The 52,387-nt window shown below is 29.9% G+C and carries 69 protein-coding genes and 3 pseudogenes; 58 read left to right on the plus strand and 14 right to left on the minus strand.

Annotation, left to right across the window (positions count from 1 at the left end; translation table 11 throughout):
• Nucleotides 1–184: 184 nt before the first annotated feature.
• Entirely contained in the window at nt 185–1,147 is a 963-nt protein-coding gene (locus tag CLCHR_RS14820) for a cation diffusion facilitator family transporter (RefSeq protein ID WP_079440618.1), read from the minus strand.
• A 324-nt stretch (nt 1,148–1,471) separates the two neighbouring features.
• Here CLCHR_RS14820 and CLCHR_RS14825 point away from each other — a divergent pair, with 324 nt between their 5' ends.
• Nucleotides 1,472–2,275, plus strand: a complete 804-nt coding sequence (locus tag CLCHR_RS14825; RefSeq protein WP_079440619.1) for an EFR1 family ferrodoxin — start codon at nt 1,472–1,474, stop codon at nt 2,273–2,275.
• A gap of 489 nt (nt 2,276–2,764) precedes the next feature.
• Nucleotides 2,765–3,160 carry a hypothetical protein gene (locus CLCHR_RS14830; protein WP_079440620.1) on the plus strand — a complete coding sequence of 132 codons (396 nt, stop codon included), beginning with the start codon at nt 2,765–2,767 and terminating at the stop codon, nt 3,158–3,160.
• Nucleotides 3,161–3,232: 72 nt separating this feature from the next.
• On the opposite strand, the gene CLCHR_RS14835 is transcribed toward CLCHR_RS14830, so the two are convergent.
• Entirely contained in the window at nt 3,233–3,799 is a 567-nt protein-coding gene (locus CLCHR_RS14835) for a TetR/AcrR family transcriptional regulator (protein WP_079440621.1), read from the minus strand.
• 159 nt (nt 3,800–3,958) lie between these two features.
• On the opposite strand from CLCHR_RS14835, the gene CLCHR_RS14840 reads away from it, so the two are divergent.
• Nucleotides 3,959–4,921 carry a ketopantoate reductase family protein gene (locus CLCHR_RS14840; protein ID WP_079440622.1) on the plus strand — a complete coding sequence of 321 codons (963 nt, stop codon included), beginning with the start codon at nt 3,959–3,961 and terminating at the stop codon, nt 4,919–4,921.
• Nucleotides 4,922–5,354: 433 nt separating this feature from the next.
• Here CLCHR_RS14840 and CLCHR_RS14845 read toward each other — a convergent pair whose 3' ends face one another.
• Together CLCHR_RS14845 and CLCHR_RS14850 are read right to left on the minus strand one after the other, a co-directional pair.
• On the minus strand, nt 5,355–5,798 hold the full coding sequence (locus CLCHR_RS14845; RefSeq protein ID WP_079440623.1) for a MarR family winged helix-turn-helix transcriptional regulator: 444 nt from the start codon (nt 5,796–5,798) through the stop codon (nt 5,355–5,357).
• Between the two features lie 62 nt (nt 5,799–5,860).
• The gene (locus CLCHR_RS14850; RefSeq protein ID WP_079440624.1) at nt 5,861–7,042 is read right to left on the minus strand and encodes an MFS transporter; all 1,182 of its coding nucleotides are present in this window, start codon (nt 7,040–7,042) and stop codon (nt 5,861–5,863) included.
• A 112-nt stretch (nt 7,043–7,154) separates the two neighbouring features.
• Here CLCHR_RS14850 and CLCHR_RS24465 point away from each other — a divergent pair, with 112 nt between their 5' ends.
• Complete coding sequence (locus CLCHR_RS24465; RefSeq protein WP_207652323.1) at nt 7,155–7,316, plus strand: hypothetical protein; 162 nt, start codon at nt 7,155–7,157, stop codon at nt 7,314–7,316.
• Between the two features lie 417 nt (nt 7,317–7,733).
• Nucleotides 7,734–8,207: a GyrI-like domain-containing protein gene (locus tag CLCHR_RS14855; protein WP_242966090.1), complete on the plus strand. Its 474-nt coding sequence runs from the start codon at nt 7,734–7,736 to the stop codon at nt 8,205–8,207.
• 264 nt (nt 8,208–8,471) lie between these two features.
• On the opposite strand, the gene CLCHR_RS14860 is transcribed toward CLCHR_RS14855, so the two are convergent.
• Together CLCHR_RS14860 and CLCHR_RS14865 are read right to left on the minus strand one after the other, a co-directional pair.
• Nucleotides 8,472–8,936, minus strand: a complete 465-nt coding sequence (locus CLCHR_RS14860; protein WP_079440625.1) for an ImmA/IrrE family metallo-endopeptidase — start codon at nt 8,934–8,936, stop codon at nt 8,472–8,474.
• A 33-nt stretch (nt 8,937–8,969) separates the two neighbouring features.
• On the minus strand, nt 8,970–9,416 hold the full coding sequence (locus CLCHR_RS14865) for a helix-turn-helix transcriptional regulator (RefSeq protein WP_079440626.1): 447 nt from the start codon (nt 9,414–9,416) through the stop codon (nt 8,970–8,972).
• A 251-nt stretch (nt 9,417–9,667) separates the two neighbouring features.
• Here CLCHR_RS14865 and CLCHR_RS14870 point away from each other — a divergent pair, with 251 nt between their 5' ends.
• From CLCHR_RS14870 to CLCHR_RS14905, 10 genes and pseudogenes are all read left to right on the plus strand, one after another.
• Nucleotides 9,668–9,886 (plus strand): helix-turn-helix transcriptional regulator, encoded by a 219-nt coding sequence (locus CLCHR_RS14870; RefSeq protein ID WP_079440627.1) that lies wholly within the window; start codon nt 9,668–9,670, stop codon nt 9,884–9,886.
• 53 nt (nt 9,887–9,939) lie between these two features.
• Entirely contained in the window at nt 9,940–10,734 is a 795-nt protein-coding gene (locus tag CLCHR_RS14875; RefSeq protein WP_079440628.1) for a phage antirepressor, read from the plus strand.
• A 90-nt stretch (nt 10,735–10,824) separates the two neighbouring features.
• A complete protein-coding gene (locus tag CLCHR_RS24840; RefSeq protein WP_169896808.1) occupies nt 10,825–10,989 on the plus strand; it encodes a hypothetical protein in 165 nt (54 codons plus the stop codon).
• 179 nt (nt 10,990–11,168) lie between these two features.
• Nucleotides 11,169–11,435, plus strand: a complete 267-nt coding sequence (locus tag CLCHR_RS14880; RefSeq protein WP_079440629.1) for an AbrB/MazE/SpoVT family DNA-binding domain-containing protein — start codon at nt 11,169–11,171, stop codon at nt 11,433–11,435.
• On the plus strand, nt 11,425–13,398 hold the full coding sequence (locus CLCHR_RS14885) for an AAA family ATPase (protein ID WP_079440630.1): 1,974 nt from the start codon (nt 11,425–11,427) through the stop codon (nt 13,396–13,398). The genes CLCHR_RS14880 and CLCHR_RS14885 overlap by 11 nt, the downstream gene beginning before the upstream one ends.
• Nucleotides 13,398–14,261, plus strand: a complete 864-nt coding sequence (locus CLCHR_RS14890) for a recombinase RecT (RefSeq protein ID WP_079440631.1) — start codon at nt 13,398–13,400, stop codon at nt 14,259–14,261. The genes CLCHR_RS14885 and CLCHR_RS14890 overlap by 1 nt, the downstream gene beginning before the upstream one ends.
• Nucleotides 14,262–14,681: 420 nt before the next feature.
• A complete protein-coding gene (locus CLCHR_RS24845) occupies nt 14,682–14,858 on the plus strand; it encodes a hypothetical protein (RefSeq protein WP_169896809.1) in 177 nt (58 codons plus the stop codon).
• A 55-nt stretch (nt 14,859–14,913) separates the two neighbouring features.
• Nucleotides 14,914–15,681 (plus strand): DnaD domain protein, encoded by a 768-nt coding sequence (locus tag CLCHR_RS24470; RefSeq protein WP_139376243.1) that lies wholly within the window; start codon nt 14,914–14,916, stop codon nt 15,679–15,681.
• 212 nt (nt 15,682–15,893) lie between these two features.
• Nucleotides 15,894–17,195 (plus strand): replicative DNA helicase, encoded by a 1,302-nt coding sequence (dnaB, locus tag CLCHR_RS14900; protein WP_079440632.1) that lies wholly within the window; start codon nt 15,894–15,896, stop codon nt 17,193–17,195.
• A gap of 406 nt (nt 17,196–17,601) precedes the next feature.
• Nucleotides 17,602–18,036, plus strand: a pseudogene (locus CLCHR_RS14905) (CAP domain-containing protein); the annotation flags it as partial.
• Nucleotides 18,037–18,146: 110 nt separating this feature from the next.
• Here CLCHR_RS14905 and CLCHR_RS14910 read toward each other — a convergent pair.
• The gene (locus CLCHR_RS14910) at nt 18,147–18,578 is read right to left on the minus strand and encodes a DUF3888 domain-containing protein (protein ID WP_169896810.1); all 432 of its coding nucleotides are present in this window, start codon (nt 18,576–18,578) and stop codon (nt 18,147–18,149) included.
• 194 nt (nt 18,579–18,772) lie between these two features.
• Here CLCHR_RS14910 and CLCHR_RS14915 point away from each other — a divergent pair, with 194 nt between their 5' ends.
• From CLCHR_RS14915 to CLCHR_RS14960, 11 genes and pseudogenes are all read left to right on the plus strand, one after another.
• Nucleotides 18,773–18,994 (plus strand): hypothetical protein, encoded by a 222-nt coding sequence (locus tag CLCHR_RS14915; RefSeq protein ID WP_079440635.1) that lies wholly within the window; start codon nt 18,773–18,775, stop codon nt 18,992–18,994.
• 82 nt (nt 18,995–19,076) lie between these two features.
• On the plus strand, nt 19,077–19,244 hold the full coding sequence (locus CLCHR_RS25225) for a hypothetical protein (RefSeq protein ID WP_242966092.1): 168 nt from the start codon (nt 19,077–19,079) through the stop codon (nt 19,242–19,244).
• A 44-nt stretch (nt 19,245–19,288) separates the two neighbouring features.
• Nucleotides 19,289–19,561 (plus strand): annotated as a pseudogene (locus tag CLCHR_RS25230) (GNAT family N-acetyltransferase); the annotation flags it as partial.
• A gap of 140 nt (nt 19,562–19,701) precedes the next feature.
• Nucleotides 19,702–19,935, plus strand: a complete 234-nt coding sequence (locus CLCHR_RS14925; protein ID WP_079440636.1) for a hypothetical protein — start codon at nt 19,702–19,704, stop codon at nt 19,933–19,935.
• 13 nt (nt 19,936–19,948) lie between these two features.
• Nucleotides 19,949–20,212: a hypothetical protein gene (locus CLCHR_RS14930; RefSeq protein WP_079440637.1), complete on the plus strand. Its 264-nt coding sequence runs from the start codon at nt 19,949–19,951 to the stop codon at nt 20,210–20,212.
• A gap of 431 nt (nt 20,213–20,643) precedes the next feature.
• Nucleotides 20,644–21,789, plus strand: coding sequence for a glycoside hydrolase family 113 (locus CLCHR_RS14935; protein WP_079440638.1), 1,146 nt, complete (start codon nt 20,644–20,646; stop codon nt 21,787–21,789).
• A 559-nt stretch (nt 21,790–22,348) separates the two neighbouring features.
• A complete protein-coding gene (locus CLCHR_RS14940) occupies nt 22,349–23,215 on the plus strand; it encodes a cell division protein (RefSeq protein ID WP_079440639.1) in 867 nt (288 codons plus the stop codon).
• 455 nt (nt 23,216–23,670) lie between these two features.
• Nucleotides 23,671–24,087, plus strand: a complete 417-nt coding sequence (gene arr / locus CLCHR_RS14945) for an NAD(+)--rifampin ADP-ribosyltransferase (RefSeq protein ID WP_079440640.1) — start codon at nt 23,671–23,673, stop codon at nt 24,085–24,087.
• Between the two features lie 248 nt (nt 24,088–24,335).
• Nucleotides 24,336–24,899, plus strand: coding sequence for a flavin reductase family protein (locus tag CLCHR_RS14950; RefSeq protein ID WP_079440641.1), 564 nt, complete (start codon nt 24,336–24,338; stop codon nt 24,897–24,899).
• Nucleotides 24,900–25,292: 393 nt separating this feature from the next.
• On the plus strand, nt 25,293–26,030 hold the full coding sequence (locus tag CLCHR_RS14955) for a GNAT family N-acetyltransferase (RefSeq protein WP_079440642.1): 738 nt from the start codon (nt 25,293–25,295) through the stop codon (nt 26,028–26,030).
• Between the two features lie 72 nt (nt 26,031–26,102).
• Nucleotides 26,103–27,518 carry a family 43 glycosylhydrolase gene (locus CLCHR_RS14960; RefSeq protein ID WP_079440643.1) on the plus strand — a complete coding sequence of 472 codons (1,416 nt, stop codon included), beginning with the start codon at nt 26,103–26,105 and terminating at the stop codon, nt 27,516–27,518.
• 206 nt (nt 27,519–27,724) lie between these two features.
• Here CLCHR_RS14960 and CLCHR_RS14965 read toward each other — a convergent pair whose 3' ends face one another.
• Nucleotides 27,725–28,168 (minus strand): stage III sporulation protein AH, encoded by a 444-nt coding sequence (locus tag CLCHR_RS14965; RefSeq protein WP_079440644.1) that lies wholly within the window; start codon nt 28,166–28,168, stop codon nt 27,725–27,727.
• 82 nt (nt 28,169–28,250) lie between these two features.
• On the minus strand, nt 28,251–28,589 hold the full coding sequence (locus CLCHR_RS14970; RefSeq protein ID WP_079440645.1) for a hypothetical protein: 339 nt from the start codon (nt 28,587–28,589) through the stop codon (nt 28,251–28,253).
• A 509-nt stretch (nt 28,590–29,098) separates the two neighbouring features.
• Between CLCHR_RS14970 and CLCHR_RS14975 the strand changes: the two genes are divergently transcribed.
• A complete protein-coding gene (locus CLCHR_RS14975; RefSeq protein ID WP_079440646.1) occupies nt 29,099–30,595 on the plus strand; it encodes an MFS transporter in 1,497 nt (498 codons plus the stop codon).
• 150 nt (nt 30,596–30,745) lie between these two features.
• Here CLCHR_RS14975 and CLCHR_RS14980 read toward each other — a convergent pair whose 3' ends face one another.
• The 4 genes from CLCHR_RS14980 to CLCHR_RS14995 form a co-directional block, all read right to left on the minus strand.
• Complete coding sequence (locus CLCHR_RS14980; protein WP_079440647.1) at nt 30,746–30,964, minus strand: DUF2922 domain-containing protein; 219 nt, start codon at nt 30,962–30,964, stop codon at nt 30,746–30,748.
• A 117-nt stretch (nt 30,965–31,081) separates the two neighbouring features.
• Nucleotides 31,082–31,306, minus strand: a complete 225-nt coding sequence (locus CLCHR_RS14985; RefSeq protein ID WP_079440648.1) for a DUF1659 domain-containing protein — start codon at nt 31,304–31,306, stop codon at nt 31,082–31,084.
• Nucleotides 31,307–31,609: 303 nt separating this feature from the next.
• A complete protein-coding gene (locus CLCHR_RS14990; RefSeq protein ID WP_079440649.1) occupies nt 31,610–31,927 on the minus strand; it encodes a hypothetical protein in 318 nt (105 codons plus the stop codon).
• A gap of 43 nt (nt 31,928–31,970) precedes the next feature.
• A complete protein-coding gene (locus CLCHR_RS14995; protein WP_079440650.1) occupies nt 31,971–32,282 on the minus strand; it encodes a hypothetical protein in 312 nt (103 codons plus the stop codon).
• Between the two features lie 316 nt (nt 32,283–32,598).
• Between CLCHR_RS14995 and CLCHR_RS15000 the strand changes: the two genes are divergently transcribed.
• From CLCHR_RS15000 to CLCHR_RS25675, 24 genes and pseudogenes are all read left to right on the plus strand, one after another.
• Complete coding sequence (locus CLCHR_RS15000) at nt 32,599–32,895, plus strand: hypothetical protein (protein WP_079440651.1); 297 nt, start codon at nt 32,599–32,601, stop codon at nt 32,893–32,895.
• A gap of 88 nt (nt 32,896–32,983) precedes the next feature.
• The gene (locus tag CLCHR_RS15005) at nt 32,984–33,685 is read left to right on the plus strand and encodes a hypothetical protein (RefSeq protein WP_079440652.1); all 702 of its coding nucleotides are present in this window, start codon (nt 32,984–32,986) and stop codon (nt 33,683–33,685) included.
• A 32-nt stretch (nt 33,686–33,717) separates the two neighbouring features.
• Entirely contained in the window at nt 33,718–34,104 is a 387-nt protein-coding gene (locus CLCHR_RS15010; protein WP_079440653.1) for a VOC family protein, read from the plus strand.
• An 88-nt stretch (nt 34,105–34,192) separates the two neighbouring features.
• Nucleotides 34,193–35,146, plus strand: coding sequence for an amidohydrolase family protein (locus CLCHR_RS15015; protein ID WP_079440654.1), 954 nt, complete (start codon nt 34,193–34,195; stop codon nt 35,144–35,146).
• A 129-nt stretch (nt 35,147–35,275) separates the two neighbouring features.
• Complete coding sequence (locus CLCHR_RS15020) at nt 35,276–35,887, plus strand: hypothetical protein (RefSeq protein WP_079440655.1); 612 nt, start codon at nt 35,276–35,278, stop codon at nt 35,885–35,887.
• Between the two features lie 125 nt (nt 35,888–36,012).
• Nucleotides 36,013–36,417: a hypothetical protein gene (locus tag CLCHR_RS15025; protein ID WP_079440656.1), complete on the plus strand. Its 405-nt coding sequence runs from the start codon at nt 36,013–36,015 to the stop codon at nt 36,415–36,417.
• A 192-nt stretch (nt 36,418–36,609) separates the two neighbouring features.
• Nucleotides 36,610–37,104, plus strand: coding sequence for a DUF4830 domain-containing protein (locus tag CLCHR_RS15030; RefSeq protein WP_079440657.1), 495 nt, complete (start codon nt 36,610–36,612; stop codon nt 37,102–37,104).
• A gap of 79 nt (nt 37,105–37,183) precedes the next feature.
• Nucleotides 37,184–37,615 (plus strand): DUF4829 domain-containing protein, encoded by a 432-nt coding sequence (locus tag CLCHR_RS25235; RefSeq protein ID WP_242966094.1) that lies wholly within the window; start codon nt 37,184–37,186, stop codon nt 37,613–37,615.
• Between the two features lie 92 nt (nt 37,616–37,707).
• The gene (locus CLCHR_RS15040; protein ID WP_079440658.1) at nt 37,708–38,445 is read left to right on the plus strand and encodes a GNAT family N-acetyltransferase; all 738 of its coding nucleotides are present in this window, start codon (nt 37,708–37,710) and stop codon (nt 38,443–38,445) included.
• Nucleotides 38,446–38,552: 107 nt separating this feature from the next.
• Entirely contained in the window at nt 38,553–38,846 is a 294-nt protein-coding gene (locus CLCHR_RS15045) for a WecB/TagA/CpsF family glycosyltransferase (protein WP_278337007.1), read from the plus strand.
• Between the two features lie 110 nt (nt 38,847–38,956).
• The gene (locus tag CLCHR_RS15050; protein ID WP_079440660.1) at nt 38,957–39,391 is read left to right on the plus strand and encodes a GNAT family N-acetyltransferase; all 435 of its coding nucleotides are present in this window, start codon (nt 38,957–38,959) and stop codon (nt 39,389–39,391) included.
• A 118-nt stretch (nt 39,392–39,509) separates the two neighbouring features.
• A complete protein-coding gene (locus CLCHR_RS15055; RefSeq protein ID WP_079440661.1) occupies nt 39,510–40,058 on the plus strand; it encodes a GNAT family N-acetyltransferase in 549 nt (182 codons plus the stop codon).
• 324 nt (nt 40,059–40,382) lie between these two features.
• Nucleotides 40,383–40,838, plus strand: a complete 456-nt coding sequence (locus CLCHR_RS15060) for a GNAT family N-acetyltransferase (protein WP_079440662.1) — start codon at nt 40,383–40,385, stop codon at nt 40,836–40,838.
• 248 nt (nt 40,839–41,086) lie between these two features.
• A complete protein-coding gene (locus CLCHR_RS15065) occupies nt 41,087–41,407 on the plus strand; it encodes a hypothetical protein (RefSeq protein WP_079440663.1) in 321 nt (106 codons plus the stop codon).
• Nucleotides 41,408–41,450: 43 nt separating this feature from the next.
• On the plus strand, nt 41,451–42,116 hold the full coding sequence (locus CLCHR_RS15070; RefSeq protein ID WP_079440664.1) for a Type 1 glutamine amidotransferase-like domain-containing protein: 666 nt from the start codon (nt 41,451–41,453) through the stop codon (nt 42,114–42,116).
• Nucleotides 42,117–42,194: 78 nt separating this feature from the next.
• Complete coding sequence (locus CLCHR_RS24850; protein WP_169896811.1) at nt 42,195–42,338, plus strand: hypothetical protein; 144 nt, start codon at nt 42,195–42,197, stop codon at nt 42,336–42,338.
• A gap of 90 nt (nt 42,339–42,428) precedes the next feature.
• Nucleotides 42,429–43,034 (plus strand): NUDIX hydrolase N-terminal domain-containing protein, encoded by a 606-nt coding sequence (locus CLCHR_RS15075; RefSeq protein WP_079440665.1) that lies wholly within the window; start codon nt 42,429–42,431, stop codon nt 43,032–43,034.
• Nucleotides 43,035–43,057: 23 nt separating this feature from the next.
• On the plus strand, nt 43,058–43,327 hold the full coding sequence (locus tag CLCHR_RS15080; RefSeq protein ID WP_079440666.1) for a hypothetical protein: 270 nt from the start codon (nt 43,058–43,060) through the stop codon (nt 43,325–43,327).
• Between the two features lie 17 nt (nt 43,328–43,344).
• A complete protein-coding gene (locus CLCHR_RS15085) occupies nt 43,345–43,725 on the plus strand; it encodes a hypothetical protein (protein WP_079440667.1) in 381 nt (126 codons plus the stop codon).
• Nucleotides 43,726–43,939: 214 nt separating this feature from the next.
• Nucleotides 43,940–44,842: an aminoglycoside phosphotransferase family protein gene (locus tag CLCHR_RS15090; protein WP_079440668.1), complete on the plus strand. Its 903-nt coding sequence runs from the start codon at nt 43,940–43,942 to the stop codon at nt 44,840–44,842.
• A 224-nt stretch (nt 44,843–45,066) separates the two neighbouring features.
• On the plus strand, nt 45,067–45,249 hold the full coding sequence (locus tag CLCHR_RS15095; protein WP_242966096.1) for a hypothetical protein: 183 nt from the start codon (nt 45,067–45,069) through the stop codon (nt 45,247–45,249).
• A gap of 50 nt (nt 45,250–45,299) precedes the next feature.
• Nucleotides 45,300–46,262, plus strand: coding sequence for a helix-turn-helix transcriptional regulator (locus CLCHR_RS15100; protein ID WP_079440669.1), 963 nt, complete (start codon nt 45,300–45,302; stop codon nt 46,260–46,262).
• A 242-nt stretch (nt 46,263–46,504) separates the two neighbouring features.
• A complete protein-coding gene (locus CLCHR_RS15105) occupies nt 46,505–47,131 on the plus strand; it encodes a type 1 glutamine amidotransferase family protein (RefSeq protein WP_079440670.1) in 627 nt (208 codons plus the stop codon).
• A gap of 330 nt (nt 47,132–47,461) precedes the next feature.
• Nucleotides 47,462–47,611 (plus strand): annotated as a pseudogene (locus CLCHR_RS25675) (hypothetical protein); the annotation flags it as partial.
• Here CLCHR_RS25675 and CLCHR_RS24855 read toward each other — a convergent pair.
• Complete coding sequence (locus tag CLCHR_RS24855; RefSeq protein WP_169896812.1) at nt 47,551–47,694, minus strand: hypothetical protein; 144 nt, start codon at nt 47,692–47,694, stop codon at nt 47,551–47,553. The pseudogene CLCHR_RS25675 and the gene CLCHR_RS24855 overlap by 61 nt on opposite strands.
• Nucleotides 47,695–47,994: 300 nt before the next feature.
• Between CLCHR_RS24855 and CLCHR_RS15110 the strand changes: the two genes are divergently transcribed.
• The 7 genes from CLCHR_RS15110 to CLCHR_RS15140 all read left to right on the plus strand — a co-directional run bounded on the left by CLCHR_RS15110 (nt 47,995) and on the right by CLCHR_RS15140 (nt 52,248).
• Nucleotides 47,995–48,915 (plus strand): ATP-binding cassette domain-containing protein, encoded by a 921-nt coding sequence (locus CLCHR_RS15110; RefSeq protein WP_169896813.1) that lies wholly within the window; start codon nt 47,995–47,997, stop codon nt 48,913–48,915.
• Complete coding sequence (locus CLCHR_RS15115) at nt 48,912–49,637, plus strand: ABC transporter permease (protein WP_079440672.1); 726 nt, start codon at nt 48,912–48,914, stop codon at nt 49,635–49,637. Before CLCHR_RS15110 ends, CLCHR_RS15115 begins: the two co-directional genes overlap by 4 nt.
• A 56-nt stretch (nt 49,638–49,693) precedes the next feature.
• Nucleotides 49,694–50,452 carry a nucleoside phosphorylase gene (locus CLCHR_RS15120; protein WP_079440673.1) on the plus strand — a complete coding sequence of 253 codons (759 nt, stop codon included), beginning with the start codon at nt 49,694–49,696 and terminating at the stop codon, nt 50,450–50,452.
• 67 nt (nt 50,453–50,519) lie between these two features.
• Entirely contained in the window at nt 50,520–51,221 is a 702-nt protein-coding gene (locus CLCHR_RS15125; protein WP_079440674.1) for an alpha/beta hydrolase, read from the plus strand.
• A 30-nt stretch (nt 51,222–51,251) separates the two neighbouring features.
• Nucleotides 51,252–51,488 carry a hypothetical protein gene (locus CLCHR_RS15130; protein ID WP_079440675.1) on the plus strand — a complete coding sequence of 79 codons (237 nt, stop codon included), beginning with the start codon at nt 51,252–51,254 and terminating at the stop codon, nt 51,486–51,488.
• Between the two features lie 129 nt (nt 51,489–51,617).
• Nucleotides 51,618–51,752 (plus strand): hypothetical protein, encoded by a 135-nt coding sequence (locus CLCHR_RS15135; protein WP_423236642.1) that lies wholly within the window; start codon nt 51,618–51,620, stop codon nt 51,750–51,752.
• 70 nt (nt 51,753–51,822) lie between these two features.
• On the plus strand, nt 51,823–52,248 hold the full coding sequence (locus tag CLCHR_RS15140) for a GNAT family N-acetyltransferase (RefSeq protein WP_079440676.1): 426 nt from the start codon (nt 51,823–51,825) through the stop codon (nt 52,246–52,248).
• Nucleotides 52,249–52,387: the final 139 nt, after the last annotated feature.

Genomic DNA, 52,387 nt, shown 5'->3' on the forward strand with positions numbered 1-52,387 from the left:
TAATTTAAATATTAAAATAGTAAATGACAAGGATAAATTCAAGGTTAAAAAATTATAATTATTTAAAAAGAATTTTAATAATGCATAAGAGCATTGTTAAAATTCTTTTTTATTGATAAAGATTTTTAAAGCTGTAGTGATATTTTTTATGTGACAGCTCACTTTTTATAGACAAGGAATAAGATTAGTGAAAATGGGCTATTGTTGAGCCTCTTTTTTTAGGCAGTTCTTTTACTGGATCTACATGAATTACCATGCAGATATTCAAATCATTAGAAATTTCATTTTCAGCGGCATCAATTGTTTCCGTAAGCTCCATTAAAGATAGTGTGCATGGCACTTCTACATGTATCGAAGCAAGTGTATTTCTAGGGCCATAATTATGGATCATCAAATCATGAACACCAATTATATGTTTATATTTAGCCATTGCATGTATTATTTTCTCTACAAGTTTGCTATCTGGTGCTTCTCCCAGTAAAGGATTTAAGGTTTCTTTTATTAAGGAATAACCTGAAAATAAAATGAACAATGAAATCAGGACTCCTAGATAACCATCAATTGGAAAAGTAATATATCTGGATAAAATTAAGGAGAAAGCAATACCAACACAGATAATTACATCAACTAAAGATTCTAAGCCAGAGGCCTTAAGAGCAGAGGAATCAATAGCGTTACCTATGAATTTAGAAAAACTGCTTAGCCATATCTTAACTAATATAGATAATAATAAAATTATTACGGAAGTCCATTGAAAATTAATTGCTGATGGATTTCTTATTTTTTCATAAGAAGATTTAATGAATTCAATTCCAACTAGTAAAACTAAAAAGGAAACTATTAGGCCAGAAATGTATTCAACTCTTCCATGGCCAAAGGGATGTTCTTTATCAGCTGGCTTAGAAGCCATTTTAAAACCAATTATAGTTATTACTGAAGAAGTAGCATCTGTTAAATTATTAACTGCATCTGCCATAATTGATATACTATGAGTAATAGCTCCTATAGTCAATTTAATCGCAGACAAAGCAATATTTAGAATAATTCCTACTATTCCACCTAAGTAACCATAAGCATTTCTAACTTTATGATTTCCTATGTTGGCATAATCTTTTATAAAAGTTCGAACAAGATATTTTGATAACATATAGCAACACCTCGCAACTAATATATGTTTATTATTGCCCGTTGAGATATAATTTATAAGCAAATTATTTAACTTCGTTTTCAGGTATCAGACGTCCATTGAGAATATCCACAGTATTTTTGACCACGCATTATATAGATGAAGCAGAACAACATTCTTTAGCAAAAACGTTACAGGTTACAGAAATAATATATTGTAATTCGAAACTTTGTATGATATTATTGAATAATAATTTTGAGTCAAACCTTCTTCTATTATCTGGCACGCAAACTTATAAACTGCATAGATTTAATAGCTATAATTATTATATTAGGAGTGATAAGGATGAAGAATAGAATTTATTTCTTCACTGGTACTGGAAACAGTCTTAAAGTTGCAAAAGATATTGCCAATGCATTACCCGAGTGCGAGCTTGTTGCAATATACAAAGACACTTTGTTAGAGATTCAATCCGGGCTTGATCGTATAGGTTTTGTATTTCCCAATTATGCCGGCGGTCCACCGTCAATGGTTGCTGACTTTGTCCATAATATGAAGTTTTTAGACCTGAGCGATACTTACATTTTTTGCGTGTCGACATACGCAGGAAATAACGGTACCGTTATTTCACAAATGGCCAATTTACTTCAACAGAGGGGGCTGCAGTTGAACTATGGTGACAAAATTATTACGTATCCCAATGCGGTAACAGCTTACCCCATGACTGGAGACGTCAACGACATTTTAAAAAAAGCTGAAATTAACACAAAACCAGTAATTGATAGTATTATTGCCAAGCAGCGCATAACCATACAGCCATTAGAAACCTCTGATAAAGAGCGGTATGATACATTTATAGCTTTCATTCGTAATGGAACGAGCAGCTATGATGTAAATAAGAATTGTGTTTCATGCGGGATATGCCGGGATGTTTGTCCAGCAAAGAATATAACCTTAGAAGATGGAATACCTGTGTTCCACAACCAATGTGAAAGCTGTATGGCCTGTATTCAGCACTGCCCAAAACGAGCCATAAATTACGAGAATAAGACACAGGATAGAATGCGTTATACACATCCTGAAATTGGTCATAAAGTTATTTCACAATATTACCTGTCCCAAGATGTGAAATCTGCCGATAACAGGTAGAGCTGTATCATTTGACTACCGAATGGAAAATGGATAAGCTATGATTGATGACAAAGTTGACGAGCGTATAAAGAAGCTATAGCAACTTCAGCCCTTCGGACTTCAGAAGCACCCCAGGGGGTCTTTGTAAAGGAAGAATGACTGAATTTGCTATCATCTATTGATAAAAAGAATTTTATCAATAGATGATTTTTTTTGCTTTGAAACATATCCACTGGTGAAAATTTAAACATTCGAGATATTTAGTTTAATGGTGTAAGAATAAAGTTAAGTTAAATAATCTTTAGAAAATCCTTAGAAATATAGCAAGGTTTTCTTTAAAAATTATGTTTATTATTGGAATAAAGCCGGTAAAAATAAGATCTTTAGAAGGAAAGATGGCATAGCATTTATATGATTGTAGAATATCTATGATTTATTAAGAAACTAATACATGATTCTTAAAACTGATTATATTTTTATCACAATATTTTAATAAAGGAGGATATCATGAAATTAAATTCTTATCAAAAATCTTTTGTATGCATTATAATTTTTGTATTAATTACATTCTTATCATGTTACACAGTTATAAAAGAAAATAATAAAACAACATCAATAACTAGGTGTATGAGTACAAATGGAGAATGGACAGATTCTTCAAAAATTCCTTATACAATTACTTTTAATCAAGGGGATACTATACGATTTAATTATAAATCAACTATTAAGGATGGAAAATTATTGCTAAGGTTTGTTGATTCCCAAGGAAACTTAATATATGAGTTTGATACAGGGAAAAAGGGAGAAAAGGATATAAAAATAGAGAAAACCGACAAATATAATCTTTTTATAGAAGGAGATAAATTTAAAGGAAATTACGAGATAACATGTAAAAAATCTTGAATAATAAAGTAGCAGCTTAGTATGCTACGTTCAACCTTTGAGCACTGCAGCTTATCAATTTAGAGAATGGGTTTATTTAACAGCGTTTATCCCATTCATAATAAAGCTAAGTGTTTTTTTTATATTGTATTCTTTATCATTTTTATTAAAATAGCAATAGTGAGCACAACCATATACTGATGATGAAATTAGTTTGACTAATATATTTGTGTCTTTAGAAGCTAACTCATTTCTAATTGCCATACTATTTAATATTTTTTCAATAAGATTATCTATTTTATATTTTAATAAATTATCTACAGTAGAAGCTATGGAGGTAGAATCAATTTTACGCTTTTGATAAAAAGAAATATAGTATTCATAAAGGAAGAAAATAAGTTCCTTTATAATTTCTTCATTTAATTCTGTAGCGTTTAAAATTTCTATTGGTAACATTTCTTCAAAGCAATCTATAACAAGCTCTTCTAGTAAAATATATTTATCTAAATAGTGGGCATAAAAAGTTGCTCTATTAATTGTTGCTTTTGTTGTAATATCCTTAATGGTTATATTTTTAAAGTCTTTTTCCTCAAGTAATTTGACAAAAGCTTCTTTAATTAAATTTTTTGTTCTTACTGCTCTTGGATCTTTTTCATTCATAATTTATCATTAATCTCCTTTATTAACACAACAGATTTTATAAAATGTTGCTTACACAACACATAAAAAAATCTATTGGTTGTAGATATGTGTGTAATTAAATATTATATTAACATACACTTGCATTTTAAACAACACATGTATAATAGGAGGTATATTATGAAAATATTAATAATAGGCAGAGGAGTAATTTCAACTCAATATGGATGGGCTTTAGAACAAGCAGGCAATGATGTAACATTTTATGTTCGTCCAGGAAGAAGAGATCATTATGGAGATATAGTCAACTTAAAAATATTAGATGGTAGAAAGAATAAAAAGGGTGATTCCGTAAATAAAGCTTGGAAAATTAAAATGATAGAAGAACTGTCATCTAACCATGATTTTGATTTAATAATGATTAGCGTAAATCACAATCAGCTAAGTAATGTCATAAGTTATTTAGAGCCACGTGTTAATAATTCAACCGTTTTACTATTTAATAATATTATTGATGAACCATTAGATTCAATTGGATCAATTCCAAAGGAACAAGTTGTTTGGGGATTCCCAGGAGCCGGCGGATCTTTTATAAATAAAAACACATTAGATGGCGGATTTATGAAAAACATCTTTATGGGATTTATTGATGATAGTACAAATAGAAACAGGTATGATAAAGTAAATCGCTTATTTAAAAAAGCAGGTTTTGGTATATCTGAAAAGAAAGATATGCGTAATTGGTTATGGTTCCACTTCATAAGTAATGCAAGTATGATGTCTGCAGCTTCAAAAGTAGGCTCTTTAAATAATCTGTTTGATTCTACAAATGCTCTTAAGGATTTTACCTTAAGATTAAGGGAACTTATATCATTGATGGATGCTAAAGGATCTAAGGTTAGTGCATTAACAAATTTTGCAGTAAATTTACCTGCAGGCCTTGTAGCTTTTGTAATGAAATTAGCATTAGCAAAAGGGAACTTACCTCGAGAAATAATGAAAAGTGCTAGTGGGAGTGAAAGTCTAAAAGCTGAAAGCAATGTAATATTTGTAAGCGATACTCTTGCTGAAGCACGTAGACTGGGGACATCCATTCCTAGGCTTGAATCTTTAGATTCACCTATTTATAAACAATTTTTGTAGTTCTTAAATACAAATAACTGAACAGTTTTTAAAATGTTTGATTTTATAGTACATTTTAAAGGCATGTATTACCTCCACCATATGCATAAGTACAAGTTATATTTGTATTATCGATATAGGGTTCCTCATCGATAATTAAACTTATGCTGTGATATATTCCCTAACTAGAAATCAATGATATTCTTTTGTGTAGTGTTTCATCTGGAATTTTGATGTCTGTAGTTCTTAGATTGGAAGTTGTTCAAAAGTGCTAGTTCAATGCTTGTCATTGAGGCCAGCACTTTTGGTGCAACTTCCAATCTTAGAACTACCCATCAAAATTCCTTAGAAACCGAAACAAACGAATATCATTGATTTCGGTGGGAACACACATAAGTTCGATTATCATTGCGGAACCCTATATACATTTGCAAAAGATGAAATAATCTATAAATTAATCAATATCAGAATTTATTTTATTTTTTTCTTCAGAAATGGTATGGAGGATTCTTTTTAGAATAATAACTGTTTGTTCTTCTTCTTCCTTTGATAAGTTTTTAGAAAAAATAGCAACTAATTCTAAAAATGTTGATTCTATTTTAGGAATGACTTTTTTACCTTCCTCTGCTAAATATAATCTATAAATACGCTTATCATTTTCATCTTGAACTCTTTTTACATAATCATTTTCTATTAGATTTTTAACTGCTTTTGCAGTAGTTGATTTACCTACATACAGGAATTCACTTAATTCTTTCTGACTTATACCTTCATTTTTTGAAAGCACATATAAAAAATCATGTTGACCGCTTCTAATATTTAAATCTATAAGCTTTGAATTTATTATACTCTGAGCATTTCTATAAATTGCTGCATTAAGTTTACTAATGTTCTCCATAATTACTTATCTCCTTTACATTGGTTTCCTATAAAACCATCTTAAATTATATAGATAAATAATTATAGTTTCAATGTTTTACATTGAAGTTTTCTTTTTCTACCAATAATAAAATAAAGAATAAAAGCTATAATAGCTGATCCGCTTGCCCAAAGATACATTTGAGCATATCCAACGTTTGCTGAAACTACTCCTAAAATTACTGCACCTAATCCTACACCACAATCAAATGCAGTGAAAAATGTAGCATTGGCAGCGCCTAAACGTGAAGGTGCAACCCCAGTCATTGCCATTGTCTGTAAACTAGATTGAGTTGCTCCAAAGCCTATTCCGTAAATAAATGCGGAGATTAAAAACATGCTGATATTTGAAGCCTCAGATAACAATGCCATTGATATAATCACACATATAAAACCTGGAATGATCGCATAGTCAAAACCTAATTTATCTATTATTTTACCGAATATTGGTCTAGATATGAATAAGGATATTGCATAGACTGTAAAGAAAACTCCAATGTTTTCTATGCCTTTTTGTGAAGCATAAAGAGGTAAGAAACTGGTTAATGCACCATAAGTTATTGTTATAAAAAATACTATAATAGAAGGATTTATAGATACTTTTTCATACAAGGAAGCTTTTGTTTTAGTTTGCTCTTTATTCTCAATTTTTTTGTATTCTAATTTAAAAGCAACAATGCCTCCAAGCACGGCTAGTAGGGTAGATACTAGAAATAGAATTTGAAAGTTATATTTTGATATTACAAATAGTCCAATTGTAGGAGCTACTGCCATAGCTAAACTACTTGTCAAACTAAAATATCCCATACCTTCTCCAAAACGATCCTTTGGTATATTATCAGAAGCAATTGTATTAGAAGCTGTACTTACTGCACCCCAGCCAAAGCCATGGATAAAACGTATCATAATAATTGCACTAATAAATGGAACTAGTGAATAAGAAAATACAGATACAATAAATATAAATAATCCAACTAAAAACACCTTTTGTCGGCCTAATTTATCAAGAAGTAATCCTGAGATTGGCCTAATTATTACTGAAGATACTACAAATGCTCCAGTTACTAATCCAATGACAGAGTTTGTCCCACCAAGTTTTTTTGCATAAATTGGAAGTGTCGGTAATAGCATTTGAAATCCAAAAAATATTAATAAGTTTATTATGTTTATAATAACGAAGTTTTTTGTCCAAAGAACCTTATCTTTTTGTATATCTTTTTCCATGAATGATCTCTCCTTTTTAATATTAGTTTCCTTTGCAACTAATATTAAAATAACACAAATTAGTTTCTTATGCAACTAATTTGTTGGAGAATTTGGTGAAATGAAATTTTAAATGTTAGAGGCAATTCAAAGAACAAAATACTCAGTTGCAATAACTGAGAAAGCAGGGATAAAAACGCAGCAAGTTTCACTTGAAATTTGTAATTGGCTTGAGGAGGTAGCATCAAACGATATTCTAGAGAACGGAGATAAATGGCTAGTGAAAATATCTTAGCGCTATAAATAGATAAAGTAACAAATTCAAATAATAATGATGATGATCTGGAGACCACACCAAGTATAAGAGGAGAGGGGGCATCATTAACAATTGATTTATATCCCCCCTATTATTGGGGGATTTTTTATTGGATTGATTGACACCACACAACTCTTTACTAGTTACAAAGTTTTCCCTAAATGAAATTTGAATAATACACAAATTACAAAATACGTTATAATATATACATAATAGTTAATTATGTATATATTATAATTAGATGAAGGAATAAAGGTAATGGATAAAAATCATTTTGTATAAGTTGCTGGGTTGGTTCAAATGAATGAAGTTATTCAGATGATGGAAATCCTTTGTATAAAACAAGAATTACGATTATGCTTTCTAAGAATTCAAATATTAAAAGGAGTGGTTGAAATGAACTACAGAATTGAGCAAAAAGATGCGTTTACTATTGTAGGTGTAAAGAAAAGGTTTTCGCATATTGAAGGTTTAGGTGAAAACATCGGAAGAATGTGGAGTGAGACCTCAGCAGAGACATTTGAGCAAATCGCTGGACTGGGGGACACTGAACCATATGGTTTATTAGGCGTATACAGTGGAATGTATGATGACAATACAACTGACTACTATATCGCAACCACAACGAAAAAAAGCTGTCCAGAAACATTGTGTGAACTTGAAATACCATCTCTTACATGGGCGATATTTGAAATAACCGGTCCTATGCCTACAGCTATGGCAGAAATTTGGGGAAGGATTTTTTCAGAATGGTTTCCTACATCTGGTTATAAGCATGCAGAAGCGCCAGAAGTGGAGTGGTACTCAAAAGGTGATTTGAGTGCAACTGACTACAAAAGCGAAATTTGGATACCAGTTATTAAAGAATAAAGTTCTATGCCTAATAAACATTTCCGGTACCAAGATTCATGCATAATATTCTCAACTTGTGTATCAACTCCAAAACACATCATTTATAGATACTCTAAAAACAGGTAGTCTGATTTTAACTTAAGTTTAGACTACCTGTTAATACAAAATGATTTAAAAATTTACTTACAAGTAATAAAATCCCATTATAATTTAATAAAAAAATACTTAAATATTCTAGAATTAAATATCAAATATAAAAGGATTACATAGTAGGGGAGCTGCTTAGTGGTTAGTTACTAATTTGGAGATATGCTTTAATCTCAATTTTAATAATTCTATAGGTACATGGAGCTGTGCGGCTATTTGTTCAATAGTCATATTTTCGAAATTATCGCCTTTTAATTCATCATCATCAATAGCTAAATTAGCTGAAAAATAATCAGCTTCATTTTCCAGTTTGTTTTTAATGACAAAAGTATTTTTCTCTAAAAACAATATGTTAAGTTTGCTGTGGAAGAGAGCGTGTCCTAATTCGTGTGAACATGTGAAATATCTTGAAGATTCATCTAAATTTATATTAATGTGAATTATTTTATTACGAGGAGCAGCTTGATAAAACCCATTTATATTTTTACCAAGATTCTCATATAAAATTTTTATTCCAAGATATTCACAAAGTTCAAATGGATTTTTCGTGTGATATTTCTTCTTTAGCTGAGCGACCTTTTTATTGATAATTTTATTCAAATAAATACCCCCAATTATTGACCATTACCATTTTTATTTTTTGAATTTTTTCGGTGTAAATTTCTTTTTATTTACCTTTTTAGCATATTCAAGTCCATTTTGAATAGCTGCTTTAATTAATTCAAAGTCATCTTCGTCTATAAGTTCTCCTGAGAGCATTAGGCCTTCTTGCTTTTCTAACATTTCAAGAGTTTTATTTAAAGTTTTTTCTATATCTTTCTCATCTTTTTTAGTTAATTCTAGATCTAATCCATCAACAGTTGGAGATGCTACTATATCTGTTTTTCCTAAAAGATAATCAACGGATACGGAAAATAAATCACTTAACTTAGACAGCGTTTCAGCATCAGGGGTTCTATTTCCATTTTCCCAGTTAGAAACAGTTTGTTTACTGACATTCATTATTTTAGCTAATTCTGGTTGATTATATCCTAATAACAATCTTCTTTCTTTAATTCGTTCATTAAGAGTATTACTCATATTTCTCACTCCTATATTTAGGCACTTTCAAATAAATAATAAATCCATTGGACTTGCCAGTTATTTTCATGTGTCTTAACTTTCTTATGTAATTAATTATAAACATTTAGTTGACTTTATAAAACGGGAGTAAACAAATTGAATATAATTTTAATAAGTTTATAAAAAAGCTGTTGACAGTAAACTAAAAGTTTACTATGATATTAATATACTAGGTAAACAAAAAGTTTACTCAGGGAGGTGTGAATAGAATGGCAAATAAAACATTGAAAGCTTATAGAATGTTAAAAGGTATTAAGCAAGAAAAAATTGCAAAAATATTAGGAATTACACTAACAACTTATAGCAACAAAGAAACTGGAAAAACTAAATTTTCACTTGATGAAGCTAAAAAGATATCTGATTACTTAAATGTGCCAATAGAACAGCTTTTTTTTGCTCATGAGGTAAACTTATTGAATACTGTTTGAGATTATTTTGTCCAGTTCCTAAGAAAATATTCTAAATAGTAGGGGGAGAAAGAGTGAAAAACTTACAGGTTATTAAAGAGCAACAGCTTTTAGGAAAAGACTTTAAAGTTTATGGCAGCGCAGAAAACCCATTATTTTTAGCTAAAGATGTAGCAGAATGGATTGATTATTCAAAAACAAGCGAAGGTTATTACAACGTTTCAAAAATGTTAATTTCTATTGATGATGACGAAAAAGTGACTATTACAAATAGTAATAGTGGTGGAAACAAGCTTTATTTAACAGAAGATGGCTTATATGAAGTTTTAATGCAAAGCAGAAAAGTGATAGCTAAGAAATTCAAAAAGGAAGTTAAAGCAGTTCTTAGGCAGATAAGAATAACAGGAGGATATATTCCAGTAAATGAGAATATGAGTGATTTTGAAATAATGGCAAGAGCACTACAGATATCTCAAAACACTATATCGAAAAAAGATGAAATTATAATAGCTAAAGATATTGAGTTAGAGGATAAAAGCAAATTTATTAATCAAATTGCCATTTCTGAAAATAGTTTATTGGTCAGAGAAGTTGCAAAGATAGCATGTAAGCAAGGAATAATTATTGGAGAAAAAAGATTATGGCAAAAGCTTAGAGATTGGAAAATGATCTTTAAAAATACAACAGAACCTAAGCAGGAATTTATAGATAGAGGACACTTTGAAATTGTTGAAGGCTGCAGAACGTCTAAAGAAAAAACTTTTACTTATCATACTACAAAAGTAACTGGAAAAGGACAAGTATATATTATTAAGAAACTGCTAGAAGAGAGTTTACTGAAAGAAACAGCTTGTACTAAGGCGCGATAAAAATATAACAAGTCCATCTGCCTAAATAATTTGTATCAAATTTAATTACAAATGAATACAATACTATGAATTTCTATGTAGGTGATTAATATGAAAAGAAATAGAGAAATTATAGTAGAAGTTAAAGGAATTATAACGGATGAAATGAGAAGAGAATATCATCATATTTTAGCAGATGCAATAGTAGCTAAGTATGGTGTAGAGATTGCAAAACAAATATTAGAGGCATTGAAATGTGATGGCTTACCGAAATAAGAAACATATTGTGTTTCGGTTTCTAGTATAGTATCACATTTAAAACTGCAATTATGGATATCTATATTCAGAAAATTAAAAATTAGAGTAAGAAAAATTAATTTACAAACGTATTAATGAAGAATTTGAGAAACTAAGAGACAACTTTAAAAATATAAGTTTGAAAGGGGAATGAGATTGTGAAAGTAACAGGAGTGACAAGACCAATTGATACATTAGGGAGGGTGGTTATACCAAAAGAATTAAGAAGACAACTTAACTGGAATGAGGAGGATAGAGTTGAATTTTTTGTGGAGAATGATTCAGTAACAATTAAGAAATATTCCTCAGGATGCAATTGCTGTAAAAGGGTAAAAAGCGATTTAAAGGAAGTAGATGGAATTATACTTTGTAAAAACTGCATAGGTAAATTTAAAAGTTTATTGGAGGGTAAAAATGAAAATTAAACTTGAAAAATTAATTCTTAAAAATTTCAAGGGAATTAAGGAATTAACAATAAATTTTGCGGCTTTAACAACAATCTTAGGCGAAAATGGAACAGGAAAATCTACTGTATTTGATGCTTTCATGTGGACATTATTTGGAAAGGATTCACATGGCAGAAGCGATTTTGAAATACAGACATTAGATCCTGACAATAATGTAATTCATGGCTTAGAACATTCAGTAAGGTTAGTTTTAAATATAGATGGAACTCACAAAACATTGAAAAGAACTTTAAAAGAACGTTGGGTAAAACCTAATGGAAAGGCTGAAAAGGAGTTTAAAGGCTGTACAACTGATTTTGATGTGGATGAAATTCCAGTTAAACAAAAAGAATATCAGGCAATTATTAATGGAATAATAGATGAAAACTTATTTAAGATGATTACAAGTCCCTTATATTTTCCTAACATGAATTGGCAGAAACAAAGAGAAATTCTTTTAGATATTATAGGTGACATAACTGACGAAAAGGTAATCAACTATAATTCAAAGCTTAAGGTGCTATTACCATTACTTACAGATGGCGTTGATAACTTTAATAAAAGAGTTAAAGCAAGTATTGCAAAGCTTAAGGAAGAAGTTAGGTCTATTCCAGCTAGGATTGATGAATGTAATAACAATATAAAAGTAATTGATGCAGCTGCACTTAAGCTTAGAAAAGAAGTTATTTTGGGTTATATAAATTCTCTTGATGAACAAATTGCAGATAGCAGCAAGGCTAGTGAAGAAAAATTAAAATTGCAGGAAGAATTATTCAAACTAACAGACGAGCTTAGTGAGAAAAGAAATAGGGCACATTTAGAGTCAGTTAAACCATTAAATGATATTCAAAATAAAATCAATGAAACTAGGAATAAAATTCAAGATGCTGCTTTTAATCTAAAAAACTTTGAAAGTAAAAGAGAAAGAATCTTTAATTATATAGAATCAGCAAAAGAAGAATTAGAGAAACTAAAGTCAGAAAAACAAACTTTACTTAATAAATACCACCTTGAGTATGACAGGATATTTGAATTTGATACTGAACTAGTTTCTTGTCCTCATTGCGGCAGGGAATATGATGTAGATAAAATTCAAGAAATTAAAGCTGATGCATTATTTAAATTTAATAAATCAAAAGAAAATGTTTTAGCAGTAATCACAACTAAAGGTAAAAAAGCAGCTGCAGACATAATAGAATTTACGGAAAAAATTAAGAATAACGAAAATGATGCAGAATCACTACGTTTAAAAGTAATTGAACTGGAAACTCAAAAAGCTAATCTTGATGCAGATCTAGAAAAGCTTGAGAAGGAAAAAGAGCTATTAACACAAACAAAAATAATAAAATTTGAAGGTCAAGATGAATTGCAAACTAAAATTAATTCAATACAGTCTGAAATGGACAAGTTTAAGTTTAATGACAATAGTGAACTTAAAGTTAAAAAGAAAACTTTCCAAGATGAATTAGAAGAAATAAATATTACCTTAGGTAAGAAAGATGTTAATGAAGATTTGAAAAAAAGAATGGAAGCACTTAATCAAGAAGAGAAGAAGCTGCAAATTAAAATTGCAGAACTTGAAGGCAAGCTTTATCTTAGCGTAGAGTTTATAAGAACAAAGGTTGAGCTGCTAGAAGATAGTATCAATAAGAAATTCAAAGGTGCAGTAACATTTAAGTTATTTGAAAACCAAATAAATGGAGGATTAAGTGAAACCTGTGAAGCTCTTATAAATGGAGTTCCATTTAGTGATGCAAATACTGCTAGTAAAATGAATGCTGGACTCAGTATATTAAATACTTTATGTGAACACTACGGAGTTTATGCACCAGTTTTTATTGATAATGCAGAATCCATAAATCAATTAATCGATACAGATAGTCAGCTAATTAGGTTAGTGGTTAGTTTAAATAAAGAATTGAAAGTTGAGGTGGCTTCATAATGGAAAATAACAATGCAGCATCAGTTCAGGAAAAAAATATTACAGAAAAGGTGTTAAGTAGAATTGAAGCATTAGAAGGGGCAGGAGATATAACAATGTCACCTAATTATAATTATTCAAATGTTCTTAAAAGTGCCTACTCAATTTTAAGTGAAACATTAGACAAAGAAAAGAAACCATTATTACAAAGCTGCAGTCAAACAAGCATTATAAATACATTATTGGACATGATAATTCAAGGCCTAAGCCCAGCTAAAAAGCAATGTTGCTTCATAGAATTTGATGGAAAACTTCAACTTACGAAAACACATTTAGGAAATATAGCAGCAACAAAGAGATTAAAAGGCGTTAAGAATGTATTTGCAAATGTCATATACGAAGGTGATGAATTTTCATATGAACTAAACTTAGAAACTGGACTTAAAAAGATAACTAAACATGAGCAAAAGTTTGAAAATATAGATACAAACAAAATCAAAGGTGCCTATGCAGTTGTAGTAAAGGAAGATAATTTAAATTACGTTGAAATAATGAATATTAATCAAATTAAAAGTTCATGGATTCAATGTGAGTCAGAAGGGCAAAGTGGTGCTCACAAAAATTTTGCACATGAAATGGCTAAAGAAACAGTGATAAATAAATCATGCAAGAATTTCGTGTGTACTAGTGATGATAGTGACTTATTAATAGAGTCAATAACCCGCACAAATGAATATATTCAAGAAGATATTATTGAATCAACACATGATGAAGCTAAAGAAGAAATAGAGAATAATGCCAATCAAGAAACTACTGATATTCCAGTAGAAGAAGTTAATAACGGAGCAGATAAACATGTAGAAATAGTGGACGAGCCATTCTGATAAATCTATGGATAACACAACTATAATCTATACTTATGCGTATACCTCACCGAAATAAGTAATATACATTTGTTACAGTTTTTGGGCAATCCTGATTGGTGGTTCTAAGGCTATAAAGTTGCACTCAAAGTGCTAGCCTCAAATAACAAACGCTCACAGAGAAGGTTCATATACCCAAATGTAAAACTTGGATAGTCACTTTTCGATTCTCACTTTTTGAACAAGTACATTTGGAACAATTTATAGCCAAAGAATCACATCCATCAAAATTACCAATGAAATATTCTGCAAAAGTATATCACTCATTTCTGGTTGTCAGATATTACATAGTTTAAGTTGTTATCTATATAGGTAAACGGATTTTGAACTAGATTTATACTTTGAGATGTACTCTACACCAGAAAGAACTGGTACTCTTTTGTGCAGTGTTTCATTGAGAATTGGGCTGTAAGTATTTCTTCAGCAGAAGTTGTTCCATTTACTGTTTGTCACATTGAATTATGGGAGCAAGCAGAAATGGGTACAACTTCTGCTGGTAGAAATCCACAGCTGAATTCTCTAGAAACCGAAACAATAGAGTACCAGTTCTTTCGGTAAGTTACCACATAACTCTAAATACACATCTTTAAAATACTTAGCAAGGGGTGAAATTATGGCAGATAAACGTATGTTTTCTAAGACGATAATTGATAGTGATGCATTTTTAGATATGCCTTTATCAACGCAGACTTTATATTTTCATTTATCAATGAGAGCAGATGATGATGGTTTTATAAATAATCCAAGGAAAATACAACGAATGATAGGGTGCGGTGAGGATGATCTAAAGTTACTAATAGCTAAAAAATTTGTGATTATTTTTGAGAGTGGTGTAATTGTTATAAAGCATTGGCGAATTCACAACTATATTCAAAAAGACAGATATAAGGAAACTGTTTATAGAGAAGAAAAATCTATGCTGTCATTAAAAGAAAATAAAGCATATACACTGGGGAAAATTAATGGGTCAGAAAGTTGTATTCAATCTGTATACAAAACGGATACTCAGATAAGATTAGATGAGATTAGTGTAGATAAGAGTAATGTAGAGAGAGATAAGAGCAGTTTATATAAGGATAATATAAAAAGTCTGCCAGTAGTTGTCCATTCTAACAATGAAGTTTTTAAACATTTTGAGAAATGTGGATTTATATTGTCACCTAAGCTTATGGAATTTATAGCAGCAGATGTCAAAGTATATTCATCCAAATGGCTGATAGATGCGGCTACAGAATCCATGAAAAGAGGGAAGATAAATTATAAATATTTATTGGCTATATTACAAAATTGGAAAGCAGATGGAAGAGGTAAGAAAGCAGCAGTGCAAAGAGCAAATGCTGGTGCTTATAAAGATTTTGGAGACAGTGTCCTAGATAATTAAGACGAGTGGAAGTTAATTAAGGCACATGAAAGTAAATAACAAGTCCAAAGTTGCCATGGATATTTTTCATCAGGCAAGGAGGCAAATTGCCCTCATAGCGGGCCTATTAGGTCAATTTGCCAACGTAGCATGATGGAAAATAGACTTGTTATTTTTTTGAATGTGCCTAAAAGCTAACTATCCAATTAATTATACGAGATAGGAGGGGGAGCATGAACTTAGATAATATACAAACACTCCCAAATAATATTAGGTGTGAACAGGAGATATTAAGTGGGATATTCTATAACAATAAAATATTGGCGGAAATAATTAATGAAGTTAAAGTTGAGGATTTTTATAAAACAGCGCATCAAATTATTTATGTTGCTATATGTAAGCTATTTGCTGAAGGGAAAGATATTGATATTACACTTTTAGTAAATGAGATATGCAAAAATAATCTTGAAAGGGCTGGTGGAATAACCTATATAACTGATATAGCTATAGGTGGACTGCCAATAAAAGCAAAAGAATATATAAAGATTTTAAAGGACAAGTCCTATAGAAGAAAAGCTATTAAAGAATTATCAAAAACTATAAAGTTTATGTATGATGAGAATTCTACGCCTGCTGATGTTATAAGTAAAATGTCAGAAAATCTAGCAAATGACATGAAAAATAAAAGTTCAATATTCAGTGATAGTGATCTTATGGTAAAGACATTAACAGAAATAGAAAATAGGTATAAAAAGGGCGGAGAAATACCAGGGATGCAAACTGGATTTACTACTTTTGATAAGAGAACTGGAGGATTGCAAAAGGGAGAATTAGTCATAATAGCTGGCAGGCCATCTATGGGAAAAACATTAGCTGCATTAAATATAATGGATGGACTAGGTAAGAATGGGTACACTGTGTATTTATCAGAATTAGAAATGACAGAGGAATCTCTTGGAATAAGAAGGTTGTCTTACAATGCAAATATTGAAGCTGAAAAATTAAGATTTGGGAAATTAAGCGATAATGATTTTTTAAAAATTACAATGATGTCTAATGAATTAGCAAAGAGAAATAAAGTATTCACAGATTGTAGTTCAAACCAAGGACTGCTTCAAATTAAGGCAAAAGCAAAAGCCATAAAGCAAGCTCATGGATTAGATGTAATAATAATAGACCATTTAACTTTAATGAACATTCCAGAAAGGGGAACTAGAGATTTGGCAATAGGAGAAGTTACAAAGGGGCTTAAAGCTTTAGCAAAAGAATTAGATGTGAATGTTATCCTCTTATGTCAATTATCAAGAGCAGTTGAACAAAGAGCAGAAAAAAGGCCTATGCTTTCAGATTTGAGGGAGTCCGGAAATATTGAACAGGACGCAGATTTAGTAATGTTTATGTATAGAGATGATTATTATAATATAGAATCAGAAGATAAAGGAATAATTGAATGGATCATAAGCAAGCAGCGTAATGGGAGAACTGGAACTTTAAAGTTTGCGTATGTAGATAAATATCAGAAGATAGGGGACTAGGCCTTACAGTGTAATGGTTTAAGTGATATCATAACGTATAACGGATTATACGAAAACATAATCAAGGTTTATAGAGTTAATATTGTTTAAAGGGATTAATCAGAAGAATGTAATGTTGAATAATGTCGAAAAGATGTTATTATAGAGACATGACCTCACTCGAAAACAACAAACTTTAAAAACAATTATTAATTAAATGATTATTGTTTATATGAAAAATTAAGAGGTCAAATAAAAGATAGTTAAAAGGAGAGAAAAACTAATGAGAAAGAATTTATGTAAAAAGATGGTAACAGCAGTTATTGCAGCTACAACTATGGCAAGTTTCTCATCATTAGGAGTATCAGCAGCAACAGTTAGCCCGTACACAACTACAACAACAGCTAGTACATCTAAAGCTGTAACTACAATCAGTGTAACAGGATTACCGAAGTTACCGACAAAATATCCAATAAGTGTACAAGCTAGTGCTGAACAAAAAATCCTTGAATTAATGAATGCAAAGAGAACTGCAGCTGGTTTAAAACCATTAACTATGGATAATACATTATTACAAGTGGCTAGATATAAGAGTGATGATATGATACAATACAACTTCTTCAGCCATACAAATCCAGACGGAACAAAGTGGGTAAACTGGTTACAGACAATAGGATATAAATACACATCAACAGGAGAAAATATTGCATATAATACATATGATGCGGTTGAATTATTCAATCAATGGTGGAATTCACCAGGTCATAGAGCGAATATGATGAACTCTTCATATAATAAAGTTGGTATAGGTGTTATTCAGGGAAATGGGAAAATCATGGGTACACAAACGTTCTCAAATTAATAATTATGAATATAATTAGATAGATAGTAATTTAAACTTATAACCTTTTCTCACTAAAACTTAAAGCAGTAGAAGGAAAAATCCATCTACTGCTTTAAGTTTTTATAATATTATTTTAAATTAGGTGGAATCGGAAAACTTTTAATATGCTTAAATTCTTCAACTTGAGTTTCACTTGGAGTTATTCTTATTGTAATATCATCAATTCCTATAGTATTGTGTGCTCCAACAAAAGGTCTGATTTGAAGTTTTATTATAAATTCAAATGAACGATAACTTGGTCTTTCTATTTTTAAAAATTTTATATCAAATAAATCATATAGAAGTGGTTGACCATAATGAGTTTCTACTTCACGACTAATATAAGGGACTATCAATGTAACTATTATATCTTTATATAGTTCTTCTATAGAGCCTTCTTTTGGAGTGTATTCATAAGGTATGCCTTGTTTAGCATTATTATTTTGTTCGGCAATAACTTCTTGAGGAGTACAATATACAAAACACATTATTAAATAGCATATAACTAATATTTTTTTCATTATTATCACCGTCCAGCAGCTAGTTTTATTAGTATGCCACATTATATTTTTCAGATACATAATATATAGAAATTGTATAATACTCCAAAACACATTATTCAAATTGAGTGATGTGTTTTTTTAATCTTAAATTTGTCTGGTATTACAAACTTATTCTAAACTGAAAAAATTTAATTAAAGTGAAGGTGAAATTAATGAATAGTTTCTATGAAAAATATATTTTAGGCAATTGGAAATATGAAGATGGGAAAGGTGTTCTAAGGGTTGAAAAGATAGGTGAAACATACAAGTGCGTGTGGAAGATAGATAAAGAAAATGATTATAAAAGGAATAATATTATACATAACTTTCTTGAAAAATGTAGTGATTTAGTCTTAGGGTTACTGAATCAAATATGGGAAAGAAAATATAATTAATACCTGATGGTAATTTATAACGAAACTATTACCTATGATTAATAAAAGAAACATATTTATTTTAAATAATGGAGGATTTAACATGGAACTAAATATAAAACAAATGAATTATAACGAAGCAAAACAAATTTCAAAATGGATTTATAAAGAACCTTATTCAATTTATAGTATGGATGAAAGTGAAAATTGTATAAACGAACTTCTTAATGGTTATTATTATTCAGCTTCAGAGGAAAAAACAATCTTGTAGGGTATTATTGTTTTGGAGAATCTGCTCAAGTTCCAGCTGGAAATAAATTTGGAGTATATGATTTAAACCATATTACTGATGTTGGTTTAGGAATAAAACCAGATTTGTGCGATCAAGGATTAGGAGAGATTTTTTTGAGTAGTGGTTTAGATTTTGCACGAAATAAACTACTAGCAAAAGAATATCGATTAACAGTGGCAAGTTTTAATCAACGCGCAATAAAAATATATCAACGGCTGGGTTTCAAAAAAGTTAATAATTTTGAAAGAATATCAGAGTTTGGAAAAACTGAATTTTGGGTTATGATTCTATATTAAGAAAGAGTAATTTAAGACACCATGTGTAGATATGGTGTAGTAAATTATAACAATGTTCTTTGAAAATCAAATAATACAATATTTACAATTTATGTTATAATTAATTAGGAATAGTAAATTCAAGGGAGAGAGGGAAATGGATGATACAACTAGGGAACGCACTTATTCTTTTAGCACTTATAATGGCTCTATTTTTGGCTGTTATTGCAATAATCCGAGGATATAAAGGTATGAAGATGAGCAAATGTTTTGATACATCTGATAAAAAAATAAAAGTTGGTTATTGGTTGCTTTCGGCTATACATATGTGGGCGGGCATTTTAATAACTTTGTGTTATATGATTGCAGGAGTATTAATTTTAAATAAATTATAAGGGATGTGATCTTATGGGATTTCTATTTATTCTACCATTTATTGCGGCTATAATTGGAATTTTTATTGCGTTTATTTGTTTTATTGGAGCATGTCTGATAATTATTGGTGGTACAGGCATAGGAATGAATAAAATATACTTGAAACAGATGGAAACAAAAAATAGTGTATTAAAACCTTTATTTAATACAGGCTCAATAATTTTAGGAATTATATTTATACTATTTCCTTTAGGATGTGTTTTATCTGGGATTATTTTTTCATTATCATCAAAATAAGTATATAAGAATCGTTTATAGTATGAGCATAATCTATAGTAAATTTAATTCACAATATTCATAATATGAATCAATAAAAATAAATAGCAAATTGTAAAATCGTATTATTCAAGAGATTGAATTTGCGATTTTTTTAATGCGTCATACTACTAAGGGGCAAATAAAAAAAGATTTTAATTTATTTTCCCCCCGTCTATGTAAAACCTAATAGAAAGGGTTCTTTCAGACCACATGCTCTCATTAGTACACGAAAAATTCCCTAAATGAATTTTTGCAAATAGAGAATATGTAGACATGATGTAGTAAATTATTAAAATGGCCTTTGAAAATTGATATACGATATTTAAAATTATGCTATAATAACAATGTATTTGAAAAAATTACCATATAAGATTTGTAGAGATATAGAACAAAGGGGGAAAAATAAATAAATGACTTATAAGAACAATTGTAAAGTAATTCGTAAACTGAGAAACATAGCCTTAGTAGCAGCTACTTTCACTAGTCTATTTCTTGTTTCATATAGTGTACAAGCTGCAATGCTTACTAATGATCAAACATTAAATTCAATAGGATGGACAGTTGATGGAAAGAAGGTTAAATCAGGTAGTTTATCAACAGACTATACTATTCAACAAGTATTAATTGATGTAGATAAATTTAAATTAAATACATTAAATATACCTGTAATGGTGAATATAAATGATACTAATTCAAGCAGTATGTTAGTTGATAAAACAAGTGAAAGTAAAGCAATAGAGTTAATTACACAATTAAAAAATTCAAATAAAAATATAAACATAATATTAGAGCCATATCCTTGGATAGCAAATGGAATGAAAGCTGAAACTGAATGGAAACCTGGCAATATGGACTTCTTTTTTCAAACTTGGAAGACATATGTACTAAAAACATTAATAGATGATATTGCAGTACCATATAATGTAACCGCATTAAACATAGGAAGTAATTTTGTTAATATGGAATCTAGAGAAAATGATTGGTGCGATATTGTAGATTATGTAAGAGAAAATTATAAAGGATTAGTGACATATAGAACTAATAAATGGGATACTGCTTCATGGGCACCAGATAGTATTACTGCATATAATAATAAGTTAAATAATAAATTATTTTCAAAAGTAGATTTTATTTCTATAGCAGCTTATTTTGAGCTTACTGATAATGCCACAAATACAGTTGAAGATCTTTCAAAATCAATAGAAAATTCACAAATAACAATTAGTGGAAATGTTAGACATCAAAATATAAAACAAGAAATAAAAAATTTTTATGATAAATGGAATAAACCTATTTTCTTTGGAGAACTTGGTTTCCCTAAGTTTAATTATACATCACATGAGCCATGGAACTGGAATCCATACAACAATAATAATGTTATTAATGGTGTTGAACAAGCTAATTGTTTTGAAGCCTATAGAAGAGAGTTCGAAAACGAACCTTGGTTTTTAGGATTTTCTATTTTTGCAATAGGCGAACAAAGTAATGATAAGCATTATTATCCAAGTCAACAAAGTACAGTAGTTATAAGAAATTGGTATAGTAATGAACGGTAAAATTGTTTGTATTTATAAAAATAAATAATATATAGAGAAATTATTATATAAAGTTACGTGTATAATATTTTTTTAAATGTTACCTAGGAGATTTAGTGAATAATAAATTTAAAGAAACAGAAGAAGCACTTTTAAATCATAAATCAAATAAATCATATTTAGAGATATTTAAAAATGAGGTTAAAGGAGTAGGAGCAGTAGATTATTCAATATAAGAAGTAAGAAGATTTGAATTAATTCGAAGTTATATCGAAAAGTGTAGATTTGACGTAGTAAATTATTAAAATGATCTTTGAAAATCGAATAATGCGATTTTTACAAAATATGTTATAATTAATACAGAATAGTACAAAAATATGATGAAAAAGAATTTTCTCAATTACATGGAATAGGAAAAAATGCAATGAGTATTATTAAGCAAATTATGAGAGAGAATGGATTATCATTTTCCCCAAAAAAATAAAAGAAAAAAGCAGAGAGCTTCACAATTTTCCTATATTGTCTCCATGAAACTTAAGGAGCAACAGTAGTTAAGTGAACTGTTATTAAGGAGTTTGTAATGAAAAAAGTAAGATTATTAAATTTTATACCACTAATAATTGCAGCGCCTCCAGTCATTATTGGAGTGATAGTAATGTATTTACACAATGTTGCTGTCTTTACTGTTGGACAAAATATTTTTTGTTTATTAATAGGGGGATTGATTTCATCTTTTGTTGTATCAAGAAAAGAAAAAAAGAAAGGTATTAATACTGAGAGCATCACTATATTTGTCTCAGTAATACTACTATTTCTAACTCTTATTAATTCAGGAATGGAAGGGGTACATAGATGGATATCTCTTGGACCAATTAAGTTCTATGTGGCAAGTATAGTTTTGCCTATTGTGATTATTAAGTTATCAGGGTTATTGGTGAATGGAAAACAGTGGGCGACCATAATTACTACAATAATTGTATCACTCCTTTTACTAAGACAGCCAGATGCTTCGCAGTTAACTGCATTTATAATTCCAATGATTATTCTTATATGGAATAATACCAGAAACAATATAATTCGTTTTAGTATTGCAGGAGCACTTTTAATAATGGCTGTTGTTTCGTGGGTGTATTTAGATGCATTACCACCTGTATCATATGTAGAAGAAATACTTAGTCTGGCAGCGAATACCGGAATCATATGGTTTGTTTTAGGAGTTATATCATTAATTATATTACCATTGCCATTTATAATCTTTCCCCAAAAGAACTCAAAACTAATATCCAGGTGTATTGGTATATATTTTATTATTATATTGATATCTACACAATTTGGGAACTTCCCAATTCCATTGATGGGATACGGGATTTCTCCTATTATAGGTTACTTTATAGCAATTACCTGGCTGGTTAAGGATAAAGTCAAAAAGAAAAATCAGATAAAATAATCGATTATGTTAATTCGTAACATTCTGAAATCATGAATCAATAAAAATAAATAATATATTGAGAGATTATTATTTAAAGTTACGTGTATGATATTTTTTTAAATGTTACCGAGGAGATTTAGTGAATAATAAATTTAAAGAAACAGAAGAAGCACGTTTAAATCATAAATCAAATAAATCATATTTAGAGATATTTAAAAATGAGGTTAAAGCAGTAGGAGCAGTAGATTATTCAATATAAGAAGTAAGAAGATTTGAATTAAATCGAAGTTATTTTGAAAAGTGTAGATTTGACATAGTAAATTAGAGCAAGTTCTATGAAAATTGAAGAATGTGACAGTTACAATCTATGTTATAATAAATCTATAATGGTAAGATATTGTTCATCAGTTTTTTGTAATTTGGATACTATAATATCATACATAAATTTGAAAATATAAAAGGAGTGTATCAGCATGAATGATAAAAAAGATGTTTTAGATAGTGGTCCTTTTTTTCATGGCACTAAAGCAGAACTAAAAATTGGAGATTTATTAGAACCACAACACTTATCGAATTACCAAAATAAAAAATCTAACTATATTTATTTTACTGCGACATTAAATGCCGCTAAATGGGGTGCTGAATTAGCGACATCGAAATCAAAAGAAAGAATTTATATTGTAGAACCATTAGGTGAATTTGAAAATGACCCTAACTTAACTGACAAGAGATTTCCTGGAAATCCAACACGTTCTTATAGGTCTAAATCTCCTTTGAAAATAATAGCTGAATTGGGTTCATGGGAAAGACATTCCGATGAAGAAATAAATCATATGCTTTCATCTTTAAAAAAGTTAAGTGATGAAGGAAAAAATGTAATATACGATTAATCCATAAATATGCAATTAGCAATATTTATAAATATTAAATTTTCAGATGCCGTATTATTCAAATTTGAATTTGCGGTATTTTTGCTATACAATGCTAAATTACAATTATTTTATATTAATAATATTTATTTTGGGGCGTAATCTATCTATATGATAACTTATAGAAAAGAAATAGTCTATATTTTTTGAAATTAATCTATATAATTATTATTGTTGCAACAAATAAATAATTGAATTGGAGAAAGAATATGATAAAGAAGAAAATAGCAAATATCCCTTTTGGACCATTTATTACAGTTTTAGCAGGGGCCATGGTTAATGGAAAGCCAAACTATGCTACAATAGGTGCATATGGTGTTGTAAGTGAGAAACCTGTACTGTATATTTCATTGAAAAATTCCCACTATACAACTTCAGGCGTAGTAGAAAATGGATTCTTCAGTGTAAACATACCATCCTCTGAATCTGTTTATAATACTGATCTTTGTGGGTGCGTCTCTGGTAATAAAGAGGATAAATCCAATGTATTTGATTCTTTTTATGATGCTGCAGGAAATGCACCAATGATAAAAGAATGTCCTGTAAATTATCTTTGTAAGGTAATACAGACAATTCCTATATTTGATTTTACGATGTTTATTGGAGAAATTGTTGCAGTATATGCAAATGAAGACTGTCTGGAAAATGGAACACCAAATGCCCTAAAGGTTAAGCCAACAATTATGATGTATCCAGGGTACTATGATCTAAAGGATAAAGTTGGTACATTATTTAAAACATATAGGAGCATGAGTACCGATGAACCTAGATAAAAGTCACTAATTAAAGCCACAGGAGATGACCCAGCAGGTTTAAGTCTTATGGGTATTTTAGCAACAAGTATCATCACTGCTGTTGTAGGCGTGCACCAAAAACTATTAAAAATATATCATGAGTGTATTTGTCTAGTATGTCTTTTACTTAATTTGTATATTAACAGATAGTTCAAAATTGAACTATCTGTTTTAATATGTATATATCGACAATAAAGAATAATAAAATCTAGCTTAATGATAAATTCTTCTACTTATTATATTGATTAAAATTGGAAAATATAGTACCATTGTATACAATTACATGTTTAATGGTAATAATTTAGGTTTTGTGAATATTCATTTCAAGCAAACAAAGCAAGTTAATTAATTTTATTTAGGAGATTACATTTTATGGAGAGATTTTTTATAGATAGCATAATTAAGAAATATTTAGCAGAACAGTTTTTTTCCAATTTATCAGTATTAGAAGAAGACAGTACTACTTTTACTATAAATAGTCTTAGTAAATCACCATATATTAAAATTATGGCATTTAATAAATGTGTTATTATAAATACTTCTAAATCTATTCATTCAAAGGTTAAATCAGCATTGAGTAATAAAAGCAGGGATGAAATATTTGAGTTTCCATTTATATATGGACAAACAATACATTATATACCAGATGTTAAAAAGATTCAGAAAGTAGAACTTCTTGAGGAGTATACATATGAATTATTGCAAGGCAATGATATTTATAAGTTGAGGGGTATTGAAGGTTTTGATAATTCAATAGTTTTTGATTGCAATGGAAATACTTCAACAAAAATTGTATTTTTAGCTAAAAAAGATGATGAAATTGTTGGGCTGGCAGGGGCAGGAGAAGAAACAGAAAAATTATGGGAAATAGGGGTAGATGTGAAGTCTGAATATCGCAAAGGTGGCCTCGGAACAAAATTAGTATCTAACTTAACATTAGATATTATTAAGCAAGGGATAGTTCCTTTTTATTCTGCTTCAATAACTAATCTTGGCTCTCAGATGGTGGCTAATCGTAGTGGTTACATACCATACTGGATTGATACATATGGTAATATACTTGATGGTAGTTCGCCTTATAATATTTATGTTAAGAATTTGGAATTATAAAATAGTAAAATCAACGGGTTCAGGTATTTTTCTTATGCCTGACAAATTTATCGCATTAAAGGAGAGAAAAAAATGAAAAAACAAGGCTTTAATCCTTATCTTCCATCGTGGGAATATATCCCTGACGGAGAACCTTATATTTTTGACAACAGAGTTTATGTATATGGATCTCATGATCGTTTTAATGGATATGCATACTGTTTAAATGACTATGTGTGTTGGTCTGCACCGGTGGACAACCTTGCTGATTGGCGTTATGAAGGTGTTATTTTAAAAGCTACTGATGTTGAAAATAATGAAGACCGTGATAGTTGTCTATACGCTCCAGATGTTGCAGTAGGACAAGATGGCAGATATTATTTATACTATGTTGACAGTAAGCGTTCTATCGTTTCTGTTGCGGTATGTGATACACCAGCAGGCAAATATGAATTTTATGGATATGTTCATTATTCTGACGGAACATATCTTGGAAATAGGGAGGGGGATGAGCCTCAATTTGACCCTGGAGTACTTAGAGAGGGAGACAGAACCTATCTTTATACAGGTTTTTGTGCAAGAGGTGACAAATCTAGAAGTGGAGCTATGGCAACAGTACTTGGTCCAGATATGTTGACAATCATTGAAGAGCCTGTAATTATCGTGCCAAGTGAACCTTATAGTGAAGGCTCAGGCTTTGAAGGTTTCGAATTTTTTGAAGCTCCATCAATTAGAAAGCATGGAGATACTTACTATTTTGTATATTCCTCTATTTCAATGCACGAATTATGCTATGCTACTAGTAAACATCCAACAAAGGACTTTAAATATGGAGGAGTAATTATAAGCAATAATGATCTTCATATCAGCTCTTACAAGCCTGCTGAAAAACCAATGTTTTATGGCGGGAACAACCATGGAAGTATAATTGAAATTAATGGACAATGGTATATTTTCTATCATAGACACACTAATGGAACTAATTTTAGCAGACAGGGCTGCATGGAGAAAATTGAAATTTTACCGAGTGGAATAATTCCGCAGGTGGAAATGACTTCATGCGGTTCCAATGATGGGCCGCTTAAGGGACAAGGAGAATATCCAGCTTATCTAGCATGTAATTTATTCTGTAAAGAAGAATCTGTTTATACTGATTTTACAGCCTCATGGATGAATAATCAATTTCCAAAGATAACTCAGGATGGAAAAGACGGTGATGAAGAAATCGGATATATTGCTAATATGAAGGATTCTGCCACTGCCGGTTTTAAATATTTTGATTGCAAGGGCATAAGGAAAGTTAAAATTAAAGCTCGTGGATATGCAAAAGGTGACTTTGAAGTAAAAACATCATGGGATGGTCTATCTCTTGGAAAAATATCGATTGGGTTTTCAAATGTGTGGAAGGAATATTCATCTGATATTGTAATCCCTGATGGAATTCAAGCAATATATATTACCTTTACAGGCGATGGAAGCGCAAGCCTTGCATCCTTTACTTTAGAATAAGAATAAGTGGAGGAATGTCAGCTTCTAATTTCCGCTGTACTTAAGGTATAGCGGAAGATATTATATTGATATCAATTGGTCCTAATTGCTTTTAAGAATTTATTGCTGTGTTTTAATATAATGTTGCAATATAGACTAATAAAAATTATAGGTGGATTGTCCACCTATAATACTTAATATATGAATATGGTGTATTAAATAAAGTTCTATAATCTCACTTTTAAGCCTTCAATTTTCAGTATTTTATCAATTTCTTCTTTATCATCTGTTAATATATAACTTTCACGTTCATGTGCGGTATTAATCAACCAAGGGGTACCACTCTTTAGAAAAGATAAATCCTCTGGTAAATTTGGTTGAACCCATTCATGAAATGAGTTTGATACTTGCTTTAGTGTTTCTTTAGCATGATTATCAGTATTATAGTAATACACCAAGGCAGGTTGCTCACCAAAGTATTCTGTACCTGGCCATTCAAATTGCTCTTTTACCTCTTTTAAAGAAGATTGTAATTTTTCTAAAACATGATTAACATTGACAGTCACACTAATGTCTTTTCGTATTACTAATATAAATTCATCACAAATCCCAAAAACTAAATCTATTAAATCTCTATAAACCTTTTCTTTAGAGTTATCTTCAATAAACATAACTTCCCTCCTTGTATAACTTCGTCGTAATTTACAAATGTGAAACTAACCCAAATAGGTGAATTTAGTATTATCAAATTTTTTATTGAATAAAACCTACTTTTTGGGGTATCTCCCCGCTTTTCTTATAATCATTAAAGATATGAACTATAATACGTAGTGCTAAATAATCGAATTTAATATCTTTAAAGCGATTAAATGCATTCTTACATTCTTTTATTATCTTTATTCTTCCATCTTGGATTGCTTTAGTATAACTATCTTCGTCAAGTACATTCTTCTCAATAGAAATCAATCCATCATACAGAAGGCAATCACCCTTATCGCATGGTGCATTCCAATTTTCTCCTGAATACTCATATATTAAGCATCCATCTCTTTCTTCTTTATATTTACCATAACCCGTAAACCCTAAACTCATTTATACCACCTCAATCAAAGCCATTTATTCAATTATATTTCGCAACAATTTACTATTGTTCATTAAATTATAGTTTATAACAACACTTATTATAACATAATTTACAAAATATAACACATTATATACATACATTGGCATATGTCATCATATAAGTTAGGAATTATTAAATAGGATTTACGGTAAAGGGCGATAAATATTAAGCTACTTCATATTTAGTAACTTGTCTTTGAGTTGTTGTTAGATGTTTATGATCATAATTCTTATTCATTATAATTACTTTCAATAAACTTAGAGGAATCCACTTTCAAATAAATTATATCCACCTTGTATCAGAAAAATAATGTAAGACTAACTTCGTCTAAGATGAATTTACTCTTGCAAACAAGAAATTACCTTTTCATTTTAGGGAAAAAAATTAAGATATTTATTGACTTGGAGTAGACTCTAAGGTGTAGAATTAGAAGGTCGTTTAATTTTTAATGGTACTATGAAGGAGGAGTTTTTCGAAGATGAGTAACAAAGGAACTTTGATTGTAACGCTGGCGCTATTATTATCAAATGCAATGGCGGGTTTAGATGCAACAATTGTCAACACTGCATTGCCAGCAATCATAAGTGATTTACATGGAATTCAATACATGGGTTGGATAGTAGCTGTTTTTTTGCTGGGAATGGCAGTAGTAACTCCGCTTTGGAGTAAATTAGGAGAACGCATCGGAAACAAAAAAACATATCAAATAGCCACATTATTATTTGCTATTGGTTCAATATTTCAAGCATTATCAAGTAATATTATATTTTTCTTGATTGCAAGAACCGTTATGGGAATAGGCGCAGGTGGAATGAATACTATCCCGTTTATTATTTATGCAGACTTGTATAAGAATTTAAGGAAGAGGGCAAAGGTTATTGGGTATGCTACAGCAAGCTTTAGTGCAGCTTCAATTATTGGACCACTAATTGGTGGCTTTATAGTCGATATTTTTAGTTGGCATTGGGTATTCTATATTAATGCTCCAATTGCATTAATTTCAATACTAAGTGTTCAATTTTTCTTTAAAGAGCCTAAAAGAATTTCTTCAGGTGAAAAAATTGATTATTTAGGTGCTGGCATTATGGTAATCAGTTTAGTAACACTTTTAACAGGTATTCAAATGATAGGGACAGGTTCATTAAGCTTAGTTAGTATCGTAATTATTGTCGGCTTAATTTTATTGATAGTATTATTTGAAGTCGAAGAAAAGGCAGCTGATCCTATAATTCCTAATAGACTTTTTAAAAATGGTCCATTAGTAGTTGATTTTATATTATTTTCTACTTTATGGGGAGCGTTTGTTGCTTTTAATATATACATACCAATGTGGGCGCAAGGATTGCTTGGATTAAGTGCTTTAATTGGAGGTGCGACTCAGATTCCAGGTTCTATTACAAACTTTCTTGGCTCAGTAGTTGGATCATCTATGCACTCAAGATTGGGTAAATACCGTATAGTTGCTTTGGGAACCTTAGCCTTTATAATTTCTTTTGGTATTATGGCATTAGCCGGAATAACTATACCATTGTGGCTTTTATTAGTAGCAGGAGCATTTCAAGGTTTTGGTCTAGGTTTAAGTTTTAATGTTTTACAAATAAGTGTGCAAGAAGATGCAGAAAAGAGAGATATTCCAATTGCAACATCATTTGCATACCTTTTACGTATTTTGAGCCAAACATTTATGTCATCAATATATGGAGTAATACTAAATCATGCCTTAATTAAAGGTGTAGCTGAATCTAATGGAAAAATTTCTATTGATATGCTAAACAAATTAAGTGATTCTCAAAGTGCAGTGGATTTGCCTAAAAATTCATTACCACTTATGCAACAGATTATGTATGGTGGTTTACACAATATCATGATAGTTGCACTAGTTTTATTAACTATTGCTCTGATTTTCAATCTTGGAATGCAGTTGAAAATCAAGAAAGAAAAATTGTATAACGTTTCACTAGACTATACAAGATAGGAAGAATTTTAGTTAGATATTCATTTAAGAAGAGCGCATCATAGCTCGGAATTATTAAATAGGATTTATTGTAAAGGGCGATACATATAAAAAAAATAAAGGCTTATCCAATTTTGATTTTGGATAAGCCTTTATTTTTCTAACTCAATTTTATGCTACTTCATATTTAGTAACTTGTCTTTGAGTTAATTGAGCACCGGATTTCTTAGCTAAATCGCCAGAATTAGTTTTGAAAATATTTTTGGCGATGATTGTATCCATAAGTGTATTTACTTCACCTTTAGTGAGAGTAGATTTAACACCAGAAATGCTTAAAGTACTCTTCTCACCAGCTATAGTTAAAAAAGTCATAACTAAAGTATATTCCATCTAATTTACCTCCTTTCATTGGGTTTAGAGTTAAGGAAGTTAAATCATATACATGATTTAACTAAGTTCGAGAAACCAAATCATAGATTTGGACTCTCACTTATCTCACTTATCTGCTTAAGCATTAACTAGACTAGAAGATTCATTTATAAAGTAATCTCTAGTTGAAGCTTCTAAAACATCTTTGATTGCTTCAGCAACATCAAAGACATTTTGAGGGGCAGCATTTGTTTTTACATTAGAAAAAGTTTTTTTACTGTAAATTGCATCGCCGGCCTTATCTGTCCCGCTTTGAACTTCAATGCTTAATGATGCAGTTTCAATTGATTTAGTAACAGCCATAGTTTTTTACCTCCTTCATTTTGTTTTCATAAAGGATATATGTACAAAATTGAAAGATTACCTATTTTCATAAAAAATATAACAAAAAAGAAAGTAAGTAGTAATTAATCAAAATTTACAATATATGTTATGATTAACTCAAAGGTAAATTAAAAGAATTTGCAGAGTAATAAATAATTTAGAATGAAGAACGAACTGCTACTTAATTATTTTAGCTATTAAGAAAAACAAGATAGGATGGTGTTTAAAATCAGTTCAACATGTAGAAATTGTGTATAAACAAAAAGACGCTATAAGTGTCTTTTAAGCAATAATCACTTCACCTTTTCCGATAATTACAATTCTATAACTAGGTTCAAGAGGGATTAAGCTATAGTTTTCTGATTTGGGAGGTAAATGAATAGATTGTATTTGACGTTGCTCTTCATCAAAAAGTGCTACATAAGCACTATTATCAAGTGATACATTTTGAATAGTATAACGATTTTTAGGCGTAATATTGAGGTTAGATAATTGATAAACACCTTCCTTAAATGAAGTTATTGCAAATGAGGGAATTAATGCAAGATAATTAAAGAATAAACATACTAAAATCAATGTCACTGTAATATTTTTTTTCATAATATAAGATCACCTTCCAAATAAGTAATATAAATGTCACTTTTTAATCAATAAAAACATCTCCTTTGCCAACTATCGCAATTCTGTAGTCCGGTTTAAGTGGTAATAAATTATATTTCCCAGATTGAGGGGATAAGCGTATAGATTGCAGTTGAAGTTGATTTTCATCAAACAGAAGTATATAAACACTATCTTTCGGAGATACATTTTGAACACTATAGGTATTTTCTGGCGAAAAATTAAAATCAGATGCTTTATAAATACCCTCCTTAAAAAGGTTAGCAGCAAATGCGGAGAGTGTCAGATTAAATAATAAAAATATTGAAATTAAGAGTAGTAGTATAAGTTTTTTCATAGCATAACCACCTTAAGATATAATATAAACAACAATTATCAATAATATTATTATGTGAAATTTAAAATCAAATATTCAAATTTTAGGTTGGTGATTTAATGGAGAGAACTTACTATACAATTCTAAAAAAGTATTACCCGAATATTATTTAAAACTGAACCTCAAAGGATAAGCAGGGATGAAATTCCGAATGTCTTTATTTCATATACAAAAAAATACCATGCAAGTAATAAAATTAAATTATTTTTTAAAAATATGTTATAATTAACATATAATGTTAGGAAAGTATTTTATTTATTTAAGGAGAATTATTTTTATGAAAGGTTATTATTATTTTGTGGCAACTGCAACGTTTATTATATCTTTTTTAATATGTTTCAATGTTGGCTTAAAATTGGATATAGAAAAATTCATAAGTGGTAAAATGATCAGAAGAATTGGACTGGTTCTAATTTCTTTTTTATTTAATATTGTTGGCTCTTTAATTATAGAAAATTTAAATATTACAAAAGAATACCGATTTTTGATTGAGAGCTTTTTTGTTATTGGACCAGCAACAGCTATTTTTGTTTGGGCATTGCCAGTAAAATTAAATCGTAATGGTCATGATTAACAATTAATAGAAGTATTGAAGGAATGGCTAAACAGTCCAAAAATATTTTTGTTTTATTATAATTATTTGTGTTATTAGGGGTGAGAATTTGGATAAGCTATTTAAAATGAAAAAGGGAATACTTAGCTGCTTGGGAATAATAACATTGTTTATATTAATGGGAAATAGTAATAATGTGCCAGAAACCTTTGTTGAAAGGATATTTGCTCCAATAAGAGGTGATAGCTGGAGGTTTTCTTATGCTGGATTAATAGTTATAGTAGGATTATACTATTGTTTAAAAAATTTCAATGAAATTAAAGAAAACTTTTTAATTAGCACATCATTTAGAAGAATTATTATAACAATTGTTCTAATGAATATTTTTTCTGCCGCGTGGGTGCATTGTATTCAAATATATAAAGGATTTTCTAATGATTTAAATGCCATATACCTTGATAGAGAGAAAACTTCTGTAGAACTTCATGGAGATAAAGATAAGCTTATTGTATATGGAACAATGCATATAGTAAATTGTAGTAATAATGTACAAAAATTTCAGATAAAAGTTAAGGCTCCTTTTTTAGTAAAAGAAGATATAAGTAAAGATTATATTACATTAACAAATGAGTTTACAGTACCTCAAAATAAAGAAGAAACTTTAAATGTAAATGATGTAATAAAATTTGATAAAGAAGGCCAATATTCAGGCTATAGCTCAAAAGCATTCGAATATATATTGTTTAATGAAAAAGGGGAATCGCTTTTTAAAGGCAAGTTAGATCAATATCAAATGGATGAATTAAATTAATAAATTTATATGTAATAAAGGAAGGAATTATTATGAAAAGATCAATGATGCAAGCATATGTTACAAGAAGTGATGAGGCGGTAGCTCTTTACCAAAAGGCTTTTGATGCTGTTCTCATTAGCAGTTATCCAAATGAAGATGGAACATTTTTTCATTCAGAACTTGATATTCAAGGGGAAATTTTAGCTGTGGCAGAACAAAATTCAGAATATGCCATAATTGGTGAGGAAACGGTTACTGGTAACGTAATGCAGTTTTGTTTACATTATGGAGAAGGTAATGAAGAAAAGGTGCGGAAAGCATATGAAGTTTTAAAAACTGATGCTAAAATTTTAGTGCCTCTTGCACCATGTGAATTCAGTCCACTTATGGCAGATTTTATTGATAAATATGGCATTAGATGGTGCTTATTTGTTTAGTGCGACTTTTGGAGTAATATGATCCCAAATTTCAATCTAATATTGAGTACTATAAATTATAAACTTATAGAAGGTAAAAGGTGATAGAATGAAGGACAGATTTTCAAATGAATTCATAGATGCACTTGAAAAAGAAGATATAAAAGCTTTAAGGGGGATTCCAAAGGCTGATTTACATAATCATTTTGCACTAGGTGGAAATCGAGAATACATTAGAGAAGTTACAGAAATAGAAATACCATATTATAAAGGTATATTGAAATCTATGGATGATATGCATAAATGGAATAGCATATATTTAGGTGAGAGATTCAATAATAGGGAGATGAGAAAGCTTCAAATTGATGCTACGTTTGTACAAGCTAATTTAGACGGAATTAAAATACTTGAAATCGGAGAAGATGTCTGGGGATTAGGAGAGTTTTTTAATAATGATATTGAAGAGCTTATTAATACTTTTTCGGAATCAAATAAGAGATTTGCACCAGAAACAGAGTTAAGACTACAAATAGGTCTTTCTAGACATTGCTCCATTGATTATTTATTAGATTGTTTAGAAAATTTTTGGGGAAGAAAAGAATTTTATTCAATTGATTTATATGGAGATGAATTAGCACAACCAATAGAAAATTTTGAACCTATATATATAAAGGCTAAGGATAATGGACTGAGATTGAAGGCACATATTGGTGAGTGGGGAAATGCTGATGATATAAAAAAAGGTGTTGAAATATTAGGGCTTGATGAAATTCAACATGGAATTTCGGCTGTGGAATCAGGTAAAGTTATACAATATTTAATAGATAATAAAATAAGATTAAATATAACGCCTACAAGTAATGAAAAACTAGGTCGTGTAAGATCTATATGTGAGCATCCAATTAAAGAATTATATAGAGCAGGAGTAGATGTAACTATTAATTCTGATGATATATTAATTTTTGATAGTGATGTTTCAAAGGAATATCTAAGATTATATAAAAACCATGTATTGTTAGCAGAAGAGCTTGACAGCATACGGGTAAATGGGTTAAGTAAGTGAGAACTAAGGAAGAGTCTTAAATTTTCATATGTACCTGAATGATAAATTCCAATTGAGTGGAGATTAAATTGATAATTATTGATATATGATAGCAGCAAAATTATGGCGCATAAATAAGGAGGAGCAGCTATGAGTATTAGTGGAATTATAATAAGTATCTTCTTGTTAGCAGTCACAGTTCTTGCTGTAGAACTCATAAAGAAAAAGCTCACAATAAAGAAGGTATTTAAAAGAATCATTATAATCTTACTATTAATAAGTTGTACTGCATTGGGTGCTTATAAATGTTTACAGAGGTCAAGTAGTTTTATGTTTACCAAAACAACATCCCTTAGCCAAGAGAACATAGATGGTATTTCAATGTATGAGAGTATTGATAGTAAGGAATTTGTACAAAAGTATGGTACAAACCTCGAAAGAATTGATAATGCTTTATTTGACTACTATAAACTAAGTGATGGTTTAGAAATTGCTACAAATAAGCAGAGGCAAATTATTAGAGTTGTTATTAATAGCGATGTCAAAAGTAATATGAAGACAAGTAAAGGTATTGGGTTAGGCAGTTCAGTTGATGATATAATTAATGCTTATGGGACTAACTATTATAAGAGAACTGAGGAACAAATGCCTAGTTCGCCAGTAATTGGATATGTAGACCATGAAAGAAATGTAACAATTGAATTTTGGAATGTGGAAAATAGAGTAGTAGAAATAAGATATGATATTACTTCCATGGAATAATATTATATTTAAATACGCTATATTATCAACACTATTCTTTAACATAGCTAAAAATAAAATTTGAAGCTGCTATCACCACTATAATTAAACTGCGAAATAAAATTAATATAATCTGGAGGTTAATAATGAATAGTAAAATAGAATTTGATTCAGAATTTTGTAATGTAAAATACATTGAGAAGGATAATATAGTATTTTTAACTTGGAAGAAATTCTGCTGCTTAGATGATTATAGAAAACCAACAATGTTTGCGTTAGAGTTAATGAAACAATATCCTAATAGCAATTTTGTTGTTGATGCAAGAAATGGATTTGAAGATGATAAAGCAGATGTTGAATGGGGATTTTCTTTTTTGCTTCCAGAAATGGCAAAAACGGATTGTAATTATGTTGTGTTTATAATGAATGAAGTTAAAGAAATAGAAGAAGAAATGGATATGTGGACGAAAGAATTTGAGAAGTATTTTGTTGTGAAAAAAGTAGAAAATTATTCAGAAGCAGTTGAATTTATATTAAGGAAATGTGTATAGTCTCAATTTATAATTAATTATTCATCTTCCTATGAGATTGTTTCATTAGACATATTACTTGTGTTAGGAGACACTAGAAAAGGAAAGTATATGCAAAGGTTAGCCATATTTTTTAAATTAATGTAATAGTAAAATATGGTGAACATAATGCATTATTATATATGAAAAAATGAAATTATCGGGAGTATTTATATGAAAAAATTGTTAATTTTATTAAACGGAATAATATTTATAATATTTATTGGCTGTACGCCTAATATTACTGGTGATGAAAAAACAGCAGAGGATTTTATTAAATATCAAGGTTATACTATCATTGCTCGAAAAGGTGAAATACAGAAATATACATTAGAAAGAAGTAAACTTTATGGAGGAATTAATACACTTGAATATCAACAAGCCTGGGCAGTGCAAACAGTAGAACCAGATAAGTATTTTGGAAAGGAAATAGTTGTATATGGTTATACAGTAAAAAACCACCCTATGCAAAAAGAAGATAGAAATGCTAAAGATGGTGTTAATGTATATGTAATGTTATGTGAAGGGAATATCATTGGAGGATATTCATATCCTAATGCTGATGTTGTTGGAGCATTTAGTTCACTAGATGGCAAAACATTAGAAGAAGTAACGGGATTAAGTTATAAAGAGTGGCAAGACAACTGGAAAACTAAGTATAGCAATTAGATATCTAGCGACTTTCGTATAAAATATAACAGTAAATTATTATTATTTATTATATGATTTTAAATGGGGTGGAATTTATATGAGAAAAATAGTATTTTTTCTTTGTCTAATTTTAGTAGGAGTCTCTTTTGTGGTTTATAAACAAGTTGGAAAAACTGATAATGTTGTAGTGAGTATTGGAGCAACTGACAAGTTCAGTGAGAATGAATTAAATGATGCAGTGAATTGCGTAGAAAAAAGTTTTAAAAGTTATAAGGGATGTACTCTGACAAAATTATGGTATGATGAAAAAAAATCGGATCAATTTATTGAAGGTTATTTGAAAAATGGGAGAGGTTCAGTGAATGGTGTCAAACCTGAAAATGTAATTGTTTTGCTATCAAATTTTGATGTAGATTCATCAGGTGGGGATGGAAGTTTAAATCCAAATTCAACTTATGATAATTATAATTGGATATTAATAAGGGGCAGTAAAATGGATAATTGGAAAGTTGATGATCGTGGATATTAAAAGAAAATAACTAAATACGTTGTATTGATAATATAATTTAAAGTTGTAACTATTACGAATTGATATTATGTTTACATAAGGGTGCTAAGTATATGATTAATAAGAAAATTATGATGGAATGCGTATACAATCAACTTGCTATTGATTACAATTGCTCTCCAGATGATTTCCTAAAAGAAGGGATTATTTTTACAGAAGCAAAACAAAATGAAGGAAGACGAACTTTTCCGTGGATAACACCGCGATTGGAAATGATTACAATGGGAAACGGCGTAGTAATAAATGCATCTACAGATATTTTGCCATTAGTTTATCAACAGCTTGAAGGTAAGACAAGATATGAAGTAATGAATATGCCATTCATTTACGGTGTGAACCCTTATTTTCTTCCGGATTTAGACAAGATTACTCTTTCGAGTAGAAATAAAGAGTTTGAATATGTAACTATTGAAAAAGATGATATACAAAAGCTTTATGATTTGAAAGATTTTAATTATGCATTGCAATATGATATTAATAGTCAAAATCCCAAAATGGTAGCGGCTATAGCTAAATATAAAGATACGATTGTTGGAATAGCAAGCGCAAGTGCTGAATGCAAGACTATGTGGCAGATCAGTGTTGATGTTTTATTGCCATATAGAGGGAATAAACTTGCCACTATTCTAGTAAATACATTAACACTTGAAGTACTTAATCGTGGATATATTCCATATTACAGTACAGATTGTAGCAATGTTATTTCTCAACGAGTGGCAGTTCAAGCAGGTTATCTCCCTGCATGGTCGCATTGCTTTAGAACAAGGTTGAGTGAATTATTGAAATCCTAGAGGAGATATTTATGGGTTGATGAACAAAATGAGCATAATCTACACTTGGTGCAGATCTAATAACTCCTGATGGAGTAGGGATTGTTTGGGCTTCAAGATTAATAAGAATTTCAAATCCTGATATTCTTATAGTTGCATTAGGGTCACCACTTGCTGATAAATGGATTTATAGCAATAAAAATAACATTAATACTAAAGTTGTTTTTGGTGTGGGAGGAAGTCTTGATGTAATCACTGGAAGAGTGAAACGTACTCCAGAAATTTTAAAAAAGTTAAATTTAGAATGGTTACATAGAAGGATAACTCAACCTTCAAGAAGGGCAAGGCAGAAAAAGCTAAAAGTTTTTGCATACAGGGTTTTTATTGAAATACTTCCTATGAATAAAATCCAATCTTCATAAAAGGTGTAGCAATCAGAATTTTTAGTTACTGCAACAATGTAAATAAGCACGAACTAAAGATTATTATATAATCTTTACGATAAATAGTAATTTGAAAGGATGAGGGTATTATGATAAGAGAAATAGTAAAAGAAGATTTTAGTGGGTTAATGGAACTATATATGCAACTGGGTGATAATCCAATGCCCGAAAAAACGCCTCAAATAATGGAATTGTGGAATAGAATTTTGCAAGATAAAAATTATCACATTATCATTATTGAGAAAGAAGGAAAGATAGTGTCTTCGTGTGTTTGCGCAATAATACCTAATTTCACACATACTCAAAGACCGTATGCTTTTATTGAAAATGTAGTAACTGATAAAGAATATAGAAAAAAAGGATTAGCTACAGCGTGTTTAAATTATGCAAAAGAGATAGCAGTTAAAGAGAATTGCTATAAATTAATGTTACTAACAGGTTCAAAAAAAGAGAGCACACTAAATTTCTATGAGCAAGCAGGATATAATAAAAAAGATAAGACTGCTTTTATACAGTGGATATAAGATAAATTACAATTTAAGGTTGAGTGTTATAAATAGTAATTTGTAAACGATAGGATAGTTCACTATTTTTATTGAATACTATGTAAAAATTTATATTTAGTACAGGAGGAATAAACACTTGAAGCATGCAGGAACACAAGCAATAAAAACTACACGATTGACACTACGGAAACTCGAACTTACTGATGCCGAAATGATGTTTAGGAATTGGGCAAGCGATGATGAAGTTACACGCTTTTTGCGGTGGGACGCACATAAAACAATAGATGATAGCAAGAACATGATTCAAATGTGGGTTAACAACTATCAATCTGATTCCACTTATTACTGGGGAATGTATTTAAAAGACGGCGAAATGATTGGCTCGATTGGTATCATAATAACTTCAGAACATGACTTCAAGGCTGAATTAGGTTACAAGATCGGTAGCCGTTGGTGGGGTCAAGGATATACTAGCGAAGCGGCAAGAGCAGTTATCGATTATATGTTCAAAAATACGGATATTGAACGAATTGATGCATATAACTCGGTAGAAAATCCTGCTTCAGGGAAAGTGATGGAAAAGGTTGGAATGCGCTATGAAGGCTTTTCACGACACAACTATAAAACCCGTGACGGCTTTCAAGATTGTACTTTATTCGGAATAATACGAGATGAATGGGAATAAGCAAAGATATTGGTGGAGATATGTATAAAGGATCATATGGAATTTTTAGAATGGGCTGCTGCATATGACAATGGAGATATAGATATGAGAAGTAAAGCAAAACATGACGAATGGAGAAAATGCTCCAGTGTAATGAGATGACATTATATGGAATTGTGATTTGGAATATAATTTAGAAATAGTAAAACGTTTTATATAAATTACAATTTCGTAGAGTTGAATTAACATAATTTTAAGCTCAGTTAATTCGCATATTTCTTAAAGTGTGTCGCAACAGTAATTTACTACGAAGTAAGGATTAAAATATGAGGAGGAAAGAAGAACATGGAGATTATAGCCTACAAAATGCAATATTTAGGGAATGTTATAGTTTCAAATATAGATTTAGTTTGTTATGAAGATAAATATTATGAGTCATATAAAATAGTGTATGAGCAATGTTTTTATGAAATGAGAAAAGCTTTGGAATTAGTTCCATATAATTGCTGTGATTCAAAAGACATACTTGATAAGAAAAAGTCAGATATTTTTTTGCTTGTTGCTGATGATGAGATAATAGGTTCTGTTGCAATTTATGGTAATGAAATTGATGACTTAATCGTGTACAAAAAATATCAAGGTCAAGGATATGGGAAAAAACTTCTTTTCTTTGCAATCAGTTATATGCAGAAAAATAAAATAGAACCGATAAAATTATGTGTACTAAAGTGGAATGAAAAAGCTGTAAATCTTTATGAAAAGTATGGCTTTAAGTGTATTAAGATAGAAAAAGTTAGATAGCGGTAATAGCTTATCCAATTAGATTAGTTGGTATAATTCGTATTTACATTGGTGTCAAGTTTTCTAATGGATTTGCGATATTTTTTATATCCCCCCATGTATTGAAGAATTTTTTACTGAGTATCTCAACACCACTAGCCCCCAATTACTTACGAAGTTTTCCCTAAATGAATTTTTAAGAACACATTACTTGCAAAAAATGTCATTATCAATACATAATTGTAAATTATTACGAGGAGAATATAGTTATGATGAAAAAATTATTAATAGGTATTTTAGTTATTATAAGTGTATTGTACTTGAAGTTTGAGGTTTTTAATCCATATAGGTGGGATGGTATTTTAGTAATGAAACACAATGTTATGTATCAAGGAAATCCTGAACTATCTATCAAATACTCAAATGGTGATATAAAGCGTGAAAAAGCTATAGGTATTGTTAAAGGAGAGAGTATTCTTGAATATATATTTATTACATGGGTTATTAAACTCGAGGGGTTTGATGAAGAAGAAACATTTCTAATTAAAGGTCTAATGTTTGATGAAGTGTATACAAAAGTCGATTTTTAAAACGTAATAGAAACTGTTGTGTATTAATAGGGGGAGAATATTTATGGTAAATATGTTATTTAGTTTATATAATTTTCACGAAAGTTGGGCAAAAGATATAGTATCGAAATACATAAATTCTAATGACAAAGTTTTAATAATTCCATTTTCATTTGGTGAAAATATATGTGGTGATAATGATTGGCAGAATGCGTATAGTAAGAATAATGGTAGATATTATAAAAGTATTATTGTACCATTTTTGAATTACGGAATTAAAGAAGAAAATATAGATTTGATAAATTATTTTAAAGATACAAAGGAAAATGCAAAAGTTAAAATAAAAAATAGCGATATAATATTTTTTACTGGTGGTTTGCCAGATAAAATGATGTTACGCTTAAAAGAGTTTGATTTTATTGATGATATTCAAAATTTTACAGGTGTTATTATTGGAAGTAGTGCAGGAGCAATGATTCAAATATCAGAATATCACATTACTCCAGATGAAGATTATAATATATTTACATACAATACAGGACTAAATTTGATTAAAGATTTTGATATTGAAGTTCACTATGAAGAAACTGAAATTCAGGATAAATATATTAATAGGGTGCTAGAAGAAAAAAGAGAGAAGGTATATGCAATTACAAATACTGGTGGAATAATTATTGATAATAAAAAAATAGCCTTATTAGGAAATATTCAGACATTTAGTAAACAGTAATACACAAAATTCTTAAAGTGTGTCGCAACAGTTAGATAACATAAAAGATTGATATATATAGAAAGGAGAGGGTTATAGATGGACAGCGAGAAGATTATTGAAATTACACCAGACAATATCTATGAAACAGGAGTATTGTGTGGGAGTGAAGTTCAATTTAAAGAAGGTAAAATAAAAAAATTGAATGGTATAAAAAACGCTACGAAGAAGGACTTCGAATAAAAATTTCTATTAATCAAGATGGCATGAAAACAGGAATGATAGAATATGTCTGAATTATGATTTTTAGAAATTGTAGGGAGGTTGGGAAATATGGATAATATATTATTACTTTTAGAACAAATACGCTCAATAGCACAACTTGGATTGTGTTATGCAAAAGACCCATATGACCATGAAAGATATGAAAAATTACTTGAATTAGCATCTAATGAATATTCTCAGATATGTAATATTGAAGAGAAATTAATTGTTGAACGATTTAAAAAAGAGTTAGGTTATATAACTCCTAAGGTTGGCGTAAATGGAGTAATTATATCACAAGAAGGAAAAATTCTTTTAGAAAGACGTGCTGACGATAAATTGTGGGGCATTCCTGGTGGTTGGACTGAAACAGGTGAAAGCCCTCAACAATCAATAAAAAGAGAGATTTATGAAGAAACAGGACTTAATGTAGAAGTGAAGGAAATCATAGACATATTTACGAGGATACCAGGAGATTTCGGACAACCCCATACATCATATCATATATTGTTTTATTGCGAGGCAATAGATGGATGCTTAAAAGCATCGTTTGAAAGTATAGAGATTGGATTCCATGACTTTAATAAGATAACTGAATGGCATAGAGACCATCTTGATATGGTTCGGAAAGCGATAGAGTTTTTAAATGAATATAATAAGAAAATCAATGTATGATAATTTTACAGGAGTTATGCAAAATGAACAGATGTAGTGCTTGTGGTTGTGATTTAATTAAACATCATATATTAGAGACAAAGGTTATAAATCCAATGAAAAATGGGTCAAGAATTATAGCACCATCATGTGACCAATGTGGAACTCCAATTACAGTAGAAAATGTATTAACCAATATATCTTCAATGCAGAAAGTAATACTTATTAGTGGAACTGCTGGTGCAGGAAAGTCAACAATAGGACAATATATTGAAAAAAATATAATTACATATTTATTGATGGCGATGCTGTAAGCAAAAAATTAAATTATATGATGAAAACTGCCACTACTATTAAACGTGATGAATACATATGCCATACAGAAACAATAAATACAATGCTTATTACATTGGGGCTGGGATACAATGTTGTTGTTGGATATGTCTTTAATATTAAGGATACTGAGAAATATAAGAATTACTTATCTGAATTTAATATTAATCCAGTCTTTCGTGTGTTAGTTCCTAATAGGGATATTTGTATTACAAGAGATAAAGAAAGATCTTGCTGGACAGCAGGAGTAGAATTTGTAGATAAATGGTATTTAGAACAAGAGTTATATATAGATATCAATATAAACATATGTATTGATAATTCTTTAGAGACAGTAGAAGAAACAGTTAAACGTCATTTTGTTGATTTTCTATATTAGTAGATGTTAAAGGAGTAAGAGGATGGAGTGACAACATAAAATGAAAATAACGCTTACTTAAAGAAATGCACTACATTCTTATAAAACGCAATAGTAAATAAGTGTGACTTAGTTGTTTATTAAACTAACCTATAAATAGGAATTTGTAAGAAAGAGATAATGGAATAAGTGTATTATTTATACAACAATATCATACAGGTTAGGAGAGATTAATATGAGAGAAATACCTCTATACAACACTTTTGAAAAAATTGAACCAATAAATAAAGGAATGTCAGGTGACAAAAAATATTATATTGAAACTGTGGATGGAAAACACTTACTGCTTCGACTTGCGGATTTTTCAGAATATAATCAAAAAAAAACGGAGTATGAATTAATAAAGAATATGATTAACCTTGGTGTCCCTATGCCTTCTCCTGTTGATTTCGGTATTTGTAATGAGAGTAAAAGTGTGTATACTTTACTTAGTTGGATTGAAGGCAATGAAGTTGAAACTACTTTATCAACATTGACAAAAAAAGATCAATATAAATTAGGTATAAAATCTGGAGAAACCCTTCGTAAAATTCATAGTATGTCTGCTCCTCAAGGGATTGATGATTGGTCAGTACGTTATTCTTCAGTCATAAATGAACGATTGGAGGCATTTCGTTCTGAAGGTGTACCTTTCGAGGGAGATAAAGTAATTTTAGACTATATTGAAAATAATAAATCTTTATTAGAAAATCGACCTCAATGTTACCATCATGGAGATTATCATATGGGAAATATGATCCAATCTAAAGATGGAAGCTTATTTGTTATTGATTGGCATACTGTTGATTTTAATAATTATGGAGACCCTTGGTATGAATTTAATCGATTAGGTATAGATTTTCCTGCATTTGCGTCAGGACAAATTGATGGTTATTTTAATCATAAACCGCCAGAAGAATTTTGGAGATTATTAGCATATTACCTATCGACAAGTGCAATAACTTCTATTGTATGGTCAAAGTATTTTGCACCAGAGAGATTATATTCTATTCTAAATTTAAATAAGGATATTCTTCATTGGTTTGATGCTATGAAGAATGTTGTTCCAATATGGTATCGTTCAGAGTTTTTGATATAAAGTGGTGATTTGTCCTATTCAATTATTAATAAGGATAGTATAAAGACTACAAATCGCAATTCATCTAAGAAGTTATATATAATTTAATGTGAACAATATTCTCAAAGTGCGTTACACTAGTAACTTTTGGTGAAGAAAATTAAAATTAATTAATCAAATAATAATTCAAAAAGGAATGATTAAACTATGATTCAACAGTTGACAATGGTAAGTTTAAGACAGTTTTGATTAATCCTAAAAATGAAGTGGAAACTATATTAGAAGGAACTGAGAAAAGCAGAAAAACAATTAAATTAACAAAAGGAAAGTATAGATTCAGAAATGTTGGAGCAAATGCAGACGGGAAAATAAGAATTTCTGTTAGTAGCAATTCAGATGTTAAAATAACAAAAGATAAGAAACAGTAAAATTTATTTATAAATGATACTATTAAAAATCTAGGGAAGTGGGGCGAATTATGCCAAAAAATGATAATATGCTAGCAATTTTATGGATGCTGAATTCAGGTACAAAAATAACTGCAAAGCAAATATCCGAAAGGTTAGAAATAAACATAAGGTCAGTATATCGTTATATGGATGCATTGTGTGTTAGTGGAGTGCCAATAATATCGGAGCCTGGTCATAACGGCGGATATAGTTTGCTTAACAATTTTATCCAAGCACCCCTGTTTTTTGATCTTGAAGAGAAAAAATCACTTTTACATGCTGCCACTTTCGCAATGGAAGCAGGATATCCTTTTATGGAATCACTAAATAGTGCGACATCTAAGTTAAAGATGTTCTCGAATCAAGAACAAGAAAAAGTTCTTAATCGTCATTTAGTCGGATTTGAAGTAGTGAGCCGTATTTGTGATCCAGCTGTCAAACCTATTTTAATGGAAATTGAGCAAGCTGTTGCTAATGAATGTTCTATGGAAATTGAATACTGTACAGGTTATGAAGGGCATCCGAGGCTTAGGGTTGTTGACCCCTATGGGATGCTTTACTGGAACAATAAATGGTATGCTATTGCATTTTGCCATCTTAGGAATGAAATTCGCAGCTTTAGGGTAGATAGAGTAGTAAATATTATAAGCACTAAAAATACGTTTAAGCGTCCTGAAGCCTTTTCTGCACGTGAGTTTTTCACAAAAAACTTATTATCGGATGTGGAAAGCAAAGTAGGACTTTGCACTTTAGTAATTGAGGGCAAATCAGAAGCATTGAATGACCTTTGTGCGCATTGGTTTTTAGGATATCATCTGATAGAACGAACTGAATGCAGAGCTAATTTTTTAATGGATGAAAACTCAATCCATACCTATGTTCCTCATATTCTACTTCAATATGGTAAATCAATAAAGGTGCTTGAACCAAATAGTTTTAAAGATGCTATGGCAGCAATTCTTAGAGATTTGATGGCCCATTATCTTTACTGACCGAATCTGTCAGTGAAGATAATATATAATTCGAGATGTAGCTTGAGACCATCCTTTGACAAATAGCAACAATCAAGTGAAACTTGATTCAGGTGGGGTTTGATCCCCATCTGAATCTTAGTTGAACTTATACCCTCAAGTGGCACCTAGTCTAGGGTCGTGCCGCTGTTAGCTTCCACTTAAAGAAGTGGGAGTGTTACAGCGGCTAGACATCAGATAAAATGAATGTGGAGGAATAGAAAATGAAGAATACAGTATATCTTTATGTATTTGATACAATGGCAGACTGGGAAATAGGTTATTTAAGTACTGAAATCAATTCGGGAAGGTACTACAAAAAGGGATTAATGCCGCTAAAAATAGTAACTGTAGGAATTAACAAGACCCCTATTACTACAATGGGAGGTCTTACAATATTGCCAGAAATTGAACTTAAGGAGTGTAGTATTAAAGATACTGCTGCTTTGATTCTACCTGGTGGGAGTACATGGACAGAAGCAATTCATGGTCCTATTATAAGAATGGCTGAAAAATATTTGGAGGAAGGTATTGTTGTAGGGGCAATTTGCGGTGCTACGATAGGACTTGCTATGGGGGGAGTATTGGATAAGCGGGATCATACAAGCAATGACCTGGGGTATCTTAAAATGGTCTGTCCTAGTTATGATGGAGAGATGTATTATAAGCAGGAGTGTGTAGTAACTGATGGAAGTTTGATTACTGCTTCTGGAATAGCTCCTCTTGAATTTGCTTTGCATATATTAAAAGTTCTAGATGTATTCTTACCGCAAACACTAGATTCTTGGTACAATCTTTATAAAACCCAAGAGTCAAAATATTTCTTTAAGCTTATGAACTCAATTCAATAAAATGGCTTAAAGTGGGTAAGTTAGCTACTTTTCACCTTATAACTCCTTTTAAAAGTCGCGCAAAATGTGAGAAGTGAAGCTCCTTGAGAAAGAACTTCACTTCTTATTTTTTCATATAATCTCCTATTTAATCGCAAAACCAAGCCGTTTCTTTTAGCGATTTAGTTCTACCAATATGTTATGCACTATTATTGCGTAAAGTATAAACAATAAACAGAGATAGTACAGGTGATCATCAGTACTATCTCTTTACAGAGAGTTAGATTTTAACTTAGTTTTAATTCATTTATAATAATTGCCACATATTAAAGAAAATATACATATGATAGAGCCAATTTAGATCATCTCGATAAAATTTGTAAAGTTTTAGAATGTGGTCTTAATGAAATGATGAAGAGTTTACCAGATAAAGTAGTGAATTATTTGCTTTCAACTTTAAAGTCTCTTAAACAAGCCACTATATTACTTTTACTACGGTGAAAATTAACACATTCACAACACTTGCCATGTCTTTCACAAGCAACGTTTGGGCATGTACAATTTTTTTCGTTACAACCAGCCATCTTGAATCCCTCCTAATTAGTTAAATTAATTATCTTTAGTTTATTATAAGTGTAAAGTTGATTTTAAACAATATGTAGTGAATACTTGGTAATTAGTGAAAATAATGTTTTTCGAAAATTGAATAATGCTGTACTTACAAAATATTTTCATGAAAAATGAACCGTGTAATATTTGGGAAATATGCTATAATTTATTAATAAAGGTGAATACTTATAAATTTCAATGAGAATTTTATTAAGGACGATAAATTAATGAACAAGATTACCTTGCGTCAAAAATTATACGAAAGGAATATTAATATGAATTATATATTGAGAACTAATAATCTAACTAAACGTTATGGAGAGCAATTAAGTGTAAATAATTTATGCATTAATGTTGAGGAAAGAGATATATATGGATTTATAGGAAGAAATGGTGCAGGGAAGACTACTACTTTAAAAATGGTATTAGGATTAATACCAGCAACTAGTGGAAGTATGATAGTTTTAGGAAAAGAAGTTAATAAAAGTGATGTTTCTTATTTAAAGGACATAGGTTCTATTATAGAATTTCCTTCATCCTATGAAAATCTAACTGCTTATGAGAATCTGAAGCTTCATGCTGAATACATGGGATTAACAGATAAAAATATAATAGATGAGTGTTTAGACAAAATGGATCTTTTAAGAGATAGAGATAAGAAAATTAGAAATTTTTCATTAGGAATGAAGCAAAGACTTGGTATAGCACGTGCAATTCTTCATAAGCCAAAACTTTTAATTTTAGATGAGCCTACTAATGGTCTAGACCCGCTAGGAATAAGAGATCTTAGAAACTTCATAATAAGACTGGCTCATGAGGATGATTTTACTTTTATAATATCTAGCCATATTTTAAGTGAGCTTGAACTTATAGTGACTAAGTTAGGTATCATAGAAAAAGGTGTTTTATTAAATGAAGCCTCAATGAAACAAATTAATAATAGTTATGAGGAACATGTTGATGTTAAAGTTAATGATGTTAAGAGAGCACAAATAGTTTTAAATGAACGTTTGAATTTAAATAGTACATTAATTGATAATGCCTATATAAGACTTAGCATAAAAGGAAAAGATATAGGTACAAACTATATAAGTAAAGTGCTGGTTAATAATAACTTAGATTTATTTGAATTAACTACACATAAAGAAGGTCTAGAAGACTATTTTGTAAGAGTTTCAGGAGGAGTAAGATTATGATGAAATATGTCTTAGCAGAAATTTTCAAGTATAGAAAGGCAAAGATTAGATTCTGCACAATAGTATTATTTATTCCTATTGTTATTTCATTTATAATATATGGTTTTAATGAAAAATATAATTATTTAATTATATGGGAAGATTACTTCAATGTAATATTAAACTTTCTAAATGATATTGTAGCTCCCATAGTTTATGGAATAATATCCGCTTATATCTTTGGACATGAATATGAAACCAAAACTATGAATGTGATGTTTACTTATCCTATTAATAGAATGAAGCTTTTAATTTCTAAACTTGCATGTATTTTTTATATTATAGCAAGCACTTTAATCTTAGCATTTTTTACTTCATTAATTTTAGGACTTTTAATAAAGCATGAAAGCTTAACTATGGATTTTCTTATATATTATTTTGTATCATTTTTAAAGATGATAATATTTCACTTTATGCTTGTTTGCATAACTTGTGCAGTAGCTATTTATACCAAAAGTGTATTACCAAGCATAATATTTGTCATATCAGCTACTTTTGTGAATTTAGTAGTAGTAAATACACATTTATCAGCATTTTATCCATGGAGCGCACCGGTTTTACTAAGTCCACATGAAGGAGTGGGAAGAACTTATATTCCATATACTTTAAATATGATATCGTTAGTAGTTATTTTTTTAATTGGTCTCACTATATCAATTAGAAAATATAAATATGTTGAATAGCGCATATATATGATACTGAAAAAATAAATTATATTTTATAGAGGAGAAATTATTTTATGATAACTAATACTTTTGATGATAAAACAGAAGCTATAATTAGTCCTGAAAATTTTTATGGAGAAAAAGAAAAAGTATGTGAGATTTGTATTATAACTTTTTCATATGTTGTAATAGAGAATGTTTTACAGACATTTAGATGTGAAAAAATTGATGATATAGCGTCAGCTAATGGCTTAACTCCAATTTATAAATTGAATTATAAAGGAAAAGAAATTGCATTTTATATGACGATGATTTCGTCAACAGGTGCAGGGACATGTATTGAAGAAGCTCATTGCTTAATTGGTGCCAAAAAATATATAATGTTTGGTTCTTGTGGTTGTTTAGATAAAGAAATTGCTGCAGGGAAAGCAATAATTCCAACAGAAGCCTACCGTGATGAGGGTTTTTCTTATCACTATGTTCCAGCGGCCGATTACATTACAATTAGAAATGCTGATATTGTTGCAAAAGCTTTTGAAGATATGTGTATTCCTTATGTAAAGGGGAAAACATGGACAACTGATGGTATTTATCGCGAAACAAAAGCTAATATGGAAAAAAGGAAAAAAGAAGGCTGTATTGCAGTAGAGATGGAATGTGCTGGTGTACAGGCTGTGTGTGACTTTAGAGGACTTGAATACTATGATTTCTTAATTAGTGGAGATTTACTTGATTCGCAGGAATGGGACCGAAGAATATTAGGTGACGATGAAGAAAGAAATCATCAGTTGAAAAATTTTTATATAGCTTTAGAATTAGCTTTGAGAGTTTAATAAATATTAATTTATAGTGGAGTTTTATGGAAAGATCAATTGCCTCATCAATGAAAAGGAGTTAATTATGAACATTATAAATACAAGAAGAATGGAAATAGAAAATATTCCAGCGATTTTATGGGGAAAACCTTCAGATAAAATATATATATTTGTTCATGGAAAAATGTCAAGTAAGGAAAGTGCATATGGATTTGCTGAGATAGCAGTCGAAAGAGGATATCAGGTTCTTAGCTTTGACCTTCCAGAACATGGTGAACGAGAAGATAAAAATTATAAATGCAATGTTTGGAATGGGGTACATGATGTTGAAATAATTGGAACATATGCACAACAAAATTGGAAGGAGATAAACTTATTTGGATGTAGCCTTGGTGCGTATTTTAGCTTACTTGCATATAAAAATTTTCCGGTAAAAAAATGTTTATTTCAGTCACCTATTGTTGATATGGAACATTTGATAAATAAAATGTTCAAATGGTTTAATGTCACAGAAGAATTGCTTAAAGAAAAAGGGGAAATATTTACGCCAATTGATACTCTTTCATGGGATTACTATTGCTATGTAAAAAAACATCCAATTGATAAATGGAATATACCTACTGAAATTATTTATGGAACAAAAGATAATTTGCAAAATCGTGCTACTATAGATAGTTTTGCAAAAAAGTTCAGTAGCAACTTAACAGCATCACTAGGAAGTGAACATGATTTTCATACGAAGGAGCAATCACAAGATGTTGCACAGTGGTTAAGAAAGTACATTTAATAGGATTTATATAATATAGGAGGAGAGTATATGACAAATAATGATATATTGAATATAGCTATGCAGCAGTCTGCCATCGATAGTAACTGCCATATGGATGACTTTAAAAGATTTGAAAACAAAGTTGTAATTTCAAGATGCAATCAAAATGCAAGAAAGTATCTTGAATTACCTTTTTTATGCGACTTAACTTCGTACGGCAATAATATTGTTGCTTCTGTTTCAGAGGAATTATCAACAATCGTTACTGAGTATATCAAGAGATAATGTTAAGGAGATTAATATGAGTCAATAAATTTCTACATTCCACAGAGTATTTTGTGTTTAATTAAATAAAGGGGGGAACCGTATTTTGTATAGCATTAAAGAAAGTTCAAAAGATGAAGAGGATTTAGTTTGGACTGGAATAGCTGTCATTTAGCACATTTACAAGCAAAAGATTTTTATTTAAAGAATGGATATGAAGTGTTTGGTGAATTAGATAATGTTCCTTTAGGACATAAACGATATTATATGAAAAAGATATTATAAACTGAAAGAAAATATAACTAATACCTAATGTAGATTAAGGCGTACATAAATAAGCAGGAGGAAGCCGAATATGAAAAATTATCTTATTGAAGAAAGTACAAGAGAAGAATATGATTTGGTTGATAATGGGATAGTTGAATATAATTTATCCAAAGTTCCTTTTACAAAAGAACATTCTTCTATTTCAATTAATAGAGTAATAAAAGATTTGAATGGAGATGCATTAGCAGGAATAAATAGTCAATTATACTTTTCGAATTGCTTACATGTAGATGTTTTATGGGTTAAAGAGGAGTATAGAAAAGAGGGATACGGTTCAGTACTTTTAAATGAAGTAGAAAAAATTGCGAAAGAAAAAGGATGCAATTTAATTCACTTAGATACCTTTGATTTTCAAGCGAAAGATTTTTACCTTAAACATGGATATGAGGTTTTTGGTATATTAGATGATTACCCAATGGAGCATAAACGTTATTATATGAAAAAGAATATATAGTTCAACATATTATTAAAGTGTGTCGCAACAGTAAATTATTATGAATTAGTAAAATAACAGTACAATTAAAATAATACAACTTTTAGAGGGGCTAATATGAATATAGTTAATAAGACGATATTTTCTAATGATATATTTG

This window comes from Clostridium chromiireducens (assembly GCF_002029255.1).
GTDB classification, from domain to species: Bacteria; Bacillota; Clostridia; order Clostridiales; family Clostridiaceae; genus Clostridium; species Clostridium chromiireducens.

Bases quoted from the DNA above. Each gene is read 5' to 3' on its own strand.
- CLCHR_RS14820 (WP_079440618.1), bottom strand. From the start codon at position 1,147: ATGTTATCAAAATATCTTGTTCGAACTTTTATAAAAGATTATGCCAAC.
- CLCHR_RS14825 (WP_079440619.1), top strand. From the start codon at position 1,472: ATGAAGAATAGAATTTATTTCTTCACTGGTACTGGAAACAGTCTTAAA.
- CLCHR_RS14830 (WP_079440620.1), top strand. From the start codon at position 2,765: ATGAAATTAAATTCTTATCAAAAATCTTTTGTATGCATTATAATTTTT.
- CLCHR_RS14835 (WP_079440621.1), bottom strand. From the start codon at position 3,799: ATGAATGAAAAAGATCCAAGAGCAGTAAGAACAAAAAATTTAATTAAA.
- CLCHR_RS14840 (WP_079440622.1), top strand. From the start codon at position 3,959: ATGAAAATATTAATAATAGGCAGAGGAGTAATTTCAACTCAATATGGA.
- CLCHR_RS14845 (WP_079440623.1), bottom strand. From the start codon at position 5,798: ATGGAGAACATTAGTAAACTTAATGCAGCAATTTATAGAAATGCTCAG.
- CLCHR_RS14850 (WP_079440624.1), bottom strand. From the start codon at position 7,042: ATGGAAAAAGATATACAAAAAGATAAGGTTCTTTGGACAAAAAACTTC.
- CLCHR_RS24465 (WP_207652323.1), top strand. From the start codon at position 7,155: ATGTTAGAGGCAATTCAAAGAACAAAATACTCAGTTGCAATAACTGAG.
- CLCHR_RS14855 (WP_242966090.1), top strand. From the start codon at position 7,734: ATGAACTACAGAATTGAGCAAAAAGATGCGTTTACTATTGTAGGTGTA.
- CLCHR_RS14865 (WP_079440626.1), bottom strand. From the start codon at position 9,416: ATGAGTAATACTCTTAATGAACGAATTAAAGAAAGAAGATTGTTATTA.
- CLCHR_RS14870 (WP_079440627.1), top strand. From the start codon at position 9,668: ATGGCAAATAAAACATTGAAAGCTTATAGAATGTTAAAAGGTATTAAG.
- CLCHR_RS24840 (WP_169896808.1), top strand. From the start codon at position 10,825: ATGAAAAGAAATAGAGAAATTATAGTAGAAGTTAAAGGAATTATAACG.
- CLCHR_RS14885 (WP_079440630.1), top strand. From the start codon at position 11,425: ATGAAAATTAAACTTGAAAAATTAATTCTTAAAAATTTCAAGGGAATT.
- CLCHR_RS14890 (WP_079440631.1), top strand. From the start codon at position 13,398: ATGGAAAATAACAATGCAGCATCAGTTCAGGAAAAAAATATTACAGAA.
- CLCHR_RS24470 (WP_139376243.1), top strand. From the start codon at position 14,914: ATGGCAGATAAACGTATGTTTTCTAAGACGATAATTGATAGTGATGCA.
- dnaB (WP_079440632.1), top strand. From the start codon at position 15,894: ATGAACTTAGATAATATACAAACACTCCCAAATAATATTAGGTGTGAA.
- CLCHR_RS14910 (WP_169896810.1), bottom strand. From the start codon at position 18,578: ATGAAAAAAATATTAGTTATATGCTATTTAATAATGTGTTTTGTATAT.
- CLCHR_RS14915 (WP_079440635.1), top strand. From the start codon at position 18,773: ATGAATAGTTTCTATGAAAAATATATTTTAGGCAATTGGAAATATGAA.
- CLCHR_RS25225 (WP_242966092.1), top strand. From the start codon at position 19,077: ATGGAACTAAATATAAAACAAATGAATTATAACGAAGCAAAACAAATT.
- CLCHR_RS14925 (WP_079440636.1), top strand. From the start codon at position 19,702: ATGATACAACTAGGGAACGCACTTATTCTTTTAGCACTTATAATGGCT.
- CLCHR_RS14930 (WP_079440637.1), top strand. From the start codon at position 19,949: ATGGGATTTCTATTTATTCTACCATTTATTGCGGCTATAATTGGAATT.
- CLCHR_RS14935 (WP_079440638.1), top strand. From the start codon at position 20,644: ATGACTTATAAGAACAATTGTAAAGTAATTCGTAAACTGAGAAACATA.
- CLCHR_RS14940 (WP_079440639.1), top strand. From the start codon at position 22,349: ATGAAAAAAGTAAGATTATTAAATTTTATACCACTAATAATTGCAGCG.
- arr (WP_079440640.1), top strand. From the start codon at position 23,671: ATGAATGATAAAAAAGATGTTTTAGATAGTGGTCCTTTTTTTCATGGC.
- CLCHR_RS14950 (WP_079440641.1), top strand. From the start codon at position 24,336: ATGATAAAGAAGAAAATAGCAAATATCCCTTTTGGACCATTTATTACA.
- CLCHR_RS14955 (WP_079440642.1), top strand. From the start codon at position 25,293: ATGGAGAGATTTTTTATAGATAGCATAATTAAGAAATATTTAGCAGAA.
- CLCHR_RS14960 (WP_079440643.1), top strand. From the start codon at position 26,103: ATGAAAAAACAAGGCTTTAATCCTTATCTTCCATCGTGGGAATATATC.
- CLCHR_RS14965 (WP_079440644.1), bottom strand. From the start codon at position 28,168: ATGTTTATTGAAGATAACTCTAAAGAAAAGGTTTATAGAGATTTAATA.
- CLCHR_RS14970 (WP_079440645.1), bottom strand. From the start codon at position 28,589: ATGAGTTTAGGGTTTACGGGTTATGGTAAATATAAAGAAGAAAGAGAT.
- CLCHR_RS14975 (WP_079440646.1), top strand. From the start codon at position 29,099: ATGAGTAACAAAGGAACTTTGATTGTAACGCTGGCGCTATTATTATCA.
- CLCHR_RS14980 (WP_079440647.1), bottom strand. From the start codon at position 30,964: ATGGAATATACTTTAGTTATGACTTTTTTAACTATAGCTGGTGAGAAG.
- CLCHR_RS14985 (WP_079440648.1), bottom strand. From the start codon at position 31,306: ATGGCTGTTACTAAATCAATTGAAACTGCATCATTAAGCATTGAAGTT.
- CLCHR_RS14990 (WP_079440649.1), bottom strand. From the start codon at position 31,927: ATGAAAAAAAATATTACAGTGACATTGATTTTAGTATGTTTATTCTTT.
- CLCHR_RS14995 (WP_079440650.1), bottom strand. From the start codon at position 32,282: ATGAAAAAACTTATACTACTACTCTTAATTTCAATATTTTTATTATTT.
- CLCHR_RS15000 (WP_079440651.1), top strand. From the start codon at position 32,599: ATGAAAGGTTATTATTATTTTGTGGCAACTGCAACGTTTATTATATCT.
- CLCHR_RS15010 (WP_079440653.1), top strand. From the start codon at position 33,718: ATGAAAAGATCAATGATGCAAGCATATGTTACAAGAAGTGATGAGGCG.
- CLCHR_RS15015 (WP_079440654.1), top strand. From the start codon at position 34,193: ATGAAGGACAGATTTTCAAATGAATTCATAGATGCACTTGAAAAAGAA.
- CLCHR_RS15020 (WP_079440655.1), top strand. From the start codon at position 35,276: ATGAGTATTAGTGGAATTATAATAAGTATCTTCTTGTTAGCAGTCACA.
- CLCHR_RS15025 (WP_079440656.1), top strand. From the start codon at position 36,013: ATGAATAGTAAAATAGAATTTGATTCAGAATTTTGTAATGTAAAATAC.
- CLCHR_RS15030 (WP_079440657.1), top strand. From the start codon at position 36,610: ATGAAAAAATTGTTAATTTTATTAAACGGAATAATATTTATAATATTT.
- CLCHR_RS25235 (WP_242966094.1), top strand. From the start codon at position 37,184: ATGAGAAAAATAGTATTTTTTCTTTGTCTAATTTTAGTAGGAGTCTCT.
- CLCHR_RS15040 (WP_079440658.1), top strand. From the start codon at position 37,708: ATGATTAATAAGAAAATTATGATGGAATGCGTATACAATCAACTTGCT.
- CLCHR_RS15050 (WP_079440660.1), top strand. From the start codon at position 38,957: ATGATAAGAGAAATAGTAAAAGAAGATTTTAGTGGGTTAATGGAACTA.
- CLCHR_RS15060 (WP_079440662.1), top strand. From the start codon at position 40,383: ATGGAGATTATAGCCTACAAAATGCAATATTTAGGGAATGTTATAGTT.
- CLCHR_RS15065 (WP_079440663.1), top strand. From the start codon at position 41,087: ATGATGAAAAAATTATTAATAGGTATTTTAGTTATTATAAGTGTATTG.
- CLCHR_RS15070 (WP_079440664.1), top strand. From the start codon at position 41,451: ATGGTAAATATGTTATTTAGTTTATATAATTTTCACGAAAGTTGGGCA.
- CLCHR_RS24850 (WP_169896811.1), top strand. From the start codon at position 42,195: ATGGACAGCGAGAAGATTATTGAAATTACACCAGACAATATCTATGAA.
- CLCHR_RS15075 (WP_079440665.1), top strand. From the start codon at position 42,429: ATGGATAATATATTATTACTTTTAGAACAAATACGCTCAATAGCACAA.
- CLCHR_RS15080 (WP_079440666.1), top strand. From the start codon at position 43,058: ATGAACAGATGTAGTGCTTGTGGTTGTGATTTAATTAAACATCATATA.
- CLCHR_RS15085 (WP_079440667.1), top strand. From the start codon at position 43,345: ATGATGAAAACTGCCACTACTATTAAACGTGATGAATACATATGCCAT.
- CLCHR_RS15090 (WP_079440668.1), top strand. From the start codon at position 43,940: ATGAGAGAAATACCTCTATACAACACTTTTGAAAAAATTGAACCAATA.
- CLCHR_RS15100 (WP_079440669.1), top strand. From the start codon at position 45,300: ATGCCAAAAAATGATAATATGCTAGCAATTTTATGGATGCTGAATTCA.
- CLCHR_RS15105 (WP_079440670.1), top strand. From the start codon at position 46,505: ATGAAGAATACAGTATATCTTTATGTATTTGATACAATGGCAGACTGG.
- CLCHR_RS24855 (WP_169896812.1), bottom strand. From the start codon at position 47,694: ATGGCTGGTTGTAACGAAAAAAATTGTACATGCCCAAACGTTGCTTGT.
- CLCHR_RS15110 (WP_169896813.1), top strand. From the start codon at position 47,995: ATGAATTATATATTGAGAACTAATAATCTAACTAAACGTTATGGAGAG.
- CLCHR_RS15115 (WP_079440672.1), top strand. From the start codon at position 48,912: ATGATGAAATATGTCTTAGCAGAAATTTTCAAGTATAGAAAGGCAAAG.
- CLCHR_RS15120 (WP_079440673.1), top strand. From the start codon at position 49,694: ATGATAACTAATACTTTTGATGATAAAACAGAAGCTATAATTAGTCCT.
- CLCHR_RS15125 (WP_079440674.1), top strand. From the start codon at position 50,520: ATGAACATTATAAATACAAGAAGAATGGAAATAGAAAATATTCCAGCG.
- CLCHR_RS15130 (WP_079440675.1), top strand. From the start codon at position 51,252: ATGACAAATAATGATATATTGAATATAGCTATGCAGCAGTCTGCCATC.
- CLCHR_RS15140 (WP_079440676.1), top strand. From the start codon at position 51,823: ATGAAAAATTATCTTATTGAAGAAAGTACAAGAGAAGAATATGATTTG.